Genomic DNA, 57,671 nt, shown 5'->3' on the forward strand with positions numbered 1-57,671 from the left:
TGGGTCAGATGAAGACACCGGGTGTCTATATCGTTGAGAAAAACGCGTTCCCCAATTCGGTGGTGGAAGTCGCCACTGCGGTGCCAGCCTTCATCGGCTACACCCAGATCGCCGACAACCAGGGCAAGAGCCTGCGCGACAAACCCTGGCGGATCAGTTCGCTGGCCGAGTTCCACCTGTACTTCGGGGTCGGACCGACCCCGAGCTTCGAGATCAAACCGCAGGCCTCGCCGGTCACGGAACCCACCTCCTTCAAGCTGGGAGCGCAGGAGTACCTGCTCAGCCAGCCCACCGGCAAGGACGGTGGACGCTTCCTCCTCTACTACGGCATGCGCCAGTTCTTCCAGAACGGAGGTGGGCCGTGCTACGTGGTGTCGGTCGGTGACTTCGAGGCCGATGCCATCGATCCGACGCGGCTGCAAGAAGGCATCAAGATGCTCATCAAGGAGCAGGAACCCACGATGCTGGTCATTCCCGACTGCATGCTGCTCAAGCAACCCGATTGCATCAGCGTGCAACAGGCCGCCCTCGCACACTGCGGCACGATGAAGAGCCGCGTCGCGGTGCTCGACATCTGGGAAGGCTACAAGCCGCCCATCGAAAGTGTCGCGGCCTTCCGCAACGACCTGGGCATCAACTACCTCGACTACGCCGCGGCCTACTACCCCTGGGTCAACACCACGGTCGTCCAGGACAACGAACTGAGCTACCGCAACATCAGGAACCGCGACAAGCTGCAGGAGATCCTGCGCACCGAGCTGGACCTGCCCGACACGCTGCCGGCCGACGCCACGCCGAAGCTGGCCGCCCAGGCCAAGGCGGTCGACGACGTGATGAAGGACGAGGCCGCCTGGATCGCCGCCGACACCAAATCGGCCGAGAAGGACAAGCCGCAGAACGCCCGCATGGAGATGGCGCTGCTCAACAAGAGCCTGGCCGCGCTCAGCCCCACGTTCAACACGATGATGGGCGAGCTGAAGAACAAGCTCAACCTGCTGCCACCCAGCCCCGCCATGGCCGGCATCTACACCATGGTCGACAACTCGCGGGGTGTCTGGAAGGCGCCGGCCAACGTGAGCCTGAACGGCGTCGTCTCGCCGGCCGTCAACCTCTCGGCCGAAGACCAGGAGGACTTGAACGTCACCACCCAGGGCAAGTCGGTCAACGCGATCCGCTCGTTCATCGGCGAAGGCGTGCTGGTGTGGGGTGCACGCACGCTCGACGGCAACAGCCTCGACTGGCGCTACATCAGCGTGCGCCGCACGATGATCATGCTCGAGGAGTCGTGCCGCCTGGCCGCCAAGGCGATGGTGTTCGAGCCCAACGTGGCCAACACGTGGGTCACCATCAAAAGCATGATCCAGAACTTCCTGACCGGCATCTGGAAGCGCGGTGGCCTGGCCGGCGCGGTGCCGGATGACGCGTTCAGCGTGCATGTCGGCCTGGGCGAAACCATGACCTCCGAAGACGTCCTCGAAGGGATCTTGCGGGTGACGGTGCTGGTGGCCATCAGCCGTCCGGCGGAGTTCATCGAGATCACGTTCCAGCAGCAGATGCAGAAGTCCTGACGGCACACGGCAGGGCGCTGCGCCCTGCCCGCCCCCCTATCAACCAACGCGTGGAGTAAACAATGGCAGACGATGGATCAGCACAATCGACCACGGTGTGGCCTATTCCGAAGTTTCGTTTCGAAGTGAAGTGGGATGCCGCCGTGATGTCATTCCAGGAGGTCTCGGGCCTCGACGTCGAGGCGCAGCCGCTCGAGTACCGGCACGGCGACAGCCCGTCTTTCTCGGTCATCAAGATGCCCGGCATCAAGAAGTACAGCGACGTCACCATGAAAAAGGGCGTCTTCAAGTCCGACAACAAGTTCTGGGACTGGTTCAACGAGATCAAGATGAACACCATCAAGCGCAAGCCGGTGACCATCAGCCTCCTCGACGAAGCCGGCGCGCCCACGATGGTCTGGACCTTGGCCAACGCCTGGCCCACCAAGATCACCGGCACCGACCTCAAGTCCGTCGGCAACGAGGTCGCGGTGGAAACCATCGTGATCGCGCACGAAGGGCTGACCATCGCCAATGCGTGACGTTCTGTCGATCCGGCCGGACGATCCGCCCGCGGCGTTCTACTTCACCGTGACCTTCGGCACCCAGCCGAAGGACGCGGACAGCTCGTTCCGCGAAGTGAGCGGCATCGCGCCTGAAATGGAAACCGAGGCGGTGGTCGAGGGGGGCGAGAACCGGTATGTGCTCGCCCTGCCCAAGGCGGTGAAACACCCGAAGCTCGTGCTCAAGCGCGGCATCGCGCCCAACACCTCACGGCTGTTGATGTGGTGCCAGGCAGCGCTCGAGGGCGGGCTCAACCGGCCGATCTTTCCGAAGCAGATTCATTTGTTTCTGCTCGATGGCCTGGGGAGCCCGCTGCGGGTCTGGTCGTTCGCCAACGCCTACCCGGTGAAGCTGGAGGTCGAGGGGTTCAACTCGACCAAGAACGAAGTCGCCGTGGAAAAGATCGAGCTGAGCTACGCGTTTTCAAAGCGGGAGGTATGACGCCATGACGATCGAAGTGAGGCAGTTGCTGATCAAGTCGCAGGTGAATACCGCGCCTGCATCCCCCCTCCCCGCCGGGTTGAACGATCAACACCGCGAGCAGGTGAAGGACGAGATCCTTGCCGAGTGCAAGGCCTGGCTCGCGCAGAAGCTGGTCGACGCCAGAGAACGCTGAACCCGGAAAGAGGACCCGTTCCATGACTGACGCCATCACCGCCGAGAAGACGCGCATGACCCTGGTGCGCTACAACGTGAGCAAATCCGGCACCACCTCGCTCGACACCGGCATCGCGTTCACGGCCTTGCTGAATCCGGCCGACGTGAAACACAGCCGCGGCATCGTCTACGACAAGAAGAAGGCCCACGGGCAACCTGCGCTCGACCCGAAGTACAGCGCGGCCGACGTCGAGACCCTCGGCTTCGCGCTCGTGCTCGATGGCACCGGTGTCGTGCCGCTGCCCACCGGCGAGGCCCGGCGCGACGTGAAGACCCAGCTCGACAACCTCAACAAGGTGGTCTACCAGTACAACGGCAGCCAGCACGAGCCTGGACGGGTGCGGCTCCTGTGGGGCACGCTGATCTTCTTCGGCCGCATGCAGAACATGTCGATGCACTACACCTTGTTCAAGCCGAGCGGCGCGCCGCTCCGTGCCAAGGTGGACCTGTCGTTCATCGGGGCCATGAGCAGGCGCGAGACGGAGCTGGTGTCCAACCTCTCGTCGCCCGACCTCACCCATGAAGTGGAGGTGCGCGACGGAGACACCCTGCCGCTGCTGTGCAACCGCATCTACGGTGACCCGGGGTACTACCTCGACGTGGCCCGTTTCAACCGGCTCACCGATTTTCGTGACCTCAAGCCGGGTGGGAAGTTGCACTTCCCGCCGCTGGCATAGGGGGCGCCATGGCCAACTCCCCAGAACTGGATGCAGAGGGTGTCGTCCGTGTCACCTTGTTCAGCGACGGCACGGCGCTGTCCGAATCGGTGCGGTTCATGTCGCTCACCGTCACCCGGGAGGTGAACCGCGTTCCCACGGCACGCCTGGTCATCTCCGACGGCGACATGGCCGGCCAGGAGTTCCCCGTCAGCGATACCGGCGACTTCAAACCCGGCGCGGCCATCAAGATCAACGCAGGCTATGGCGACGACGAGGAGACGCTCTTCGAAGGCGTGGTCATCAAGCACGCGATCCAGATCACCGGGGACAACGACGCCCGCCTCGTGGTGGAGTGCCGCGACCAGGTCGTCAGGATGACCGTCGGCCGCAAGAACGCCAACTACATCGACAAGACCGACAGCGACGTCATCGGTGCGCTCGTGGCCGCGCACGCGTTGGGCGCCGACGTCGACGCCACGCCGATCCAGAACAAGGAGCTGGTGCAGTTCTACTGCAGCGACTGGGATTTCATGCTTTCGCGTGCCGAGGCCAACGGCCTGCTGGTGATCGCCACCGACGGCAGCGTGTCGGTCAAGGCCCCGGCCACCGACACGGACGCCGTGCTCAAGGTCACCTATGGCAAGGACCTGATGGAGTTCCACGCCGAACTCGACGCACGCACCCAGTTCGCCACGGCACAGGCGGTGTCGTGGGACATGAAGACCCAGGCGGCCATCCTCGGCGCGGAAGCCGCCCCCCCCACCTTGAACGCCCACGGTGACCTCGACTCGGCCACGCTGGCGAAGGTAGCGGGCCTGGCCTCCTACCGCCTGCAGACCGCCGCGCCCACGACCAAGGAGGTCCTCACGCAGTGGGCGCGGTCACAGCAGCTGAAGTCGGGGCTGGCCCGTGTTCGCGGCCACATGCGCTTCCAGGGCAGCGCCAAGGCCGTCCCCGGCGGGGTGATCGAACTCGAAGGGGTGGGAAAGCGCTTCAGCGGCAAGGTCTTCGCCAGCGGTGTGATCCACCGCATCGCCGACGGTGACTGGGTGACCGAGGTCCAGTTCGGCCTGGCGCCGCAGTGGTTCACCGAACAACCCGACGTGACTGCGCCGCGCGCCGCTGGCCTCGTGCCCGCGGTCGAAGGCCTGCAGGTGGGCGTGGTGATGAAACTCGATGGCGACCCCGACAGCGAGAACCGCGTGCAGGTGTCGCTGCCCGTGATGCAGGCCGCGACCGAAGGCGTGTGGGCGCGGCTGCTCCAGTTCCATGGGTCCAGCGGCTTCGGCTCGTTTTTCGTTCCCGAAGTCGGTGACGAGGTGGTGCTCGGCTACTTCAACAACGACCCGTCCCACCCGGTGATCCTCGGCAGCCTGTACAGCAGCAAGCGTGCGCCACCGTACGCACTGGAGGCGAAGAACAACACCAAGGCCATCGTGACCCGCTGCCAATCGAAGATCGAGTTCAACGAGGAAGACAAGGTCATCACCGTCCTCACGCCGGGCAACAACAAGATCGTCATCAGCGACAAGGAAAAATCCATCCTGCTGCAGGACCAGAACGACAACAGGATCGAACTCAACCCCGGTGGCATCACGCTCAGCAGCCCGAAGGACATCAAGCTGTCGGCCAAGGGCGGCATCACCCTCGACGCGATCAACGCCATTGGCGTCACCTCGAAAGCGGATGTGAAGAGCACCGGCCTGAACATCGCCTGCGAAGCGCAGGTGGGGTTCATCGGCAAGGGCAATGCGACGGCCGAGCTGTCTGCCGCCGGCCAGACCGTGGTCAAGGGCGCCATGGTGATGATCAACTGACGCTGTCCGCCCGACACGTCCACCTCACCCACTGCACACCATGCCACCCGCCGCCCGCCTCACCGACATGCACGCCTGCCCGATGGTCACGCCGGCCCTGCCCCCCATCCCGCACGTGGGCGGCCCGGTGGTGGGCCCCGGCGTGCCCACCGTGCTCATCGGCAAACTGCCGGCCGCCGTGCTGGGCGACAACGCGGTGTGTGTCGGGCCACCCGACACCATCGTGAAGGGTTCGGCCACGGTCATGATCAGCGGCCGACCGGCCGCGCGCGTGGGCGACCTCACGGCGCACGGGGGCAGCATCGTCATGGGCTGCCCCACCGTGATGATCGGAGGCTGACGCGATGGCAACGGAGACCCAGTTCCTCGGCACCGGCTGGGCCTTTCCGCCGAGCTTCGACTGGCGCACCAAGGAGGCGGTGCTGGTGTCGCAGGTGGAGGACATCGAGCAGAGCCTGCACATCCTCCTGTCCACCACGCCGGGCGAGCGGGTCATGCAGCCGTCCTATGGCTGCGGCATCCGCCGCATGGTGTTCGAGAATATCAACGACAGCACCATCACCGAGATCAAGGACATCGTGTCGAAAGCGGTGTTGTTCTTCGAGGTGCGCATCACGCTGCACGAGATCGACATCGATGCCACCGACGTCTACGAGGGGGTGGTCCGCCTGAAGCTCGACTACACGGTGCGCACCACCAACACCCGCACCAACATCGTCTACCCGCTGTACCTGCGGGAAGGCACCAACCTGAGGGAGGCGGCGTGAGCGACGGCTGCGAGCAGCGCGAACGTTTTCCCGCCGCCTTGGGCGAGGGCTACTTTCGTGCCGATGAAACCAGTTTCGAAACCCTGGTGGCGATGAGCGCCGGCCTGGCCTCGCGGCTGCGGTTCATCGACCTGCAGCAGCGCGACGTGGGCCACTGGGGCGAACTGTTCGAGTCCGACGAAGCCCTGATCATGGCGCGCATCGTCAGCACCGACCTGCGCGGCCGGCAACTCGCCTTCGTGCGCGATGCCGCGGGCGCGCCCCTGGAGCTGCTGGCCGAACACGTGGTCGCGCTCGCGCAATGCATCGACGGCTGGGTCAAGTCGTTGAAGCCGAACCCTGAGCCGGCCAGCCGCCAGCTGTTCGCCCGCATCGAGCAACTGCTGGCGCATCCGCTGGGTGACGACCTCCAATGGGTGCTCGAACGTTTCGGCGTGCACCGCTGGCAGGACCAGCCGCTCGCGTTGCTGCGCAATCGGCTCGACGGCGCCTGGTTCGCGCTCCGCGCCGTGCGGCCGGCGCCCGGCGAGCGCAGCGACCGGGAGCTCCTGCGGGGCCGCTTCTTCTCGTTCGTGAGCGCGATCGAGCGGGTGCAGGACCTGGCGCGAGAGCTCTTGCCGCAGTCGCTGGCCAGCCAGAATCACGCCCCCGCCGCGGGATTGCTGATGGCCTTCCTGCAGCTCCACCAGCAGGTCCAGAAGCGCATCAACAGGTTCACCGACCGACATGCCGACTTCTACTACGACGACGTCCTGCGCATGCGGCCACTGCCGGCGGTGCCCGACAGCGTGCACCTGGTGTGCCAGCGCGACCCCCGCGCGGCCCGCGAGGTGGTGGTGCCGCAGGGCACGCCGTTCGGTGCCGGGAAGGACTCGTCCGGCCAGCTCATCGAGTTCGTCGCCGACAACACGCTCGTCCTCACCGATTGCCAGGTGACGGCGCTGTGCACGCTGCAGCTCGGTCACGACGGGCTCATCTCGCCGGAACGCGAGTTCGGCTACGTGACACGCGCCCAGGCGGCGCGCCTGCCATGGCCGGCCCCCCCCGGGCAAGGCGACGCCGTTCTGCCACACTGGCCGTTGTTCGGGGGCAGCACCCCGGGCCAGGCGTCATCGCAGACCCTGTCCGGTGGTGCCCCCGACCACGCGCCTCTCAAGGAAGCGCCGGGCCGCCCCAAGTTCCTTGACCCCCACGGGGGGCGGGTTGGGCGCAGCCCGACCCTGGGGGCCTCTGAGGAGGCACGGATCGGGCTGGCCATTGCGTCGCCGCTGCTGTTCCTGCAAGAGGGTGAACGCGAGATCACCCTGAAGCTCGACTTGGCGCACGCCGCCGACACCGACCAGGGCCTGCAGCACCTGGTGGCCCGCATCCTTGCGCGGCCCGATGCGGCGCAGCGCCTGATACCCGTGCTGTTCAAGCGCTACCTGCTGCTGGCCCCCGAGTTGATGAGCGACCTGGAGCGGGCCGACCTGAACGCCACGGCACGGCGCCTGGCCCGCCAGGCCACCGCGCGCCAGATGGAGGCCCTTCCGGTGGGTTCGGCCACCGCCGCACCGCGGGTGGCGCCGGGCCCCTACGAACGCTTCCTCACCGAGTTCGCCGTGCGCGCCCCCACCACCGGACTCTTCTTCGCGCGCCTGGGCAAGTTCTTCTCGCGCTGGCTGCTCACGCGGCAGGACTGGTTGTCCGATGCCGCATTGGAGGCCGTGCGCGAAACCGCCGGTCGCCTGCTCGACAACGGCGATCGCACGCCTCCCGTGGCCGGCGACCCCCGCTGCCTGCTGCAAGGCCCCAACCGGCCCGAGCGCGAGCTGATCTTCGGCCAGCTGTTCAACAGCATCCTGAACTTCAGTCTCACCACACCGGCCGGGTGGATGCAGGTGAACGACTTCTTCGTCACGAACCAACCGGCCGGAGACAACACCAGCAGTGCCAGCTTCACCGGCGTGGGCATCGTGCTGCGGCTGCGGCCGCAAGACCCGGCGGTGGTGGCGTGTGATGCGCTGGTGCACGGCGAGGGCTGGCCCACCACCCTGCCCGTACTGCGCATCCAGCTCGGCAGCCACGGCCGCATGTACCCGTATTCGCTGCTCGAGGAGATGCTGCTGGCCGAGATCGCCTTGTCGGTGCGGGTGCGGGGGCTGGGCAACGTGTTGATGCAGAACAATCTCGGCCCCCTCGACCCCTCCAAGCCGTTCATGCCCTTCGGCCCGTTGCCCACCACGGCGTCGTACTGCATCTTCGGCGCGGACGAGATCTCGCGCAAGAACGTCACCCACCTCGCGGTCAACGTCGAATGGTCGGGATTGCCCGTGGGCGAAGGGGGTTTCGGCTCGTACTACGCGAGCTACGACCCCCACCTGCGCAACAGCAGCTTCACCGCGCACGCCGGCATCCTTCGCGACGGCCAGTGGCACATGGCAGGGACGCCCGGGAGCGTGCGCCTGTTCGACACCGCCGATGCCGCAGGGCGCCTGCGCACGAACGCGCGCTGGGTGTTCAGCGAGGCGGCCCTGCGGTCCCAGGGGCGGGCGAACGACGCCCCCCAGGACTTCAAGCTCGGCGCACGCAACGGGTTCTACCGCATCCAGCTGAACCACCCGGCCATCGCCTTCGGCCACCAGGCGTACCCCAACTTGCTGACCGAGGTGGTGTCCGCCAATGCGACGCGGCGCCGGCGCCGGCCCCGGCCCTTGCCCAACACGCCCTACACGCCGTTGATCGAACGCCTGAGCCTCGACTACGAGGCCGAGAGCCACCTCGTGCCCGGCCGCGACAACGGCATGCCCGACTCACCCACCGCCGAGCGGGTGCTGCACCTGCACCCCTTCGGCATCTCGCAGGTGTATCCGGGCGCCGCCGGACCCAGCCCGTCGCTCTGGCCACGCTTCGAACACGATGGCAACCTCTACATCGGGCTGTCCGCCGAGGAACTGGGCGGCGCGCTGAGCCTGCACTTCCACCTGCGCGACGAAACCGCGGTGGAGGCGCACCATGGCGAGTCTCGCCCCACGACCACCTGGTCCTACCTCGCCTCCAACCAGTGGCATGCACTCACGCCGTCGCAGGTGATGTCCGACACCACCTGCGGCTTTCTGACCTCCGGCATCGTGATGCTCGACGTGCCGCGCCAGATCGACCGCCAGAACACCATCCTGCCGGACGGCTGCTACTGGCTCCGCTTGTCAGCGGATGGGCGCTTCGAGAGCTTTGCCGGCCTCTACGGCGTGCGCACCCAGGCCTTGCGGGCCAGTCGGGTGCTGCGTGACAACCCGTCGGCACCCGTGGCCCCCCTGCCGGCCGGCAGCGTGAGGGAACCGACCGTCACGGTGTTCGGCCTGGCGGCAGTGGCACAGATCGGTGCGTCGTTCGGCATGCGGCCCGCCGAGGACCGCCGCCAGATGCGAACGCGCACCGGCGAACGGCTGCAGCACCGCCAGCGGGCGAGCACCCCGTGGGACTACGAACGCCTGGTGCTCGAGCGCTTTCCATCGGTGCTCAAGGTGAAGTGTTTCTCGCACCTGACGTCCCGCAACAAGGGCGTGAGCCCCGGCGAGGTGCTGGTGGTGGTGGTGCCCACGCCACCGACCACGCACGCGTCCTCCCACGCGCACGACGGCGAACCCGTGCTGTCGGCGACGGCGGAGCCGCACCTCAACGCCGTCGAGCTGGCGCGCATCCGGTCCTACCTGTGCGGCCTCGCCTCGCCCTTCGCGCAGATACAGGTGCGCAACGCGGTCTACGAGCGCATCCAGGTGCGGTGCACCGTCAAGCTGTCGGCCGGGTCGCAGGCGGGCCAGGCATTGCGCCGCATCAACCAGGCCATCACGGACTACATCTCTCCGTGGCGCGAAGGCGGTTGCCAGCCCAACTTCGAATGGACGGTGCGCTGCGAAGACGTCGAGGCCCACGTGCGCTCGCTCGAATGCGTCGACTTCGTCACCCAGCTGTCGCTGCTGCACGTGGCGCAGAGCGACCAGCACGTCTACACCCTGTGCGACACCGCGCGCGGCCAGGCGAACCTCGCCACGCGAGCGGTTCCGCAGTCTCCGTGGAGCATCGCCCTCCCCATGCGAGAACACATGTTGAACGCGGTGGAGATAAGCACCGATGAGCGGCCGCAGGCCACCGGCATCTCGGGTCTGGGCGTGGGCGGCACACTCATCCTCGGCAAGGTGGCGTCATGACCCAGCGCAATCGCGAGACACTGCGCAACTACTTCGGCGACGGCAAGCTGCCGACCAGATACCACTTCGGCGACCTCATCGACTCGATGCTCAACATGAGCGACGAGGGGTTCCGCAAGTCGGCCGAGAACGGGCTCGAGATCTCGGCCCCGGTAGGACACCACGCACTGCTCAGCCTCTACCGCGACCAGCGCCCCAAGTCGGCGTTGTGGTCGTTGAGCTACGGCGGCGACCAGGACATGCTGCACGTCCAGGCAGGCGGCGCCACCGCCACCCGAGGCCAGGTGCCGGTGCTGTCACTGGATGCACGCGCACGCGTGGGCGTCAACACCAGCGTGCCGAAACACACGCTGGACGTGGGAGGCGTGATCGCCTCCCAAGGGCGCCGAGGCACCTACGAGCGCGCCGAACCTGTGCCCGTGCTGGCCAACGGCGAGTGGCAGGACATCACCGACACGCTCTCCGGCTGCCAGGGATTCGAAGTGATGGCGGGCGCGGGCCACCCGGGCGGCGGCCGCTTCGCCCTGATGCACGCGATCGCGCTCAACACCTACAACCCCACCGCCGGCTGGCTGGACTTCTTTTCCCGCAAGAAGCGCATCACGCCGCACCACGCCTACTACGGGCGCCGCTGCGACAAGCTGCAGCTGCGCTGGGAGGGCAGCAACGGCAAGAACGCCGCCTACCGGTTGCGCATCCGCACCGGCTGCGACTATGGCGACGGCGTGCGCGTCAAGGTGTTCATCACCCAGCTGTGGTTCGACGAAACCACCCAGGGGGTGGAGGAATGAAACACCTGCCCGCACCGGCGGTGCCACCGGTCGAACTGCCCGCCACCATCCCCCGCAAGCGCCGCGTGGCACGGGACGGCGACGCTGACGCCGACACCAGCTTCGAGAGCCTTCGCGCCGAGGGTGTGCGCCTGGCACAAGCGTTCTCCGGCAAGGGTTGGACCGACTACAACCTGCACGACCCGGGTGTCACCATCCTCGAGCAGCTCTGCTACGCCCTCACCGACCTGGTGTACCGCGCCGATTTTTCCGTGGCCGACCACCTGCAGGCCCGCGACGCCGACGGCATCGACTACGCCGGCCTCTCGCTGTACCCGCCGCACGAGGCCTTTCCCTGCCGCGCCACCAGCATCGGTGACTACCGCCGCGTGCTGCTCGACCAGGTGCCGGGGCTGGACGATGCCACGCTGATCCCCGGGCCGCCCAGTGCCGCGGCCGGTGTCGATGCAGGCGACCGCCGCGGCCTGTACCGGCTCCAGCTCAAGCTGTCGCAGGGCGTGATGCCCGGCGAAGACACGCGGCTTGCAAACGCACGTGCCACCTACCGTGCCCGCCGCAACCTGTGCGAGGACATCGACACGCAGGTCAGCCAGATCCACGAGGTGCTGTGCGACCTCCAGCTGGACGTGGAGCTCTCCGGCCCCCGTGACGCCGTCGACGTGCTGGCCGACATCTACGCGCGGTGCGCCCGGCACGTCATCCAGGGCCTCGGTTTCGCAAGCCTCGGTGAAGAGCTGGCCCGCGGCCTCACGCTGGAACAGATCTACACCGGACCGCTGACCGACCTCGGTTTTGCGACCGGCGCCGACCGGCGGCCCGGCGAGCTGCTGTTCGTGAGCGACCTCACCACGCTTGCCAAGGGCGTCGACGGCGTGCACGAGTTGCGCACCCTCAGCATCCGCCGAGATGGCGACGACGTGCACAGCAGCGCCATGCGATGGCGTGGCGATTCCTGGGCCCTGCGACTGCGCGTGCCGGGTGTCACGGCCGACGTGCGCTCGCCGCAGGCCGTGCAGGCCTTGCTCGACCGCCGCGTGACACTGCGCCGCCGAGGGAGCCAGCTCAAGGTGTCGCCCGTCGAGCTGGCCAACCGCATGGCCGACCTCTCCGCCGCCAGCCGCACCCGCCGCAACGGCCCCGCGGCGAGCGAATCCGTGCCCTTGCCCAGCGGCCAGTACCACGACCGGCAGCATTACCACTCGGTGCAGGACGGTTTCCCGGCCGTCTACGGCCTGGGAAGACGCGGCCTGCCCCCCTCGGCCACGCCGCAGGAGAAGGCACAGGCGCGCCAACTCCAGACCTACCTGCTGCTCTTCGAGCAGGTCATGGCCCACAGCGCCGCGCAGATCGAGCACCTGCGGGACCTGTTCTCCGGCACCGACCCCAGGGGGGCGACCTACTGGTGGCACATGATCGACAGCAGCATCGTGCCGGGCACCAACGGCCTCTACCTGTCGTCGCCGGACAAGCCCGACGACCCGGCCCACCCCCCCACCCCGACCGAGGTGCGCGCCCAGGTGCAAGCCGATGTCTACGAGTCGCGCGACCCCCGCACCGACCGCAAGTCACGTGCGCTCGACCACCTGCTGGCACTTCACGGCGAGACCTGTTCCCAGAACTCCATGCGGCAGTTCTGCGACTACCTGGACCCCGCCGAGCTGGATGCCACGCTGCTCGACAACAAGGCGGCCTTCCTCATGGACATCCTGAGCCTCACTCGCGACCGGTCCGCCGGCTTCGACTACGCCCAGCCGTCTTGGAACCTGCCAGGCAGCGGGAGTGGCCTGCAGCGGCGCGTGAGCCTGCTCCTGGGCTTTCGTCACGCCCACAGCCGCTCCCTCACCCAACCGGTGAAGCAGCAGCGGCTCAAGCTGCGCGCCAGCGGCCAGGATCGGGAGATGAATTCGCTCAGCAGCACCGCACGGACACACGTGGTGCCACCCTACCTCGGCCAGCTCACCCAGGAGGAGATGAAGTCCGACCTCCGCAAGGCGCTGCCGCTGGACGAACGGCAGCTGGGCGAGACGGTCTTGCGGTGCGGCCTGTACCGCGAACGCTACCGCCTGTCGGGGCCCGCACGCGACCACGCCGGCTCACGGCCACAGGCGGGTTCGCAGGCCATGCTGCTGGGCCCGGATGAAACCGGCCACTGGTGGCCGCTCGGTGACTTCGACAGCGCCGGCGAGGCCGCGCGCGCGGCCGAAAGCATGCGCCGATTCCTGATGCACCTGAGCCACGAGACCGAGGGACTGCACATCGTCGAACACGTTCTGCTGCGCGCGATGGGAGACAGCCCCGAGCATGCGAACCTCGCGGGCCTGCCCGCCGACTTCCATTCACTGCGGCTCACCGCGGTCCTGCCCACGTGGACGGCGCGCTGCAGCCAGCCCAACTTCCAGCGGTTTGCCGAACAGACCTTGCAGATCACCTGCCCGGCGCATGTGGCCACGCGCTGCCTGTGGCTCGGTTTTGCCGCGATGGAAAACTTCGAACGTTGCTTTGCCGACTGGCTGGCCGCCAAGCTCGACCTGTGCGAAGCCGCCGCCTCCTACGACGACGAGGCCAAGGTCGATCCGCCTGCCGTGAAACACCTCAACCACACCGCCTGCGCCGTCATCAACTGCCTGCGGCCGGTGTGGCCCACGCAAGCCGACCCCACCGAGGCCATGCCAGATGCCTAGCACCCATTGCATCGAGCACCTCCGGTTCGAAGTGGACTTCGACTTGGCCGAAGGCGCCTTCGACGAACAGAATCGCACGGCGGCGTTCGCCCGCACCCGTGCGCCCCGCATCCTCGACGAGGTGTTCGAGCAGTTCTCGCGTCCGGGCCAGGTGTGGCGCTTTTCCTCGTTGGAGATCGATCTCGGGCCCATCGACCTCGACGAGCTCGAAGCGCAATGGGAGTCCCGCCTGCGCGAACGCCTGGCCGAGGTGCTGGAGGCGCAGCAGAACGTCCTCTCGGGGCGGGCGCTGCCCACGCCGCCCGGCGTCCCCCACCCGGCCGAGGACGACGCCCCCGCCGAGCAACATACCCGCGAGCAGGCCCAGCTCGACACGCTGCTGCACTTCCTGCGTCGCGGCCACCTGCCGTGGCATGCCCCGCAAGCCGGGCGCCTCGCGTCACCGATGGACCAGCTGGCGCACGAGGTCCTGCGTGACACGCCGCAGGCCCTGGTCGCGGCGTGGCGGGCCTCCGCCGAGTCGGGGCTGATGGTGCGCCGTGCGGTGCGGCAGTTCTCGCCCACCTGGTTGTCCAGGCTCGCGAGCGAACTCGCCCGCGCCCTCGGCGCGGGCGAGGCGGCGGGATGGGGCCGGGAGGCGGGAGCCTGGGTCAGCGCGTTCAGCTCGCTGTGGCGAGAAAGCCGCCTGCCCTCGTTGCCCGCACCCCATCTGCTGTGGCAGGGGCTGCTCGACGCGATGCTGGCCCATGCAGGAACGGTGGACCGCAGCCAGCCCTTGCACTCGATGGTGCAAGCAGTGGCGCCGTCGGTCAGCGAACAGGGCGCGCTCTGGCGCGCCTTGCAGGCTGTGGCACGGCGTGCCACCGAAGGCATCCCACCCGCTCCCACCGCCACGCTCAGCGACGACGTGCTGCGCGCCTGCCTGGCCGCGCACGTGCCGGAGTCGGGCGACCTGGCCCACACCGATCGCGCCACCGACGACGGGGACGGCTCGCGCAGCGATGAACGGGCCCGCCTGAAACTCCGGTTGCAGCGCTGGCTCGCGCCGCAGGACCACGGCGACAACGACCACGGTGCCTGGGCCGACCTGCTGCGCGCCGACCCCTCCTGGGCGCGCGAGACGCTGCTGGTGCTGGGCCGCAGCGAGGACGCCCGCCGCCGCATGGCGCAGTCCTTGCCCTCGGCCATGCTGCATTCGCTGGCGGCGCTGTGGCTCGGCCCGACCGAACAGAACCTGCTGCAGAGTGCACTGCAGAGCCCGGCGTTGTGGGGCGCCGGCGCGTCGGCCATCGACCCGGTGCGGCGCTGGGAGCTCAGCCTGTCCCACCTGCTGCTGCTTCCGTCTCCGGCCCTGTTCAGCGCTTCGGACTACCTCGACAGCATGCTGAAGCAGCGCAGCGAACGCGAGGGCCGGCCCGTGCAGGGACTGATGCTGGAGTTGGCCGCCGCCTGGCGGGCGGGCGACCGGCACGACCCGTCGTCGTCGCCACCCCATGCGTTGATGCGCTCATGGATGCAGTTGCGGCTGTCCGCCCAGGGCGCGGGGGCGGCCCCCCGGGTCCAGCGGCGCGCCCGCCTTCTTGCCGCGCTGGCCCAGGGCGCCCTCCATGGGGTAGAGGAAGCCTGGGGCGAGGCCGTGCTCGACGACGCTCCCTGGTTGCAGAACCAGCTGCGCCACGTGGGCCGAAGCCCATCGCTGCAGCGCCAGATGGCACGCGAGTGGAGTGCCGTGGCGCGCAGCCAGTTGATCGGCCTGTGGTTGCCTGCACCCGACCGCGCGGTGGTGATGGCCGCCGTGCACAACCCCGAGTTCTTCGCGCTGGCAGGCGTCGATGAAACCAGGCCGGCCCACTACTTGTGGGAACACCTGCTCGCGCACCTGCTGCGCCTGACACCCGGCACCTTCTTCAACGCCGACGCCTATGTGCGCGGGCTGGGCGAACGGCTCGACCGCCTGAACAGCCAGGTCCAGGGCAACACACCCCGGGCACCGATGGCGGAGCCGGCGCCGACAGCGGGCCCCCGCGCCGGCACCCTGTCGCGCGCCCGGGCCGAACCGCTCCTGCAGCGTGCACGGCTCGAAGTGTTCCTGGCCCGAGGAACACTTCCGGCCGCCGCGGCCGGCTGGCTTGAAGCGCTCCGCCACGACACCACCTGGTTGAAGGCCACGATGCGCCGCGTGGGGCGCAGCCTGCCGGTGCGCCGCCGCATGGCCCACGACTGGGACGAACCCGCGTTGCTGCAACTGCTCGCACTCTGGTGGCCAGCCCCCGACCGCACGTTCATCCGCGACGCCGTCCACAGCCCGTGTTTCGCGCTGCTGGCCGCGCCGCGCGATGTGCACGCACCCGCCACCGCGCAACGTGTCGCAGCCCTGTGGGAAGCCACGCTCACCCACCTGCTGCTCGGCCCGGCCGATGCACACTTCGACGCCGCGGCCTACGTGCACGGCGTGCTGCAGCAGGAGGCCGACGAACTGGGCCTGGACGAGCCGACGCTCGCCCGCGCGGTCCTGCCCCACCTGCCCGAGGACACCACCTCCGACCGGCCGGCCGACACGCTGTTGCGCGCACGCGTGCGCGAGCTCGCCGCACACGAGCCGGCAATGGCCGCCAAACCCGCATCCGTCGCCCGGGCCGTCCAGCCCGCGCCCGCGCTGGCCACCCCGCCAACTGTCTTCGACGCGTCAGAGGTCATCTACATCGCCAACGCCGGCATGGTGCTGGCCGGCGCCTACCTGGAGCGGCTCTTCGGCATGCTGGGCATGGCCCGCAGCGACGCGTTCGTGTCCCCGGCCTCCGCGAAACGGGCGGTGCACCTGCTGCAGTACCTCGCGACGGGCGAGGTCGGCGCGCCTGAGCCACAACTGGTGTTGAACAAGGTGCTGTGCGGCCTGCAACCCGAGACGCCGATGCGACGCGAGTTCGAGATCACGCCGCAGGAATCGCAAGCCATCGACGGGTTGCTCGGCGCCATGATTTCGCACTGGAAGATCATCGGCAACACCACGGTGGCCGGACTGCGTGAATCCTTTTTGCAGCGGGAAGGCCACCTCAGCCGCGACGACGACGGCTGGCAGCTCACGGTGGAGCAGCGCAGCTTCGACATGCTGCTCGACCAGTTGCCGTGGGGATTCAGCCTGCTGAAGTTTCACTGGATGGAAAGACCGCTCCATGTCGACTGGCGCTGAGATCATCACCTACCCGTTCGCAACCGGCAGCCCGGTGATCGCCGGCACGCTGGAGCGCGAGATTGCCTGGTTCGATGCGGTGCTGCAAGCCCGCATCTGCCTGCACTTCAAGCAGCCCTGCGAGGTTGACAAGGTGCAAGACATCGCCGCGCCCGAACTCGCGGGCGATCCATCGCCCTACGGGCAGCTGGTGCGCCAACACGCGCTCGGCTTCAATGAACGGCTGGTGCTGCTGCTCGCGTTGATGCCACACCTGCGTCCCGCCTTGCTCGACACCCTGTTCGTGCGCAACAAGAACTTCGATCGCGGCTTCACCGAGTTCGGCGGCTGGAAGGGCCGCGCCCACGGCGGCTTCCTGCCCACCTGCGAAACCGCGGCCTTCATCGTCGCGGGAGAGGACCTGGGGCGGCGCCTCGAGGTGATGAAGCTCCTCGACGAAAGCCATTGCTTGCGCAAACAGGGCATCCTGCGCATCGAACACGAGGCGCCCGGTGAACCCTTCCTGAGCGCCGCGCTGGTCGTGGGCAGCGAGTACCTGGCGTGGGTGACCACCGGCGAGCGGCACAAGCCCGATTTCAGCAGTTCGTTCCCGGCCAAGCTGATCACCACGCACCTCCGCTGGGACGACCTGGTGCTCGATCCGGAGGTACTCGACGAGGTGGCGGCCATCAACACCTGGATCACCCATTCGGCCAGGCTGCTGCGTGACTGGCGGCTCGACAAGGCCCTCAAGCCCGGCTACCGGACGCTGTTCTTCGGTCCACCCGGCACGGGAAAGACGCTCACCGCCACGCTGATCGGCCAGGCGGCGCAGGCCGATGTGTACCGGATCGACCTGTCGATGGTGGTGTCCAAGTACATCGGCGAAACCGAAAAGAACCTGGCCCAGGTGTTCGACCAGGCACAGACGCGGAACTGGATCCTCTTCTTCGACGAAGCCGATGCGCTGTTCGGCAAACGCACGGCCACATCGAGTTCGAACGACCGCCATGCCAACCAGGAGGTGTCCTACCTGCTGCAGCGCGTGGAAGACTTCCCCGGCACGGTGATCCTGGCCACGAACCTGAAGGCCAACATCGACGACGCGTTTGCGCGGCGCTTCCAGTCGATGGTTCACTTTCCGATGCCCGACGCAGGGCAGCGCCTGAAGCTGTGGGAAGGCATGGCGCGGCATACCGCCCGCCTCGGCGGGGACGTCAACCTGGTGAACCTGGCCGAAGCCCACGAGCTGGCGGGAGGCGCCATCGCCAACGTGCTGCGCTTCGGCGCCATCAACGCGTTGCAGGCCGGGCGCCAGCTCATCAACGCGGGCGACCTGCGCCGAGGCGTCGCCAAGGAATTGCGCAAGGAAGGCCGTACCGTATGACCGACCGAACGCTGACTTCTGCCAGGACATCGCCAGGTGCGGCGCTGGCGCGCGCGCTGCTGTTTGCGGCGCTCGCGAGCGCCTGCATCTCCCTCGCAGCCGCCGACCGCTGGGTCCCGGCCTTTTCAGCCGCGGCCTCGGCCGTGCGCGCTGCGGGCAGCGACGCGGTGAAACCCGTCGCCGACGCGGCGTCCGTCGTGCGCAACGCGGTGACCACCGCACCCAGGCCCGCCGAGGTGGCCGCCTCCGCGGCGCAAGCCGCGATGAAGGCAGCGCTGCCCGCCAGCGCATCCCCGCCACCCGCCCCACCCTCACCCACCCAGGGGATCGCCGCCCCTCCGGCGACGGCAGCCATCGTCGTGACATGCATGCGCCCGAGCGACGTGGTGGCCAGCAGTTGCCAACCCGGCCAGCAGCTTTCACTCACCCCCATCGTGCTACCCACGGCCCGCTTCGGCGGGGTCTACAAGCCTCGGCGCCTGGTCACCGGCGGCGTCGCGCCCTACCGTTTCGAGGTCGTCGAAGGCAGCAAGCCCGACGGACTCGATTTCACGTCCGACGGCTCGCTCGCCGGGCGGCCCATCGGCCCGGTCCGCCCCTACACCTTCACCGTGTTGGTCACCGATGCCTCCACTCCCCCGTGGACGGTGCGCCAGGCCTATGCCCTGCGCGTCGACGGCACGCCCTCGACGCGCGCTGCCCGCGCCACCGCCGCCGCCGCTCCGGCGTCTGCTCCGGCGCCCGCCGCGACCCCCGCGCCCAGCCCGCCGGGGCCGCCGCAGATCACGAGCTACATGCTGCTGCAGGAGGACCTCGACGACCTCTTCCTCAAGCCCCCGGCAGCGGACGGCCCCACGGCCGCATCTGAAACGCGGCGACGCGTGCGTCCCAAGTTGTCGTCGGAGACGGCCCCCTACGCCGAAAAGATGCACACCATGCTCGCGCCGATGCTCAACATCGACTACCCCACGGCCGACCTCTTCGGCCAGGCGCTCGAGGCACGGCGCTGCGCGTACTACACCACCCTGATCGCCGCGGCCAGCGCCGTCACCGCGGGTGACCTGAACTGCCCACCCGGTCCCAAGGGCACGCCGGCCGCCGCGAAAGCGCCGTCTGTCCCGGGGCCGGGGCCGGGCACGCTCTACGCCGACCTGCTGCCCGCCGGGGTGAAACGGGACCTGATCGCGATGGCCGCGTGGCCTCACCTGCTGTCGGACGCCAAGACCCCGCACTGGACCGACAACGGCTGCGGCTGCGCGCCCCCCTACAGCCAAGAGATGACCTACGGGTTCTATCCCTTCTGGCAAGCCGGCGGTGAGACCCCGCAGCAACTCCAGTTCAACCTGTTCAACCGGATCGGCTTCCTCGGCGCACAACTCACCGACGCCGGCGGCGTCATGACCGCCGGCCCCGTCACCTCGGAGACTTCAAGATTCGTGCGCACCGCCCGGCGCTTCGGCACACGCGTCGACATCGTGATCCACCGAAGCGACTGGTCGGGCCTCCTGAACGCGAAGGACACCGAAGTCCACATCGATCGGGCCGTGCACGACACGATCGCGTTGGCAGACACCCCGTTGACCGACACCACCACTGACCTCAAACGCTATCTGCTCCCCTTCTGGGACGAGCCGCACCACCTGTTCGACGGCATCACCCTCTTCTTCGACAACCCGCCGTCCGATGCGGCCGGCAAGGAGCGTTTCCGACTCTTCTACCGGAGCTTCGTGCACAAGCTGATCCTGGAAATGCAGAAGACCGGCCGCACCTACACGCTCAACATCATCGCGCCGGACCACATGCTCGGCGAGACCGGCAGCGCCTACGGCTTCGAGCAGTTGATGGACTACATCCGGCTCGCGCAGATGCCGGGCAATCCGCGCGTGCCGGAGGGCGCCGACCCGGACGACTACATCGGCACCACCGACATCACGGTCACGGTGCTCGCCTGGCTGCACGAACCCACCAGCGGTTCCAAGAAGGAGTTGCGCGCGCGCATCGACAAGACCGACGTGATCCAGGGCCACCGGCGCGTGGCCTTCCTCAACGCCGTGATGCCCGTGCTCTTTCATTCCGGCGGTGAACCGGCTGCGCCCCGCGCGAGCGTCGATCCCGCCCGGCTCGACCTCGACCTCGCCTACTTCAAGTGGCAGTACGGTGGCGTAGGCTTCTGGCCGCTGCCCCGTGCCGACGCCGGCACCGGCCAAGCCGTGAACGAAACGATCCAGCGGAACTACGGCCTCAAGTCGTCCAGTGCGTTCAAGCGCGTGTGCGAGGTGGTGTGCCCGCACCGCACGCCGGTGCGACTGCTCTTCATGGCCCTGCTGCTCACCGGCCTGGTGTCCTTCGCGCTGTACGTGTGGGTGTGCGCCGTGCGGCGCCTGGGCCGCCCCTTCATCGTCTTCCTGTGGCTCGGCGGCCTGGCCACCGTGCTCGTCGGCTTTTCCTTGCTCAGCTGCGACCCGCAGCTCGCCAAGGTGCGCGACGGCAACGGTCCGTTGATCGCCTTGCTGGTCGTTGCCGTGGCTGCGGGCATGTACTACAGCTTGAAGCCGCGGGTGGCGCACCCGTGAGCCTGCGAATGGTCTTCCCCAACTCACGGAGCATCCCTCATGAAAGCCCGCATCTCACGCCCCTCGTCCTCCCCGACCCATCGCGCCAACAACGATGACCGGATTCAACACCGTGGTGCTGCCCCGGAACGATCGGCCAGTGAACAAGCCGCCACGCAACTCCAGCGGAGCGAACGCATGGTGGCGCAGCAACAGCAGCTCGAATCCGGCTTCGGATCCACCAGGCAGCGCGAGGCAGTGCCCGAAGACGAACTGCCGCTCCAAGCGAGGTCCGCCGATGTCGCCCAACGCGCGGCCATCGACGAAGAGATGGTGCAAGGCCGATGGGGTCCGGTTCAGTCCAAGGCCGAACCCAACCAGACCGGCATCACGGGCGAACGGGTGATTCAACGACAGGTCAATTCCGGAATCAACGATCCCGGTGCATTGACAACGGTCAACTGGATGCAACTCATGCGCTCCAGTCGCTTCAACAGCTACATCTACAAGACCGCTCCCGCTGTGACGTCAGGTCAGGGCGCAAGAGGTGACACATACCTGCTCGTCTGGGCAGGTGCCATCGAGTTCACCAACGGCGATGTCGGAGACCTGCACGTCCACATGCACGAAGGCGTCCTGGACGCGGACGCACTGGCGGGCGGCGGTGCATGGGTCGATGGCGGCGCCGGTGGGCATGGCGGGAACGTGGGTGGCGTAGCACGCATCGAAGCGACCTGCGTCTACTGGATCAATGATGCCTACGACTCGAATTGCACCGTCGGCTGAGCGTCTCCTGGGGCCCGCATTGCGCATGGCGCTTCGCAGCATTTTCGGAAGGTGAAACTCCGCATTTTGCCGATGGTGGACGGGCTCGACTCCGTGGAGCATGAGCCGACTTGCAGCTGTATTCCCTTGCGGAACTTCCATCATGAACACTCGCACTCGACTCCCCTCGTCCCCTCGCCCAGGTTCTGTCGCCCAGAGTGAGCGGATCCAGCGCCGGCGCGCATCCTTCTCGCCAACGTCGAGTGAAAGCGCTGCAACCCAGCTGCAGGCCAGCGAACGCATGGTGGCTCAGCGCCATCGGGTCGAAGTCGCCTTCGGACCGGCCGTGCAGCGGCAAGAGGCGCAGGAGGAAGACCTGCCGCTGCAAGGCAGGTTCGCCGACGTCACCCAACGTGCCCCTGAAGACGAGGAACTCCTGCAAGGCCGCTTCGACCCGGCGCAAGCCAAGGCGGAACCCAACCAGACCGGCATGCCCGATGCCCTGAAGACGGGCATCGAGTCGCTGTCGGGCATGGACATGTCGTCGGTCCGCGTGCACACCAACTCCGACAAGCCGGCGCAGCTGAACGCGCTGGCCTACGCCCAGGGCAACGACATCCACCTGGCCGCCGGCCAGGAGCAGCACCTGCCGCACGAGGCCTGGCATGTGGTGCAGCAACGCGAGGGGCGTGTCCAGCCCACGATGCAGATGCAGGGGGTGAGCGTGAACGACGACCCCGGTCTCGAGAACGAAGCCGACGTGATGGGCGCCCGCGCGCTCAACGACGGCAGCACGGCGGCGTAGCGGATCGATGACAACCGCAGGCAATCGCGCGCCGCCCAGGGTGGCCGTTGCCCACGCCACCAGCGCCCGCGCGCTGGTGGCGTGGGCATTGACACTGGCATTGCCGCTGGGGGTCTTCAGCGCGCTGTCCACGCGCCTGTCGCACGACGCGGCCATGTTGCTGGCATTGATGGTGGGCGCAGCCATCCACTGGGTCTTCCGCGTGGTGCCCGATTTTGTCATCGGCCTGCTGCTGCTGTGGCTGTGCGTGCTCCTCGGCCTGGCCCCGGCGGGACTGGCCTTCAGCGGCTTCACATCGCCCGTGTTCCTGCTGGTGCTGGGTGTGTTTCTCCTGTCGGCCCTGCTGACCGAATCGCCCTGGATGGCGCACTGGTCCGACCTGCTGTTGCGGTACACCCAGGGCAACACCACGGCGCGCCTCGGTGCAGTGGTGCTCACCGCCATCATCCTCACGCTCGTATTGCCCTCTCCGCTGGGCCGGTCGGCGCTGCTGGCCCCGCTGCTGCAGCCCTTGGCCGGCGCCCGCAACCCGCGCTTCCAGACCGCGGTGGTGTTCGCGATGGCACAGGGCAACACCCTGTGGTCCACCGCGTTCCTCACCGGCAACCCGCTCAACTTCGTGCTGCTGGGGATGCTGGATGTCCAGGCGCAACAGCGCTTCCAGTGGCTGTCGTGGTTGGCCGCCGCCGCGGCCTTCGCGCTGGTGGTGGCGTTGGGCCTGGCGGTGCTGCTGGCCTGCCTCCTGTACCGCTCGGGCCCCAAGGTGCCACCCGGCGGCCAGCAGCCGGCCATGCTGGCGCCGCTGCCCCCGCGTGAACGACAGGACGCCGCCGTGCCGGTGCTGTACGCCCTGCTGTTCCTGGTGGTGCTCACCCGCCCGTATCACCAGATCGAGCTTCACCTCGCGGTGGGGGCGCTTGCCCTGATGGGCCACTACCTGGCGCCGATGTCGCTGCAGGCGCTGCGAATGCGGCTCGACTGGCCCACCCTCCTCTTCATCGCCACACTGGCCGCCTGGCAGCCGATGCTGCACCACACCGGCATCGACAGCTGGCTCGCGAGCTACCTGCCCCTGCTGGCACGGCTGGCCCACACGTCCGTGGTGGTCAACGTGATCGGCGTTTCGGTGATGGTGGGCCTCGTGCGCCTCGTCATGCCGGGTGCGCCCGCGTTCATCGTGCTGGCGAGCAGCCTGTTGCCATTGGCCCCTGCCCTCGGGCTTTCGCCGTGGGCACTGGGTTTCGTGCTGCTCAGCGCGTCAGAAGGTTTCGTGCTGGCGCACCAGCATGGCGTGCTGAGCCACCTGCTGTCCGAAGCGCAGTCGCTCGGCATGTCGCTCGACCAGCGCCGGCTGTTGCTCGCCAACTTCGGTGCCTGGGTGCTGCGGGTGCTGGCACTCGCGCTCTCCATTCCGTGGTGGCAGCGCCTTTCCCTGGTCTGACAACAGCAAAGGCCACACCACGATGAAAACCTCATGGATCCGCATTGCACAGGCCGTCCTGATGACGCTCGTGCTGCTGCTGGTGGGCCAGCAGATCTACCAACACCAGCGCGCCGCCCGCAAGGTGCTGGTGATCCACTCATACAACACCGACCTGCCCTGGGTGGGCGACGTGAACCAGGGCATCGACCGTGCGCTCGCCGGCGCCCGTGGCGTGCAGGTGCGCAGGCACTACATGAACCTGCTCAACCACCCCGACTGCCACTACTTCCACCTGGCCGCCGAGGACGCACGCCTGGCCATCGACGACTGGAAGCCGGATGCGGTCATCCTGATCGACGACCTCGCCCAAGCGCTGGTGGGATTCCCCAACCTGCGCTGGAAACCGGATGCCAGGGTGCAGGAGGTGCGAAAGGGACTCGTCGCCCAGTTGACCGACCAACGCTGCCCCGAACAAGGCGCCGCCTTCTTCGGACTGGACAAGCTCCGGCCGCCCGACCAACCGCGCCCCATCTTCTTCGCCGGGGTCAACGGTGACGTCGACCGCTACGGCTACCCCCTCGCCGTCGAGGTGAGCGGGATCTTCGAACACAAGAACTACGCGGCACTGGCCGAGACGCTCAACGTGGTCAACGCGGCGTCCCCCCACAAGGCGACGGCCGTGCAGCTGCTCAACGACAACTCCACGAGCGCACTCGCGGAGAATGCCTTCTACAGCGCCGCTGCCTGGAAACCATTGGAGTGGCTGGCCCCCCGCAACGTGCAGACATTCGCCCAATGGCAGGCGGTGGTGCAGGCCGCTTCGGGGCGAGGCGCCATGCTGCTGACCGCCAACTACCAGAACCTGCAGGACGCACGCGGCCGGCTGGTGCCACCCCAGGACGTGATCGCCTGGACCGAGGAGCACAGCCGCTACCCGGTGCTCGGCGCCGGCACCAACTACGTGGCGGATGGCGGCCTGATGACCGTGGCCATCTCGGGCAGCGAACAAGGCGAGGTGGTGATGCGCATGGCATTGCATTACCTGGCCACGGGCCAGATGCAGCCCACGCGCACCGCACAGCAGTTCCTCGTGGGGATGAACCCCGCGCTGGTGCGCAAGCGGGGATTGCAGTTGCCTGCCGTCTATGAGGCATTCGCGCGCGAGCTGGGCCGCTTCATGGAGGTATCAGAGCACGTCTACCGTGATGCCGCCAGCGGAGCCAAGCCATGAGCACCAACCGCTTGTGCGCCGTGCTGTTCGACTTCGATGGTGTGCTCATCAACAGCATGAACGTCATGCGACTCGCATTCGAGGCGTCCCACCGCGACGTGTACGGCGAGCAGGGTTGCGATTTCGATCAGCTGTTCACCGTGTACCGCCGCCATCTGGGCAAAGGTTTCCCCGAGATCATGCGGGCCCTGGGCTTGTCAGTGGCCTTGCACCCTCACTTCAAGGAACACAGCCGCTACCTCACGCGCTACGTCCATCTTTACGGCGGCGTGACCACCCTGCTCGACAGCCTGAGCAGCACGGGCTGGACGATGGGCATCGCCACGGGCAAGGACCACGCCCGCACGTGCGAGCTGCTCGATCACCTGCAGCTGCGCCACCACTTTCGGGTGGTGCTCGGCTGCGACAGCGTGGCGAGCCCCAAGCCCGCGCCCGACATGGTCGAGGCCTTCGTGGCGCAGACGGGCGCGGTGCTGGAGCAGCTGGTCTTGGTGGGTGATGCACCTGCCGACCTGGAGTGCGCCCGCCGTGCCCGGTGCCGAAGCGTGGCGGCGCTATGGGGCTTCACCTCCGCGCAGGAGCTTCGGAACGAGCAGCCCGAGTTCATGGCCGAATCGCCAGCCCAGTTGCTCGCCTGGCTGCAACAGCATCGGGAGGAGACCGCATGATCCGCTGGTGGTGGTGCATCTGCCTGTTGTTCGCCTGCCTGCAACCGGTGGGCGCGGCGCCCGCCTTCTGCCCGCAGGACCTGCCCGCGATGGCGCGGTCTTCGCCGCTGAAGGTCGGCATCAAGTACGCCCCGCCGTTCGTGCTGAGCGATGACAAACAAGGGTGGAAGGGGCTGGCCATCGATCTGTGGGAAACGATGTCGGTGTGCCTGGGCACGCGACACGAGTACATCGAGTTCACCAGCACCGACGAGCTGCTGCGCGCCGTCGAGACTCAACAGATCGACGTGGCGCTGGGCGCGATCAGCATCACCAACCAGCGCGAGCGCCAGCTCGACTTCAGCCACCCCTTCCACAACGGGTCGCTCGGCGTGATCGTGCGCGACGTGACCCAGACCCGCGGTTTCATCGACGTGCTGGCCGGCTTCCTCCGGACCGACGTGGTGCTGGTGGTGGTGGGCCTCATCTTCGCCACGATCGTGATCGCCTACACCTACTGGCGTGTCGAAGGCCAGGCCGGTGGCGGCCTGTTCCGCAAGGGACCCGCACGCGGCTTCTACAACGCCACGTTGTGGGCCATCCAGCTCGTGTTCTCCGGGCGGGGGGACCCCTTCGAGATCAACCACCGTGCGGCCCAGCTGTTCGTGCTGTTCCTCACCTTCTTCGGCGTGACCATCGTGTCGGGCATCACCGCCATCATCACCTCGTCGCTCACCCTGCAGGGCATCGAGCGGCGCATCCACAACGTCGGCGACCTGAAGAACCAGCACCTGGCCGTCATGATCACCGGGCAGGCTGGCGAGTGGGCGGCCACCGAACGGCTCTACGCCGTGCAGCTGCGCTCCTGGCCCGAAGTGCAGCGACAGTTCGACGAACGGAGCATCGACGCCTTCGTGCACGACCGCGACATCCTCCAGTTCCTGGTGAGGGACGGCTACCTGAAGAACGTGCGCGTGGAACCGATCACCCTGCGCCCGAGCGCCTACGGCATCGCCGTCGAGATTGGAAGCTCCCTTCGCAAGCCGATCGACCGCACCCTGCTGGCCATCCAGGAGGACCGCGTGTGGTCGGTGCTGACGAACAAGTACCTCGGGAGCCCGTGAGGAAACCAGCGACGAAAGGCCAAGGCAATGAAGACCGGCACCACCTACACGGCTCGAGCTGTTCAACGTCAGCCCGCTGCGATGCGCGAAGCGCCGGCACGCCGCGCAGATGGCAACACGGATCCTCTTCGACGTGCGGGGGGCTACATGCTCGAGCAGAGCCCGCGCATGCTCACTCAGCGCAAGCGGCTCGAGGCCGGATTCGGAACTCGCGAGGCGCCCATTCAGCACAAGGCTCCCACGCGGGCTCCCGCTGAAACGTCCGCCAGGGTCGTCCAACGGGTGATCGTCGCACCGCCCGCCGAACAGATGGATCTCATCATCGCCCTGGCGATCTTCCAGATGCTGGTGAACAAGATCGACGACAAGGTCGTTCCTCTGAATCGACTGGGCGAGGTGGACCTGTCCGGTGAGGCGATAGTCCACGTGCAGGGGCACGGCTCGGGCGGAAGCTACGAAGGCACGGATCCGCTGGACCTGATTCGCGCTCTCGAATCGGCGCAGATCACCTTCGGTCCTTCCGTGCAGTTGCTGCTCGACTACTGCTATTCGGCCGATGGATTCAGCGCGTTCGAGACGAAGCTGAAGGACACAGGCACATCGGTCCGCGGCAACGCGGGGCCCGCCGTCACACAGGATGACGGGCAGCACCACTCGAAACCGAAGATCGGCAGTCTCAACGAAGAAACTCAGCAAAAGTTCAAGGAGCAATGCGACAAGATCGTGGCGTCGAGCGAGTGGAGCGATGCCCTCAAGATCAACGCGGAACTTGTCGCCGAGATTGCTGCGTTGAAAACCATCGATCCCCCACTGGTGGCCGCTCTGATCCAAGCCCGAATAGGCGAGGCTTACAAGCTTGTCGGGGAGGAGTACAAGAAGCTCTATCGCCTCAACGAGGAACTCATCGCACAGGCTGCCCGGCAGCAGATCCGCACGTAGGCCCAAGGCGGCACCCACAACGCGAACACGACTTGAACACCAGAACTCATGAACCTCATCGACCGCGCCACCGTGATCCACTTCCATCGCCACCGCATTGCCCGGTTCGGCGCCGACAGCGTGCGGGCGCTGGGTTGGGTCAGCGAGGCCAGCCAGGCGAGCCGCTTCGAGTCCATTGCCCGGTCAGTCGATTTCAACGACAGCAGCGTGCTCGACCTGGGTTGCGGCACAGGCGACCTGAAGGCGTTTCTCGACACACGCTTTCGCGGCGTCAGCTACCTGGGCGTCGACCAGGTGCCGGAGTTCGTGGCGCGGGCTCGCGCGCGGTACGCCGGCGAGCCCCATGCGTCATTCGAGCTGGGTGACTTCGGCAGCATGATCTTCCCGCGCGTCGACCACGTGGTGGCCTGCGGCTCGCTCAGCTACCGCAGCAGCAGCCCGAACTACGTGTACGGCAGCATTGCCAAGATGTTTGCAAGCGCCGCTCGAACAGTGGTATTCAGCGTGCTGGACGCAGCCCACTTCCCGGAGCACCCTTTGCTGGTGGGCCACCCGCTCGAGGAGATCGAGGCGTTTTGCCGCAAGCTCGCGCCCAGCGTGAGCGTCGTGCGTGGCGGTCTCGCCAACGCTGCGACTGTGGTGATGCGGGTGGCGTGACGTGGCAGCCGACCAGCACGCGGGCCGGTGGAAGTGTCTCTCGCTGGCAGTTGCCAGCCTGGAGCAGCGCTACAAAACGAGGTGGCGACTTCACCCGCAGATCCGAGGTATTTTCAACGCCGGTCTCTGCATGAACCGAAATGGGAGGCTCAGATGAAAGTCAATGACACCGTGCCAGAAAGAAGTTCGCGCAATCCCGTTGCTGTTCCTGACGGACTCGTCGGAATCGCTTCGAGTCCTGCTTGGACAGGACGAGCGCAGGGGCTGGTTCAGGCAAATATTGACAGCTCACCGCGAATTCAGGCGCAAAGCAGGGGCATCTGTGCGGCATATGGCGCGCGGGGGCAGTTGGCCCGATCTCACGGTGGCGGTGGAGGAGCACCTCAAACCAAGAGTGGCAACTGCAACCCCCTCCAGTTGTATGGTGCGAATTATGGCCCGCTGTCCGACGATAACGGGTCGGAGGTGAAAACCGATGTCATTGCGCCAAATGACACGGCCGGGGGGTCGAATGTTACCTCTTGGCCAAACTGGTGGCCGATGGGCTCGGCCGAAACTGCGAACGATTTTCTTCGAGAAAACTTCGTTCAAGGACACCTTCTCAATCAGAAACTTGGCGGCCCCGGGGACGCGAGAAAAAATCTCACGCCGCTCACAAGGTCGACCAACAGTCAAATGTCCCACAGCATCGAGAATATCGCAAAGGGTTATCTTTCCCAAGGATATGGAATTGAATATTGGGTAACTGCCTCCTATAACTATCACCCGAGCGTCAGTGGGGTTGGCGGTTCACATCTACCCCAGGGTGAGAAGCAGAAGCTGCAAACGGAGCTCGACAAGATGGCGGGTGAGGTTGGGGCGCAGATAACCGTTCATCAAGGTGGAGCCGGGAAGTGGAAAGTACTGCCCAAGCCACAGCAGCCGAAAGATGTTTATGTGAAAAATGAGGGCGCCGCCCTGAAGGGCTCTTTTACCTAAGTCCCCCATCTCGATGGGGTCGTTCATCGGCGCCTGTCCATCGTGAACGGGCATGTTTCGATGCGAAGCTGAAGTACATCAATTCTTCCCTTGGCCCGGATCATCTTGGGTGGTAGGAGTTCGGCATGCGGTCTGCCGGCTGGCCGTTGCTGTGGGCCCTCTTCTACGTCTTCCTCTATCCGAGGATCAGCTACTGGGTGATGACTTTCACCCGCGGCGAACAGAATCGCTGGCGTGCACGACAGGCGGCACTGGATGGCGAGCGCATCCTGACGCATGACGAGGCAACCAGGCTGAGGGTCTACGGCGCCGAGCTCGAGGCCAAAATGGGGGATGCAGAGACCCGCCACGGCACTCAGCGAGAGCGGGACCAGGCAGCGATCGTGCAGGCGACCAAGGAACGGGATGAACTGACCTCACGAATCGAAGTCCTAAAGACCCAGAAGCAGCAGCTACAAAACGGGGCCGTGTTTTCGGATCTTGTGATCCCTGACACCATTCCCGAGGTCGGCCTTGAGGAGGATCGACTGCTTGGGGACATAGCCGGACGATCTGCTGATAGGAATCCGGTCGAACCGGTCGAGATTTCCGTTACACGCATGGGCGTGTTCAGCAATCTTCGGAAGAAGGGACTAATCATGGTCCTAAGCAAAAGCGGGAAGCAATACGTCGAACCCACAGATGTTGGCAAAACCCTCGCGTTTCGTGATTCAGGGCTCGAAACGCCTTCGGGCGAAATTCTCAGCGGGCATGGCAAAGTGGAACCGTCGGCGGAGCGCGACGCCACGCAAGCTTCCACCCCGGGTCCCGTGAATCTTGTCTTCACGAAGCGACTGGAGGATGAAGAACGAGAGGACGCGCCACCGGCCGTTGGCGCCTCCGGTCTTGAGGACCCGCCCCAACCTCGCCCCAAAGCCGATGAGACTATTGCCAAGGTCAATGAGACCATCGCACGTGACGATCAGATCATGATGCAGCCAGTCCCTGGTGGCATCGACGTACCTAGGCCGACGCGCCGAGAGGCGACCGTCCTAATCGACATTAGAGATCGGATGAAGCAATCCCCGGTGTACGAAACCGAACTCAGCCTTCAGGCCGAGCACGCAGTCGAATCGCTTGCCCAGCAAGGCCTGCTGGGCAGATCAGTGGCCCCAACCACGTGGTCTTCACCGCTCGTGGGACTGACGCAGCGAAAATGGCACGCGACCTGACGGGACCTCGGGGCGGCCCCAACAGCTTGTTCTCTAGTGGGTCCACGTGGAGAAATGAGCGCGGCGGGCACCGCTCGTCCGAAGGTTCGTGATTGCATGGCCCGCGCCTAGCTAGCCGCTAGATCGTCACCGCGTGGCGACTTCGTGAAGCGTCGGCGCGGACCTGTTGTACACGCGATGGATCCCGGCGAACGATCAAGGTGGCGCTCGAGCCATGCTCGCTGCGACCCATGGAGGCGAATTCGTCCATTGGTCCCCATGCAGTTAGAGTGACCCCGGCGATCAGCGCCAACAACGAAAAAAGCCCGGCGGGTCAACGACCTACCGGGCTTTCTTTCCTACCAATTTTGGTAGGCGCGATTGGACTCGAACCAACGACCCCCACCATGTCAAGGTGGTGCTCTAACCAGCTGAGCTACGCGCCTGCGAAGCCTACGACTATATCACCATTTTTATGGTCGAGGCCATCGCCGCAAGTTTTTTTGTCGCCTTCCGAGTCGCCCGGTGGCGAAACCTCACCCAGCCCGCCTGGCCCGGCGCACCGCCCCCTGCCCTGGCTTCGGACCGTCAGACGCGCCAAGCGCAAGCTGAGGCTGCCACAGCACCTGCAACTGCTGCAGCGGCTTTCCCTCCACCAGGCCGAGCATCAACTCGGCCAGCTGCACGCCGGACGCATTGGCCTCGGGTTGGGCGATGGCGGTGATGGCGGTCGTGCCGAGGATGGTGTCGACGGGCATGCCGTCGTACACGATCACCGAGATGTCGCGCCCCAGCACGAGGCCGGCATCGAGCAGCGCACGCACCACGCCGACGCCGCAGATGTTGTTGTCGACGATGACCGCCGACGGCAGCGGTTCCTGCTTCAACAATGCCTGCATGGTGTCGTACCCGCCGCGCCGGCTGAAGACAGCCTCGACCAGGTGGTGCTTGTCGGGCTTGAGCTTCGCCTCTCGCAGCCCGCGCAGGAAGCCCTGGTGGCGCTGATGGGCGAAGGTGAGGTCCAGCGGCGCGTGCACGTAGGCGATGTCCTCGTGGCCCAGGCCCGCGAGCCGCTGCACGGCCAAGGCAGTGCCAGCCTCGTTGTCGAAGTCGAACCAGGCGTAGCCGCCGGGCTTCGCAGTGCGGCCATAGGCCACGAAGGGCACGCCGCTCGCCAACAGGTGCTCGATGCGCGCGTCGTCCATCCGCGTGTGCGGCACGATGAAGCCGTCGACGCGGCGCGCCTTCAACAGGCGCTCGTAGGTGGCCAGCTCGTCGGCCGGCCGCGCCGAGGCGATCAGCACGTCGACGCCGGCCTGCGCGAAGCGGTCGGTCATGCCGGCCACCACCTCGATGAAACGCGGGTCGCCCAGGTCACCCGAGCCGGTGGGGTAGACGATGCCGATCGCATCGGCCTTGCCGGTGGCCAGGCGCCGCGCGGCGCCATTGGGCCGGTAGCCGAACTCGCGCGCCGCCGCCATCACCCGCTCGCGGGTGCGCTCGCTGACGTCGGAGTACCCGTTCAGCGCACGGCTGACGGTGGTCTGTGAAAGGCCCAGGCGGGCCGAAAGTTCTTTGAGGTCCATCGGAGTTGGTGTTCGGAACCACGGCGTTGTAACCCAAGGAACGGCCGCTGGTTGTCTAAGGGTAAACGTCAAGCAAAATCCAAAGCGCTTTGGGGAAGAATACCAAAAGCGCTTTGGAAACGAGCGCAACAAGAACAAATTGGCCACCCCCAGGAGAGAAAAGTCATGAAGATCTCGAGAAACGTCCTGATCGCACTCGCCGCCGCCGCCGCGTCGGCGATCAGCGGTGCTTCGGCTGCCACCGTCGATTTCAGCGGCTACTTCCGCAGCGGCACCGGCGCCAGCAGCCAGGGCGGCAAGGAGGTGTGCTTCCGCATGCCGGGCTCCATCGCCTGGTTCCGGCTGGGCAACGAGTGCGACACCTATGCGGCGCTGAGCTTCGGTTCCACGCTGGGCACGGTGGACGGCACCACATTCAAGGCCAAGTTCACCACCGCCTACGGCACGCAGCAGGCCGCCAACTGGGAGCAGAGCTCGCCCGCGTTTCGCGAGGCGTTCGTCGAAGCCACGGACATCGGCGCGAGCATGGGGATGCCGGCGCTCGCCGGCGCCACGCTGTGGGCCGGCAAGCGCTTCTACAAGAACCCCGACATCCACATGCTCGACTACACCTACTGGGAAGTGGGCATGGGCCCGGGCTTTGGCCTCGACAACGTCGACATGGGCGCGGCAGGCAAGTTCTCGTACGCGATGTTCCGCGTCGGCGACTTCACCGGCTACGGCATCAACACCTCGCTCGGCGGCTACAACCCCGAGCTGATCGGCGGCGGCTCGCGCACCGCGACCGTCCATGACTTCCGGCTGCAGGACATCGCCGTCAACCCGGGCGGAAAGGTCACGCTCGGCGCCGACCTCGTGATGAAGAGCAACCGCAGCGGCACCAGCACCTACACGCAAGACGTGGTGCAGCAGATCACGGTGGACGGCACGACCTACGACGTCGTCGTCCGCGAGACGAAGACCATCGACAACGAGGCCGGCCGCAACGGCTTCGGCCTCACGCTGAGCCACCGGCAGGAGAACCTGTTCGGCCTGGGCCGCTTCAACGACGTGACGGTGCAATACGCCCACAACGCCGCGTCGCTCAAGGGCTTCGGGTTCGCGGGCAGCAACGACAAGCGCCGGGAGTGGCTGGTGTTCGACCACTGGGTGATCGAGCCCGCCGGCATGCCGATCAGCGGCAGCGCCACCATCGGCCTGCGCAACGCAACGATCAACGACAAGAACGTCAAGGACTTCTGGATCGGCGCACGCCCGCAATACCACCTGAACAATGTCTGGAGCCTGATGTCCGAGGTGGGCTACCAGCAGGTCAAGCCCGAAGACGAGCCCACGCGCAAGCTGGCCAAGGTGACGCTCGGCACGCAGTTCTCGATGGGCAAGAGCGTCTGGGCGCGGCCTGCGATCCGCTTCTTCCTGACGCATGCCAAGTGGAACGACGCCGCAGGCCAGGCCGGTGCGGTCGCGTGCACGGGCCGAGACTGCAACACCGCAGTCGACACTTATGCCGACAAGCGCCACGGCACCACCTACGGCGCCCAGGTCGAGGCCTGGTTCTGATGTTGGGGCACAGCTTGGCGCCGATCAGAATCACGCCGGCGATCGGCAACGCGATGTTGTCCCCGGGTGGGGCCATGACGCCCCTGCTCTATCCGATTTATTCCCCGTACGAGCCCATCGCACGGAAAACACGGAACACACCATGAATCTCTTCAATGCAAATGCACGGCGCTGCGGCGCCGCACTCGTGGCCTGCACACTGGCCGCGTCGGGAGCCCACGCCGAGACGCTGGTCAGCATGTGGGTGCATGCCGGGCCGGGCCCGGAGCGCGATGTCTACATCGCTTCGGTGCGCGCCTTCAACGAGGCCAGCCCCGACATCAAGATCAAGCTGCTGACCTTGCCCGAAGGCAAGTACAACGACCAGGTGAATGCCGCGGCACTGGCGAACAAGCTGCCCTGCATCCTCGACTTCGACGGCCCCAACGTCTACAACTACGCCTGGTCCAAGAAGATCGTGCCGCTGGACGACCTGCCGGTCGGCAAGACCGCCAAGGCCGAGATGTTGCCGACGCTGGTGCGCCAAGGCACCTACAACGGCAAGCTCTACAGCGTGGGCCAGTACGACTCCAGCCTCGCGTTGTGGGGCAACGCCAAGACACTCACGGCCGCGGGCGTCCGCATCCCCACGGGCGTGGACGACGCGTGGACGCTGGCCGAGTTCGAGGACGCGCTGAAGCGGCTCAAGGCAGCCGGCGTCGCCTATCCGCTGGACATGAAGTTCAACTACGGCATCGGCGAATGGGTGAGCTACGGTTTCTCGCCGCTGCTGCAAAGCTTCGGCGGCGACCTGATCGACCGCAAGACCTATCGATCCGCCAAAGGCGTGCTCAACGGCCCCGAAGCGGTCAAGGCACTGACGACGCTGCAAAGCTGGGTCAAGCAGGGCTACGTGAACCCGGCCACCAAGAACGACGGCGACTTCGCGCAAGGCAAGTCGGCGATCTCCTGGGTGGGCCACTGGGCCTACAACGACTACCGCAAGGCCCTGGGTGACGACCTGGTGCTGATCCCGATGCCCAGGTTCGGCGCGCGCGCGGTCACCGGCGCGGGCTCGTGGAACTTCGGCATCTCCAAGAGCTGCGAGACGCTGCCAGCGGCGTCGAAGGTGCTGGAACACCTGATGTCCAAGGCCGAGATCCTGAAGGTCACCGCGGTGAACGGCGCCGTGCCGGCCACCAGGGCCGCCCAGGCCGAGAGCCCCAACTACGGCCCCGGTGGACCGCTGCGCCTGGCCATCGAGCAGGCCAACAAGGGCGTGTCGCGCGTGCGGCCGGAAACGCCGGCCTACCCGGTGATCAGCGCCGCGTTTGTCGAAGCGGTGAACAACATCGTGGGCGGCGGCAGCGTGCAGAAGGAACTCGACAAGGCCGTCCGGAAGATCGACCAGGACATCGAGGACAACAACGGCTACCCGGTCCTCTGATGCGGAACGAGAAGCAAGCGATCGACGCGAACCTGACCACGACAAGGCCCTGACCATGAGCAGTCTGCAGATGTCTTCCACGCCCGCCGCCGGCCTGGCGCGTGCGGTGCGCCATCGCCCGCGCCGCCGCGGCGACGGCGCCACCGCGTGGCTCTTCGCGGCCCCCGCCACGGCGCTGCTGGGCGTCTTTCTCGTGCTGCCGTTCCTGATGGCGGTGGTCCTGTCGTTCACCAACAAGCGGCTGATCAGCGCCGAGGAGCTCGGCACCAACTACGTGGGCTGGCGCAACTACGCGCGACTGATCGAGGATGAGGCCTTCTGGGCCGCGCTGAAGAACAACTTCCTGTTCGTGGCGATCGTCGCGCCGCTGCAGTCGGTCTTCGCGCTGCTGCTGGCGGTGCTGGTCAACAAGCCACTGGCCGGCAGCCACCTCTTTCGCACGGTCTACTTCATGCCGGTGGCCACGACAATGGCGGTGGTGGCCGTGATCTGGTCGCTGATGTACGCGCCCGATGGCGGCGTGGTCAACCGCTTCCTCGGCTTCGTGAGCTTCGGATTCATGGCCCCGCAGGACTGGCTGCGCGATCCGGCATGGGTCCTCTACGCGGTGATGGTGCTGTCGGTGTGGCAGGGCGTGGGCTTCCAGATGCTGGTGTTCCTGGCCGGCCTGCAATCGATCCCGGCCGATCTCTACGAAGCGGCCAAGCTCGACGGCGCCACGCCGTGGCAGCAGTTCCGCTTCATCACCGTGCCGATGCTGAAGAACACGACGATCTTCGTGCTGATCACCACGACGATCTACGCCTTCCAGCTCTACACCCAGGTGCAGGTCATCGCCAGCAGCGGCACCGCGGCGCCGATCGATTCGTTCCGCACCGTGGTGATGCTGATGGTGCACGAGGGCTTCGGCAGCGGAAAGATCGGCTATGCCTCGGCGCTGTCGGTGTTCTTCTTCGTGCTGGTGCTCGCGATCTCGATGCTGCAGCGCCTGCTGCTGAAGGAAGAGAGGGCCGTCGCATGACCCACGATTCGCAACGCGTTGCCGATCGGCGCGGCCGTCTCGCGCTCTATGCGGCGCACGGCCTGCTGGCCGCCTTCTTCCTGCTGCCGCTGGTCTTCATGTTCGTCTCGGCTTTCAAGACCGACGAGGCACAGCTGCTGCAGGACATGAACAGCCTGGCCGCGTTCCTGCCCACTGGCCGGCTGGGGGCAACCAACTTCGCCGAGGTGATGCACAACACGCCGTTCGTGCGCGCGTTTCTCAACTCGCTGCTCGTGGTGGGCGTGACGGTGACGCTGGGCATCCTGGTCAACAGCATGCTGGCCTACGCGCTCGCGCGGCTGCGCTTCGCGGGCCGCAACCTGCTGCTGTCGGTGGTGATCGCGCTGATCATCGTGCCGTTCGAGGCCATCGCGGTGCCCCTGCTGCTGGTGGTGAATGAACTGCCCTGGTTCGGCGGGCAACGCGGGTGGCTCGATTCGTATCACGTGCAGATCATCCCCTTCATCGGGAATGCGTTCTCGGTGTACCTGTTCTACCAGTTCTTCACCGCGCTGCCCAAGGACCTGGAAGAAGCCGCGCTGGTGGATGGTGCCGGGCGCTTTCGCATCTACTGGAGCATCGTGATGCCACTGTCCAAGCCGGTGATCGCCACCGTGGCGGTGCTGCAGTTCCTTGCGCGCTGGGGCGACCTGCTGTGGCCGGTGATGGTGGTGCGCGGCGAAACCTTCGCCACCTTGCCGCTGGCGATGCAGACCTTCTTCGGCCAGTTCCCGCGCCAGTGGGGGCAGGTGATGGCGTTCGCGGCGCTGGTCACGCTGCCGACCCTGGTGGTTTTTCTCGTGTTCCAGCGTTGGTTCGTCAAGAGCGCGATTTCCAGCGCGATCAAGGGGTAATGACATGGCAGCTGTTTCGTTGCGAGGCATTCGCAAGACATACGACGGGGGCATCTCCGTCATCAATGGCGTGGACCTCGAGATCGCCGAGGGGGAGCTCATGGTCTTCGTGGGCCCCTCGGGCTGCGGCAAGAGCACGATGATGCGCATGATCGCCGGGCTCGAAGACATCAGCGAGGGCGAACTGCGCATTGGTTCGCGCGTTGCCAACGACCTGCCGCCGGTGCAGCGCGACGTGGCGATGGTGTTCCAGAGCTACGCGCTGTACCCGCACATGACGGTCGCCGAGAACATGAGCTTCGGCCTCCGCATCGCCGGCCGTCCCAAGGCCGAGGTGAAGCAGGCCGTGGGCCGCGCGGCCGAGGTCCTGCAGATCACCCACCTGCTCGACCGGCGGCCCAAGGCTTTGTCGGGCGGCCAGCGCCAGCGCGTGGCGATCGGCCGGGCGATCGTGCGCAAGCCCAAGGTGTTCCTCTTCGACGAACCGCTGTCCAACCTCGATGCGGGCCTGCGCGTGCAGATGCGCGTGGAGTTGACGCGGCTGCACCGCGAGCTGGGCGCGACGATGATCTACGTGACCCACGACCAGACCGAAGCGATGACCATGGGCGACCGCATCGCCGTCTTCGACCAGGGCGTGGTGCAGCAGGTCGGCCCGCCCATGGCGCTGTACCAGCGGCCGGCCAACACCTTCGTTGCGCAGTTCCTCGGTTCGCCGCGGATGAACCTGCTGCCGGCGCAGGTGAGCGTGGACGGCGCGGAGGCCTTGCTGCGGGTCGACGGCCTGGGTGAGGTCAGGATGCCTGCGCCTGCCCAGCTGGGCGACGCCACGCAAGTGACCCGCATCGGCGTGCGGCCCGAGTCGCTCGACGTCGGCACCGGGGGCTGGCAGTTGCCGCTCAGCCTGGTCGAGCGCCTGGGCGACACCACCCTGCTCCATGGCACGGTGCCAGGCAGCGAAACGCCGCTGTCGATCAAGCTGGGAGACGCCGAGTCACCGTGGGACATCGGCGACCGCATCGGTGTGCAGCCACGCGCCGGCCACGTGCTGCTGTTCGATGCGCAGGGACAGCGCATCGGCGTGGTCTAGCCCAACCGATTCCCTTTTCAGACCTCACTGCTGGCGTCTTACCGGGCGCCCGCCAGGATTCCCTTGATTGTCCCCATGAAGAACCAAGTCCAACTGATCACCTATGCCGACCGACTCAGCGGCGGCGGCCTCCCCGAACTGCATGCCCTGCTGCGCGCGCCCCTGGCCGGTGTGTTCGGCGCGGTGCACATCCTGCCGTTCTTCCATCGGGTGGACGGCGCCGATGCCGGCTTCGATCCGATCGACCACACGCAAGTCGACGCGCAGCTCGGTGGCTGGCACGACATCAAGTCGCTCACGCAGGACGTCGACGTGATGGCCGACGTGATCGTCAACCACATGTCGTCGGACTCGCCGCAATTCCTCGACTACTCGGCCAAGGGCGCGGACTCCGAATACGCGGGCCTGTTCCTCACCTTCGACGCGGTGTTTCCGCAGCGTGCCACGGAGCGCGAGCTGCTCGGCATCTACCGCCCGCGGCCCGGGCTGCCGTTCACCCATGCGACGCTGAAGAACGGCGAACATCGCTTGCTGTGGACCACGTTCACGCCCAAGCAGATCGACATCGACGTGCACAGCCCGGCCGGGCAGCAGTACCTGCAGGGCATCCTGCGCGCCTTGAGCGACAACGGCATCCGCATGGTGCGGCTCGACGCGGTGGGCTATGCGATCAAGCGCGCAGGCACCAGCTGCTTCATGATGCCCGAGACCTTCGCGTTCATCGGCGAGTTCGCGCAGCAGGCCAAGGCACTGGGCATGGAAGTTCTGGTCGAGGTGCATTCGCACTACCGGCAGCAGATCGAGATCGCGCAGCGCGTCGACTGGGTCTACGACTTCGCGCTGCCGCCCCTGGTGCTGCACGCGTTCGCGTTCAAGACCGCCGAACGACTGAAACACTGGTTGTCGATTCGGCCCGCCAATGCGCTGACGGTGCTCGACACGCACGACGGCATCGGCATCATCGACATCGGCTCGGCCGCCGCCGACCGCGCGGGGAACCCCGGCCTGGTGCCCGACGATGAACTCGACCACCTGGTGGACTGGGTGCACGACAACAGCCGTGGCCAGAGCCGCGAGGCAACCGGCGCCGCCGCTTCCAACCTCGACCTCTACCAGGTCAACTGCACGTTCTTCGATGCGCTCGGCGGCGACGAGCGCGCCTACCTGTTGGCGCGTGCGATCCAGTTCTTCGTGCCCGGCGTGCCGCAGGTCTACTACGTCGGCTTGCTGGCCGGCGCCAATGACATGGAGCTGCTGCAGCGCACCGGCGTCGGCCGCGACATCAACCGCCGCCGCTATGCCATGGGCGAGGCGGAACGCGAACTGGACCGTCCCGTGGTGCAGGCGCTGCTGGAGTTGATCCGCCTGCGCAACACACACCCGGCCTTCAGCGGGCGCTTCGAGCTGCTGGACACCGACGGTCAGACGCTGTCGATGCGCTGGCGCCAGCGCGACTCGTTCGCCGAACTGACCCTGCACCTGGGGTCGTTGGCCCATTCGCTGCGCTACAGCGCGGAGCCCGGCGTGCCTGAGCGGATGGTGCTGTTCGGACGGATCGCCGCCGACGCGACCCTGCCATGACGCACTGACGGACTGGCTCGGGGGCTCCCCCGGCGCGAGTCGATGGGGCGGCACACCGCCCGTTGTCCGAAGGACAGCACCGATCCGATGAATTCCCCTCTGGACGCCTGGCTCACGCAGGCGTCCCGGATTGTCACGCCGGTGCTGGAAAGCCGGGGTGCCTTGCTTTTTGTTCACTCACATGACGGAGACGACATGAAACGCATCGATGGACGAAGTACCCCCGCAGCCGCCCCCGAATCCTCGGTCACCCCACTCCTGCCGCCGTCTGACCAGGCGCGCACTCGCGGCACACTGCCCCCCGGCCCCCAGGGGTTCGAGGCACGTTCGCACAGCTCGAGGTTGAGTGACAGCGCCGGCCTCAAGGCGCTGGGCTTGCAGCGCTCGCGCACCGCCTTCGCCAAGCTCGAGCGCCACAGCGGTCCGACGCTGACGCCCGAACCGTTGCCCCCCCTCGCATTGCTGGCCAGCACGCCGCATGGTGCGGTGTCCGGCGCGCGTCCTTTCGTTCAAGCCACGGCACGTGCCTCGCTGTTCGGTTTGACGGTGCCGGAGGAAACACGGCACCACGTGCCCTCCGCGGTCACCGTGTCGCGCTTGCGGCCCGCCACGGGAAGCGCCGCCAGCAGCATCACGGCCGAACGGCTCAATACCTGGCTGGCGCGGCGGCCGCCCCTGGAGAGCGATGTGATGCTCGCCGACGGCAGCCGGATCCATCGCTACAGCGCCACGGACGACCAGGCGGGCTCGGCCCGAAGCGAGGCTTTCTACACCGCGACGCCGGGGCTCGCGGCCGCCATCCTCACGATCCATCCGGAAGCCGAGGCGCGGGCGGGCACGGCGCCGTCCGCCGCGCAGATCGCCGAGCAGCTGACGGCACCGCCGCTCGGGCTGCTCACCGGGGTCTGGCCCTTGTCCGGCGGGACGAGCCTCCACCTCCACAACAATCGGCTGCACGTCTTTTCGGGGGCGGGCGCTGGCGTCGATGCGCCGGGCCAGTGGCAGGCCATCTCCATCGCACCCGTGGCGGCACAGCGCGAACGGCTGCAGATGCTGGGCCAGCAAGGTGACGGCGAGGTCTATGGGCGCGCCGGCCCCCATCTACTGCGCCTGCGGGCCGAAACGGTCGACATCCTCGAATTGCCGGGGGTGGGCGCCGAGGATGTGGTTCGCGTCGGCCCCGACAAGGTCGCCCATGCGTTGCAGGAGGGGCAGTTGCGCCGCATCGGCAACGGTGCAGCCGCGGTGCCCGAGGTGCCTCGGCCCATCGCACTTTCGCGCTGGAACGGCGCGGGCGGACTCGAGCCGAGTCCATCCCGACCGGTCGACTTCCTCGTCCACGGCCAGGCCGCGAATCAAGGGCTGATCGTGCTCGACCAGAGGGGCCGGCTGTACGAAGCACCGATGTCCGGGGATGGCCCGATCGAGGCTCGTCGCCTGCCGCTGCCCGCGTCCATGCTGCCCGCGGAGGACTGGACCGTCACCGACTTCGGCCTCGCCCAGGATGGTTCGCTGCAGGCCTTGTGCGAACACAAGGCCGGCGGCCGAGTGTCGCTGCAGCGGTCACCGGGCGCGGAGTCCCTGCAACCGGCGTTCCGGATCGACCAGCCGCTGCTCCTGGTGGCCCGCGAGGGCCTCCACGCGCCCGAGTCCGAGCAGATGGACAACCGCATCCAGTACGACGGGCATGCGGAGTTCGGCTCGCACCAGGGCATCGCGCACTATCGCGCGAGCCCCGACCACCCCTGGACGGAACTGCTCGACGCCGCGGGCAAGCCCGTGTCCGATGTCATCCGGCTGGCGAGCGGTCCGTTCGGTTTCATCGACCGCAAGCCGCTCTATGCGTTGCTCGCGGATCCGCCCGCGATCGTTGCGCTGAAACTGCAGGGGCGCACCACCGTGCTGCCGGCCCTCGACGCCGGCGCGGCCGTGGCGGGCGGCCCGCTCGCGGTTGTGCCAGCCCGCGTGGAAGCGACCACCGAACCGTTGTTCCATCTGACGGTGCCGGCGGGAGAGGTCCGGGCGTTCACGGTGGACAAGGAAGGCCATGTCTACGTGCTGGATGTACAAGGACATCTCTCCACGAACCGGCCGGCGCCCGCTTCGGCCGCCGATGTGTCGCCGGGGTCTGCACCCCTGCCCGGGCGCATCGACGCCGGGTTGCTGAGCCCGCTCGGCATCGCATTGGGGGGCGACAACCGGCTCCACGCCCTGGACCGGCAGCCGGACGGCCATGTGCTGCTCAAGCGGCTGAGCGCCGAGCAGGTGTGGGAAGAGGTGCCCATCGACTTGTCGACCGTCGCCGGCGCCAAGCCCCAGGAGCTGCGCATGTCTCGCACCGGCCAGATCGAGTTGCGGCTCGAGCAGCATGGCTGGCATGCCGTGCTGCCCGCGATGACCGATCCACGGACCGGCGGGCTGTTGCCGAGCCGGGTCGATCCGAACCCGGTCGATCCTCCGCGCGCCACGGAAGGCATCAACGCGGGCACGAACACGAGCATCGATCACCAAGGCCCGACGCGCGTGCGGCTGCCGCTCCCCACGGCACCCCAGTCGGCGAACCACAACATGGTCACGACGACCGCCCTGCTGGGCAACACCTCGACCGACCCGTTGAGCTGGACCTCGAACGCCAAGACACTGGCGCGCAACACCCGCAGCCACCTCGGTGCATTGGCCAGCGCGGCGGGCGACGTGTTCCTCGACAGTGCACGTGCCACCGGCAACGCGCTCGGCTTCACGGCGATGCGTGCAAGCCAGTACGAACGGCTCAAGGGCCACTTCCATGCCGCCGACCAGGCACACCAGGCGCTCGGCGCCCTGCTGGCCGACGGCGGCGACTCGTTGGCCCGGCATGCCGGGTCGGCACGGTCTCCGGCCGACCTGCCGTTGCCCCCGCAAGACCAGGCGCAGCTCGTCGCGCTCCGCGAACAGACCCTGCAACGCCTGCTCGCCGATCTTCGCAAGATCGGCTTCGAAGAGCGGGCGCTGGATCCGACCTTCGCCGCGAAGAAAGACACCTTCAGCGCGACCACCGTGACCTACAAGGCGGCTGAAACCGTGCGCAGCGCGGGCCGCAGGCTGCAGGAGGGCCTGAGCGACCTGACCGGCCGTTCGAACGACTTGCTGCCCGTCCTGGCAGACGCCTTCTCGCGGATCGACCCCTCCGAACAGCAGTCACCGGGTCTCAGCCCGCTGGAACGCGGCATGGTCGAGGAGATCCACCGGACGCTGGCACAGTTGGGCGAAGCCGGTGTCCGGCTCGCCACCCGCCCCGCCCCCGCCGCGAGCGCCGACGAAGCCACCCGCGACCGCCGCGACAACCAGGCGATCCGCACGGCCAGCATCTCGCACTTGCTGGTGACCTATGACCAGTTGCTGCAGGCCGCCGGCCCCGACGATGTCGCCGCGGCCCAGGCTCGGATCGAGGGTCCCGGACCGCACCGGCTGTCCCACCTGGGCCTGTCCTCCTGGATCGACCTGGAGGCTTTCGACGAAGTGGCCTCGACCTTCCGCGATGACATGTCCACGCCGCACTCGGCGCGGCGCCAGCAGTTGCTCAAGAGCATGGGTTTGCCGGCCGATGCTGCGCCCGACCAGATGGCCGCACGCATGTCGGCACTGCTGCAAGATCTCTACAACCGCAGCACGTTCTTCTCGACCAGGATCGACGGCATCGCGCTGGGCGGACGGGCTGGCCACACCGATTGGGAAGATTGGAGCGCGCTGCCCATGTCAGCCGGCGGCGAGGCAATCCATGCGCTGGGGGTCGAGCGCATCGGAGACTCCAAGGATGGCGATGCCGGGCTGGTCGCCTTCTTCGTGCGCCATGCCAGGGGCAGCGGCTCCGTCAGTGCCGGCCCCAACTTCGACCTGAAGCCCGGCAAGGGTGTCGGGGAGCATCTCCATCCGTCCCACAGCGTGCGCCAGGCGGTCAAGGCGAGCTGGAACGCCAATGCCACCATCGTGCGCATGTCCGCCTCCGTGCAGCACGGGGTGGGTGCGGCGGTCCTGCTATCGCCCGAGACCATCCCCGAGTTCGCCAGGTTGCTCTTCGATGCCGGGGACTCTGACACCACCAAGCTGCTGGCGCGCGGGTGGAACGAAGGGGCCATCGGCCTGGACCTGTTCGAGACGAACCTGAACTACCTGACCGACATCGGCGCCGCAGCCAATGCGGTCGACCTGTCGAGAACCTACGGCAAGGACGACAAGAGTTCGGTGGGCTTCAGCGTCGGCGGCACGTTGCGGGCGTCGCTCAACGCGCACGCCTCGGAGATGGAGCTGCACCTCGACCATGCCTGGAACGAAATCCTGGGTCTCGAGTTCCAGGGGTCGATCGACTTTCGCGCCAGTGCGAATGCGCAGATTCGGGCCGGTGGCTTCATGGCCACGGCCTGGGACCTGTTGTCATCGTCCAGCGGTCTCGGGAACTTGCAAGTGGCCGCCATCAATGCGTCGGTGAGCGACGCGAACCTGCCGCTCGACCAGGCCGCCAGGGCAGCGACCGGTGTGTGGAACACCGTGACGGGCCGCCGGGACGAAGCACCGGTACTCGGCACCTCGACGTACAAGCGCACCCTGGACGCCCAGGCGGGCCGCAGCATCACGCCCGGCGAATGGACCAGTGCCCTCACCCGGCTCCGCGAGGCGTCGAGCGATGCGGCCGCCGAACTCGGCGATGCCGCGATGCCCGCCCTGCCCAGCGAGCGCATCGCGTTCCTCGACCGCGCCATCGCGCGTTTGCAGGGCAACGCCGCCACGGCGATCGAAGCACGCGGGGCGTTTGAAGGAAGTGCGCTTGTGCGGCAACGTGAAGATGCCCGCATCGCCACGCGGTCCGGGGCCGACGCCTTGTGGCATGTCCGCTCGAGCGTCGCACGGACACGCCTGGTCGACAGCCTGAAGGGCCTCAAGCAGCAAGAACTGTCTGCGCGCGAGCACCGGGCCCGACTGGTCCCCGGCGCTCGCGTCGAGCTGAACCTGCTCGGACGCGAGTCGCTCGACCTGCTCGTCACGCGGGCCCTCGGGCACACTGGCCTGGGCGGCAAGCTGGCCGAGGCACACGCCATCAAGGACCAGATTCCCGGACTCGCCGACGTGATGGCGCGCTTCAAGGGAATCGACAACATCAACCAGGTCCGCTTCGTCTTCGAGATGCGGCCACAAGCCCTGGCCGCCATCAATGACGCGCTGGCCTTGAAAGAACAGCAGGACGCGCTCCGGGTCGACCGCACCGCGAGCATCGCGGACGAGGAAGCGCCTGCGCCAGCCTTGGACAATGACGGCGTGCAACTCGACTGGCGGGAGGTGCTGGAGCTTGCCCGCTACAGCCCCGATCTGTACCGGCTGGCGGTCATCGCCCCTCACAACACGGATGACAACCCGAGCATTGCGAGCGTCGGCCTGCTCGGCGTCACCCACACCACCTCGGCCAGCGCATCCCACCAGCTCTTCCAGGCCGAAGTGCAGTTCCTCTACGGCATGCACGACGAGTTGGCTGGCGTCGAAGTGCTGGAGGGCGGCGCGCGTGCCTTGGACAAGGCCTTCCAACCGCTGCGCCGGGCCGGCGTGGCACCGGTGGCGTTGAGCTCGCCTGCGCCCGATGCCGCTTTCGGCCCGGCATCCCCCCGCGGCGAGCGGGTCGGTTTGGCAGAGCAGCGAAGCGCCTTCGAACAGGCGAAAGCTGCGGCCGCATCGAACATGCCGAGCTAGGGCTTGGCCGAGCGAGGCATGGGGTGGCCTCCTGGAACGATCAGTTCAGGCAGGAGGCCGCGCGCCAGGAGAACCCGGTCAACAGCGAGGCCGGCCGCACGCTGGCCCAGTCTGGTCGCGGCAACATGCCGGACCAGACGGCCGGAAACCCGCTCCTCGGGTCACTCGCAGCGGAAGCTGCTGGCGCTGTCGAGATCGGTCGCGCCGGCCCTCAGCCGAGCGACCTGCGGATACGGGCACAGCGGCCGCGTGCGGTTGGACGACCAGCCGGCCGGCACGTCCGGGTTCGCGCCCAAGGCGCTCCCGGGCCCGCGAACCTGCGCGGTCACGCTGGAGGGTGCCTGGCCCTTCTCGACCCAGTCCACCAGTGCCGGCAGCATGTCGAACTGGTCGGTGGAGGGGCCGGCGCCGCAGTGCGACATGCCCGGAACCCGGTAGTAGCGCGCGAAGTTCGAGGCGTCGCCAGCGTTGTTGGCGCGCAGGCCTTCGTACCACGCGGTGGTGTCGTTGACCGAGAAGATCGGGTCGCTGACGCCGTGATAGACCATCACCTTGGCACCGCGGTTCCTGAGCCTGTCGAGCTTGGTAGGCTCAACCGGCTGCATCAGCGAGAGGCCGGATTCGGTGTAGGTGGCGTTGCTGGCCGACACCGCGGCAATCATGTCGTCGATGGGCGTCGTCAATGCAAACGTGGCGCCGTTGAAGGTTGCCGGGTCGGCAGGCGGCGTGCTCCAGATGAGTGCCGTCGCGCCCGGGTCGATGACCGTCGACACGAAGAACTCCCAGAACGAGGAGTCGGCCGCGTTGTGCCCCGCATCGAACGGGAAGCTGGCGTAGAACTTGTTGCCAAGCGCGTCGGTGGCGCCGGAGAAGATCGGCGCGATGGCCGTCTTCTGCGCCGCGCTCAGGCAGGTGCCGTCACGCGCACCCGAGCAGGTCGGCACATCGCGCTGGAAGTCGAACGCCGCCTGGCAGGCGTTGATGTCCTGCACGATGCCGTCGGTGGCACCGTCGAGTGCGTCGCACTTGGCCACCACCTGGGCAGACACCATCGCACGCTCGACCGACGTGAACGCGGTGCTCAGGTCGGCCGGGTCAGTGGCGACAGAGGCGTAGCGCTTGGCGCCGAACTGGTTGGCGATGGCCGCCAGCGGGAGCCGGTAGCCGGGCGCGCCGGCCAGGTAGCCGTCGTACTCCTCGGGCATGCGCGTCATGGCCACGAAGGTGTGGCGGCCGCCATTGGAGCAGCCACCGAAATACGAGCGGTCCGGGGTTTTGCCGTAGCCGGCCTTGATCAGCGCCTTGGCCATGGGGGTCAGCTTGGCGACGGCCTTGTAGCCGTAGTCGAGTCGCGCCTCGTAGTCGACGCCGAAGGCGAGGTTGCCCTGGCCTTGGTGGCCAGCGTCCGAACTGATGACGGCAAAGCCCTGGGTCAGCGCCGGGCTCGGGTTCGAGCCGCCGCCGCCCAGCGCGGTCTGCACCAGGCCGTCGGAGCCACCGTTGGCTTGGTAGAAGAAGCGCCCGTTCCAGGCCTGCGGCATGCGCATCTCGAACATGATGGCGTAAGGGTTCCCGTCCATCGCGCTGGTGCGCCGGAACATCTCGCCCTTGACAAGGCAATGCGCGGCGACCGCTGCGCCCCCCCAGGTCAAGGTGCCGGCGGGCACCTCCTCGGCAGAGGCGATGGTCGTGTTGGCAAACGAGAAGCTCGATGCCAACGCAGCGCAGCTGGACAGGGTGGCGCCGGTGGCTGGGGCCAACTGAGGCAGCGCGGGACCCGAGTCGTCGCCCCCTCCACATGCTGTCACCAACAAGCCTGCGGCGGTGGACATTACCAACGCAGCGTGGCCGAAGAAGGGCTTGGGCATTCGAGTCTCCTCGTTGAGTTACATGGTCGCTTTCGGTCGAGCCGAACCGCCAATGTATTTATGATTCACAATCATCATGATGGTGGAATCCCTACCCGAGGACGAAGCGACGACGGCGCCGCTTCGAGAAGAATCGCCAGGGATCAGGTTGGCACACCTTGTGATGTTAGTTATGACTCATGCTCAATGTCTCGACCACTCCGAAGCCGCTCGGCGGCCGAAAACTTCGGCATACTGACGCCATGGCGAACGAACGCGGACGACTCACCGACCTCGGCGGCCTGAATCACGGGCAGATGCAAGGCTTGCTGGGCTATAACCTCGCGCAGGCATCGGTGACGGCGTCACTCGTGTACGAGGGGCATCTTGGCGGCCCGCTGGACCTGCGGCAGGTCGACTTCACGATCCTGACCCTGATCGGATCGAACACCGATGTCACGCTGAAGAACCTGGCCGAGGCGCTGGGCATCGCACCTTCCAATCTGACCGTGATCGTGGACCGCAGCGTCGCCAGGAACCTGGTCGTTCGCGAGCCATCCGAGGATGACCGCAGGAGCCGCCACCTGCGGCTCACTTCGTCAGGCCGAGCCTTGCTCGAAAGGGCCTGGGAGGTGGCACGGCACATGGAGTCCGCGATGCTGGCGCACTTCTCTTCGGCCGAGCGCGCCATGTTGTTCGAACTGCTCGGTCGGGTGGCGCTGCGCAGGGTGAGCGGTGAGGCGCTGGGGCCGCAGGCCGAGCGTGAACCACCTGCGCGGCCGAGTCGCGCTGACCGGCCAGGCTGACTGGTTGCGCGAAGCGACACAGGCTGCCTTCATCCTCTGCGCCCGGGCTCGGCGCCCACCATATGCCGCTGTCGGTGGCATGCACGTCGAAGGAGCACTCCCTGGTCGTCGGGTCACCAATGCATCCGCAGACCCACCGCCCCCTGCACCGAGGACTTCAGTTCCACATCACCGCCCGCGCTGAACGAACGCCCGAACTCGCCGTACAGGTCGGCAAGAGGCGTCAGTGCCAGCGTGAAGCCCGCCGCGAGTTCGACGGCGCCGTAGCCGCTCGCGCTCTCGACGCGCGTGGTCGCCGCCCCCGCGGCGACGTCGGTGAGATCGGTCCCCGCGCTCGCTTTGTAGACGTTCACGCGCGCATACGGCTGGAACAGTCCCGCGGCGCTGGGCAGGCTGCCTTTGATGCGCACGCCGAGTCGGCCGACGGTGCCACTGGCGGCGTGTTGCTGAACGCTCGTGCCGCTGACCTGCACGTCGTCGACGTGCGACTGTTGGCGGATCAGTTGCGCCTGCGGCTCGATGCGCCAGCGTTCGTTCAGCGGGAACGGTTGACCCACTTCGAGTGAGACCGCGAGGCCACTGGCCCGGCCCGATGCATCGGCGCTGCCCGTCGGCCGCAAGCTGTAGCGGTGACGGCCGGCCTGAAGAACGGCATCGGCATACAGGCCGCTCGCTTCTGCCCACGTGGCGTAGCCGCCGACGTAGCGAGACTGCACCGCGGTGCTGCCGACCGGGCCGGTGGCGCCGCGCGAATTTCCGCTCACATCCACCGCGCCGTCGAGAAAGCCGGCGTAGAGGCCGGCGCGCCAGTTGCCGTCGGCGAGCAGGTCGGTGCCGGCTTGCACGCCGCTCACATGGCCGAGACTGTGCGCGCCGACACTGCCGCCCTGGCGGATGTCGAGGTCGCTGGAGACGGCACGCGCCCAGGCGCGGCGGCCGAGGCCTGCGCCCGCCTCGTCCCCCCTGCGGCGGTGCAGGTTGCCCAGCATCGCGAGATCGGCCTGGCGCAACTGCGCCGGCAGCGCCGTCGTGAGCGGCACCTCCGCGCGATACGCGGAACGCAGATACCAGTTCTCGCCCTCCCCCACCGCATCGGCCGCATAGAGTCTGTACTCGTACGCACCCGCGTCGACATGGCCACCGGACAGCGCGAAGGCGTCCTTGCTGCCCTGGGCCGTCGTCGTGGCACCGTTGACGGCTTCGACCAGCAGGATGCCGTCGCCCGTCGTCGCCGCGCCCAGGCCGTCGACATTGCGCACCTGCAGCGTGGTGCTGCCGCTGGCCGCGCCGCCGCTGATGACGATCCGGTCCGCCGGTGAAGCCGAGCCGCCCAACGAGGCGTTCAGCTGCACCACGCCGCCCTGGCCGGTCCAGTCGCCGTTGACGGTCAAGGTCCGCGGAACAAGGGACGCACCGGGCGACTGGAAGCCGATGCGGCCGGCCAGCGTCAGCCGGCTCAGCGTCGAGTTGCCGGTCAGCGTCCAGCTGCTGGTGGCGTCGATGTTCAGCGCGGCGCGATCGACCGCACCCGTCAAGGTGGAGGCATCGCGCAAGTTCACCACGACGGCGCTGCCGGCGTCCGCTGCCATGTCGCCGCTCAGACTGCTGCGATTGGCGGTCAGCGTGAACGCGCTGTTGCCACCAACGCCCAGCAATCGGCTTCCCGCAGCGGCGGTGGCCGTGCTGTTGCTCAGTGCCAGCGCGGTGTCACCGGTGGCCCCATCCACCTGGATCAGATCGCCCGAGGCATTGCGGATGTCGAAGCCCTCGAGGCTCGCCGCCTGGTTCGCACCGGACAGGAAGCCGAGCGCGGTGCCCGCGGTGCTGATCGAGCCGCCGCCATTCGCTGAAATGCTCACGCCGTCCCGGAGAAGCAGCGCGCCGTAGCTCGTCGCATGGGTGGTGCTCAATTGCAGCGCACCAGTCGCCGTGATCGCGCCGCCCGCGTCAGCCAGCAGACCGGCCGCATAGGGTTCGAGGTTGCCACTCGGGAAGTTGGCCTGCGTCGCCGCGCCGACGTCGATGCGCGTGGTGCCGGCCAGGTTCACCTGCGAACCGGCGTCCCGCGAGGAGACGCCCGCACCATTGACACCGGTCACGTTGATCGACGTGGTCGACGACTCACCCGCATTCGCGATGCCGCCCGTCACGGCGCGGATGCCCGAACCGTTCACCCCCCTGACATCGAAAGTGGCTTGCCCGTTGTAGTTGATGCTCGCCGCGCTCGTGACCTTCAATCCAGAGGCCTGGACGCCGCTGGTTGTGAGGCTCAATGCGCCGTTCAGCGTGACCTGGGCGGACGCGTCGGCCGCGATGGCATCCGATCGTGAATCGCCCGCCACATGGATGGTCACATCGCCGTTGGCGACCAGCGCCGCACCGGCGCTGGCGCGCATGCCCGGCGAAAAGGCAGCACCGCTGCCCATCGTGAGATCGACGGTGCCATTCAGCGTGATGAGGCTGCTGTTGCCCTGCGCGAAGACCCCTTGGTTGCCCGACCCGTCCGGCAGGGTGATCGTCAGTGGCCCGCCGACGGTGATGGCCCCCCCGTCTTTCGCATGCAGGCCCAGGTTGCCCGTGCCCGTACCGGCCTTGCTGATGGTCGCGCCTGCCTGCAGATTGATCTGCGAACCGATACCGGTGGCAAAGGCGCCGACCAGGTTGCTTCGAGACAGCGGCAGCGTCAATGCATCCGCCACATGGATCACGCCACCCGTCAGCGATGTGAGCGCACCGGTTCCGTTTGTCACACCGGCGCCGGTATAGCTGCCCGAGGCCACGCAGGTCGAGCCCGCGCTGGCTTGGAGCGAGGCGCCTGCAGTCGTGTTGCAGGCCGCTTGGGCGGCGTCCGGGACCAGACCGGCCGCGAGCGCCAGCAAGGCCATCGCAGCAGCTGGGCTGAGACCGCGGCTGTCGTCAGGGTTGAAGAGTTGGCGCACGGCGCCGGCAATCGGGTGGCTGCGTGGTGGTGTCGTTCGGTGTGTGACGGCGGAGTACTGCATCTGAAATCCAATGAGGCTCTTGCGAATAGCGGTTCGCCGAGCACCGCCTTGCAGCGCTCGAGTCCGTCTGTGAATGGATTCGCAAAGCCGTGCCTTGACCGCGTTGATCCTGCGGCCGCGACCACCCAGGACGGCATTTTCGCGGGCGCATCGATCAAGGTCATGACGCTTGGATGACCGATCGCTCCCCCCGCCTCGCTCGACCGTGATGAATCTCACTGGGACTGGGAATTTCAAGACTCGGGTGGTGGCCGCATGACGCTCACCCGCGCCTGGTACCGCCGGCGCACGAATCGCCAAGCGAACCCTCAACTTGGTCCAGTGGCACCCGGCGCAACCACAGACTCCCAACGACGTTCGTAGGCGTGGCGGCGGAAATCTTCGAGCAGGAAGTCGATGAAGGCTCGTGTTTTGGCGGGGACGAGGGTGCGGCGCGGGTACACCACGCTGATCGACAGCCGCGGCAGTTCCCAATCGAGCATCACCGGCACCAGACGGCGGGCCACCAGGTCGTCATACATCACGTATACCGGCAGGGCCAGGATACCCAGACCCTGTATCGCCGCGGCGCGCAGGATCTGCGCGTCATTGGCATTCAGGGTTGGATTGGTCCGGACGACGATGATTTCGTCGCGCCGCTGGAATGTCATTTCCTCGGGGTTGTGATGCGAGTACACGAGCAATTGGTGCCCGGATAATTCGCGAGGGGTCTCCGGAATGCCATGGCACTCCAAATATGAAGGCGATGCCACCAATATCCTTCGCACGGCAGCAATCTTCCTGATGACGTGAGTCGAATCCGGCTCATATTCTCGCGCACGAATGGCAACATCGATATTGTTGTCAATGGCGTCATGGTGTTGGTTTGCAGCTATCAGTTCCACCCGTACGCCGGGATGGCGCCGGTGGAACTCTGGCAGCAATGGCGCAACGTGTCTCAACCCCAGGGACTGCGACGCCGTCACGCGCAACGTTCCCGAAGGGTGGGTCGTGGTCGCGTTCACTGCGGCGACGGCTTCGCGCATATCGTCCAGGATGGCCTTGCAACGGGCGTAAAAGCTCTGCCCGACTTCGGTCACGAAGAGTCGGCGGGTGGTGCGTTCGATGAGTCGAGCACCGAGGCGTTGCTCCAGGGTGGCCAGGTAGCGGCTCGCCGACGGGGTCGACAGGCCGAGCGCCCCGGCGGCTTTGCCCAGACTGCCCAACTCCACCACCTGGACGAAAAGCTCATATTCGGTCCAGTTGCTCATGTGATTTCTTCGGTTTGTGAAAAGATGATTTTCATTTCACCCGCTTGTTCAATATATTGACCGCCAGTAGTATTAAATCAATGTTTCAGCGCGGAGCCTCTGGTGTATCAACCAGACGCGCAACGAAACAGTGATGAAAATATCGACGGGCACACGAATCACAGCGTTGTGTTCGGGATCCGCTCGTCGTTTTTTTGCGGATTTTCCACGGCAGCCCAGAGGGGCTGGAGGTGGACGGTTCGCGGATCGGCATACCGCTTCGGCATGTTGAATTCCGACCTCGTATCAACCCAGCGCGCCGGGAGGGATGAGCCCGGGACCGTACCGATGATGCGCCACCTGCCTCTGCGCCGGTTCACCATTTTGTAATCAAAGATTCCATGAACCAAGCCACCTCCTCGACAGCAACAGGCGCGCCCCCGCCCCCGGACGCCGCCGTGCCCAAGTGGCCCACGGCGGACTTGGCGATCAACGATCGCGTTGCGCCAAGATTGCGCATCCACGCCATCGTTGGCCCGACCGGCGTCGGGAAGTCCGCCGAGGCGGAGCGTTTGGCGCGAGAGCTTCGCTGCCCCATCGTGGTTGCCGATCGCATCCAGTGCTTCGTCGACCTCAAGGTGACCAGTGCCCGAGCGACCGACTCCAAGGCGCAGGGTGTGGTGCGGTACCACTTGGCTGAGCGGCGGGTTTGCGACGGCGACATGACCGCCCGCAGTGCCGGCCAGGCGCTGACCTACATTCTTGGGGCGCTCGCCTCGAAGGGTCGTTTCGTCATCGTCGAGGGTGGATCGATCTCGCTGTTGCAGGAATTCTTCTCCAGCAACGACCTGCCTTTCGACGTATCTGTCGACGTGCGTCTCATCGGTGACCGTCAGGCGCATCGCCAGCGGTTGTTGCACCGAGCCCACCAAATGCTCTCCCCGCCCCTTGGCGGACCCGGACTCCTGCAGGAATTGGCAGCGGCGTGGCATATCGAAGCGCAAAGAGCATTCGTGGCCAGCGTCAACGGTCCCGAGGCGGTCGTGGCCTGGTGCCAACGCCACGGCATTGATCCGGCTGATCTACCGCGCAAGGGTCTGAGCCAGCAAGTGCTGGACGAGTTGGCCGAGGCCATCGCGGACGTGCACCTCGAGCACGCAGAGGACCAGGAGCGAGCGTTCTTGCAGCTCTTCCGCAATCAAGAGATCCGCCGCTTTCCCGCGGAACCACCCATGCGCGGCACGCGGGCGGCTGCACGGCGCGACGTCGAGGCGACCAAGCCGGATGCCCCTTCGCGCTTGACCGTGACGGTCTATTGCGGTTCCAGCCTGGGTCGCTCACCGGTCTACCGGGCGCAGGCAGCGGAGCTGGGACGTCGTCTCGCCGACAGCGGCTTTGACATCGTCTACGGCGGCGCATCGATCGGGTGCATGGGCGCGCTGGCCGACGGCGCCCTTCAAGCCGGTGGCCGCGTTGTCGGCGTCATCCCCAAAGCCCTGCTCGAGGTCGAGATCGGGCACCCGGAACTTACGGACCTTTACGTCGTTGACTCGATGCACGAACGCAAGGCCCTGATGGAACAACTCGCAGATGCGTTCATCGCGCTGCCTGGCGGCCTCGGGACTGCGGAGGAGCTGCTGGAAATGCTGACATGGCGGCAGCTCGGCCTGCATCAGAAGCCGTGCCTGCTGTTGGATGCCAACGGCTTCTGGACCGACGCAATTCGATCGCTGGGGCATTTGATCGACGCCGGCTTCGTCACTCGGAAAGACGTCGCCATCGCTCGCATCCTCCCGGACGCCGCGACCCTGGTTGCCACGCTGGCCGCAGAACTTTCCCGCTGAACCACGGGGCTGTACAGCCTCTTCGGCTTGGCCAGCCAATACACCACTCTTCAAATAAATCCCCACAGAATGAGCACCATCAATTCCTGGATATTTGAGCAGATGAACATATCCTCCAATGAGGATCCATCCTGTTTTGATGGCGCGGCCTGCGAGGACGAGTATGCGTGGCGCCTGGACATGTGGAGCGAGGCTGAATCGCTCGGTTTTCACGGCATATTCTTCAGCGAGCATCATTTCAGCGGCGTGCGCATGTGTCCGTCGCCCGGACTTTTGGCGGCCGCGGTGGCCGCACGGACCCGAAAGCTGCGCATTGGCATACTCGGACTTGTCCTTCCGCTATGGCAACCTTGGCGCGCCTTGGAAGAAATCGGCATGCTCGACCATTTGAGCCGCGGTCGGCTCGAGATTGGTTTGTCACGCGGCTCAAACCCGAAAGAGGCCAACGCCGTGGGCATCGCCGAAGCGGACATTCACCCGATGTACGAGGAAGCGCTCGATATCGTGGACCAGGCGTTGGGCGAGCCATTTCTTTCGCACAAGGGCCGCTACTGGTCTTTTGAAAACCTGGCTGTTCTTCCTCGACCTGTACAACAACCAGCTCCGCCCATTTGGGCAACCGTGAGAAGCATTGAATCCGCGATGGCCGCCGCAAGGCGGGGACACAGGATATGCACAGGCTTCCTGTCAACCGAAAAAGTAAAGAGCCTATTTGATGCTTACCGTGACGCAGCTGCCACTCACGGCATGCCCTACGGTGCCGACCGGATGGCCATCCGGCGCTGCATTTTCGTGGCAGAAACCGCGTCTGCGGCTGAAGAATATGCGCAGGCGGCCCGGGAACAAATGCCGTCCATTCTGCAAGAGGACACCATTGCAGGCCGCCCCGCCGACGTGGCGGAACAAATCATTGCCCAATCCCGCCGCACAGGCTCCGCCAATATCATCGGTTTTTTTGCGGGCAATCGCGCCAACAGGGCCTCCGTGCAAGCCTCCTACAGAATGTTCGGGGCCGAGGTGATCCCGGCATTGCTGCGTGCAGAAGCATCATAGAAACTCCGGGCAAGGTTGCGCCGAATTGCCCCGCATTTGCCACATCCGCCATGCCGCCACTCCCCTTGATTCCCCGCAGGTTCCGCGGTGGCGCCTCCGATGACGGCACGGAGATGGATCTGTTGCGACGCATCGCTGCYGGCGACCGTGCCGCCCTGGAAGCGCTGTACCGGTCTTACCACCGGCGGCTCGACCGTTTCCTGGGGCGCGTGACCCGGCGCGCCGACATGATCGAGGAGGTGATCAACGACACCTTCTGGATCGTCTGGCAGAAGGCGGACCAGTTTCGAGGCGACTCGCGCGTGTCCACCTGGATCGTGGGGATCGCCTACCGTTGCGTGCTGAAAACCTTGCGTCAGCATGGCGGCGATCCGCTGGAGTTGACCGAGCAGGTTGAGGCGTTGCCTTCCCTGATCGACCCGAACGCGGTCCATGAACTGCGGGACTGGGTAGCCAAGGCGCTGGACCACCTGCCGGTCGAGCAACGCGTGGCGCTGGAGCTGGCCTACGGCGCGGGCCATTCCCTGGAAGAGATTGCCGGCATCATGCAATGCGAGGTCAGCACAGTGAAGGCCCGCATGCATCACGCGCGCGTGCAGCTGCGGAACCTCCTGCCGGTGCTGGCGGGGCCGGGCCGCGCGCATGCGGAGGGAAGCGAAGATGAAAGCATCGCCGCGGCTGTCCAGCCATGACGCCATGATGAACAAGCCCCGGGTCCCAATCCGCTGAACCACGCGCCTGCAAGTCCGCAGCGACACCATGCATCTTGGGTCATCGCCTGCGGGCAGATCGCACGCCGTCGATCTTCGACACCAGGCCCAGCACGTGGTTCAGGCGGGCCGAGTCGGCCACCTCCACGGTGAAGCTCATGCGTGCGGTGCTGCCCCGCTGGTCGCGGGCGGACTGGGTGTTCACGTTGGTGACGTTCATGCGCTCCTTGGTGAACACCTCGGAGATGTCGCGCAGCAGGCCCTGGCGGTCGGCCGCCTCCACCTGGACGTCCACCGGGTACACCACACCCTTGTCGTTGCGCGGGATGCCCCACTCCACCGCGATCACCCGCTCGGGCACGCGCTGGCCCATCTCGCGGAAATTGGTGCAGTCGGCGCGGTGGATGGCCACGCCGCGGCCACGGGTGACGTAGCCGCCGATGGGATCGGGGGGCGCCGGCCGGCAGCACCGCGCCAGGTTCGTCAGCAGCGACTCCAGGCCCACCACGAGCACCCCGCCCTTCGGCGCTTCGCCGTCCGGGCGCGAGCGGCGTGAGGCGATGAGCTCGTCCGGGTCGGGCAAGGCCTCCGGCGGGCGCAGCAGCGTCTCGATGTTGCGCAACGAGTACTCGTCCTTGCCGATCACCTCGAACAACGCATCAGCCTGGCGAAAGCCCAGCTGGGATGCCAGGTCGTCGAGCTTGATGGCGGTCCTGCCTTCGCGCTGCAGCAGCTTTTCCACGGCTTCGCGGCCGCGGGCGATGGTGTGCTGCTGCGCCAGCGCGTTGAACCAGGCGCGCACCTTGGCGCGCGAGCGGTGGCTCTGCAGGTAGTTCAGCTCGGGGTTCAGCCAGTCCATCGACGGGCCGCCCTCCTTCACCGAGATCACTTCCACCGTCTGCCCGCTTTGCAGTGCGGTGTTCAACGGCACCATCACGCCGTCCACCTTCGCACCGCGGCAGCGGTGGCCCAGGTCGGTGTGCACGGCGTAGGCGAAGTCGATGGGCGTGGCGTCCACGGGCAGTTCGATGACCGAGGCCTGCGGCGTGAACACGTAGATGCGGTCGTCGAAGACGGTTTCCGCACTCGGGGCATCGCCGCCGCCCACGAAGTCGCGCTCCCAGGCGAGCAGCTGGCGCAGCACGGTCTTGCGCGCCTCGGCGATCTGCGCGTCGAAGTCGCCCGAGGCGCTGACACCCGCATACCCCTTTGTGCCGGCTTCCTTGTAGGCCCAGTGCGCGGCCACGCCGTGTTCGGCATGGTCGTGCATGGCCTGCGTGCGGATCTGCACCTCGACCGCCCGCTGCTGGTCGTCGTAGACGACGGTGTGAAGCGACTGGTAGCCGTTGGGCTTGGGCCGCGCGATGTAGTCGTCGTACTCGCCCGGCACCGGTGTCCACAGTTCGTGCACGTGGCTCAGCACCGCGTAGCAGTCGGGGATGTCGGGCACGATGACCCGCATGGCCCGCACGTCGAACACCCGGTCGAAGTCGAGCCCCTTGCCGCGCATCTTCTTCCAGATGCTGTAGAGGTGTTTGGGACGGCCCTGCACCTCGGCATGCAGCTGGTGGCGCGCGAGCACATCCACCAGCTTGCAGCGAAAGTCCTCGATGCCCTGCTCGCGCTCCACGCGCTTTTCATCGAGCAGGCGGGCCACCGTCTTGTACTGGTCGGGTTCGAGGAACCGGAACGACAGGTCCTCGAGTTCCCACTTGATCTGCCAGATGCCCAGGCGGTTGGCCAGCGGCGCGAACACCTGCATCGACTCGCGCGCCAGCGCCACGGGGCA

40 protein-coding genes and 1 tRNA gene (2 of these 41 running past the window's edge) are annotated in these 57,671 nt (G+C 66.8%); 35 read left to right on the plus strand and 6 right to left on the minus strand.

Annotated elements, in window-relative coordinates; all coding sequences use genetic code 11:
* From ASC87_RS25285 to ASC87_RS25395, 24 genes are all read left to right on the plus strand, one after another.
* Positions 1-1,568 carry the 3' portion of a phage tail sheath C-terminal domain-containing protein gene (locus tag ASC87_RS25285; protein WP_056669399.1) on the plus strand. Its footprint begins 1 nt before the window's first position, so the window shows 1,568 of its 1,569 coding nt (coding positions 2-1,569); the start codon is cut by the window's left edge — 2 of its three bases fall inside, at positions 1-2; its stop codon occupies positions 1,566-1,568.
* 62 nt (positions 1,569-1,630) lie between these two features.
* Positions 1,631-2,089 carry a phage tail protein gene (locus ASC87_RS25290; RefSeq protein WP_056669402.1) on the plus strand — a complete coding sequence of 153 codons (459 nt, stop codon included), beginning with the start codon at positions 1,631-1,633 and terminating at the stop codon, positions 2,087-2,089.
* A complete protein-coding gene (locus ASC87_RS25295; protein WP_200954516.1) occupies positions 2,082-2,552 on the plus strand; it encodes a phage tail protein in 471 nt (156 codons plus the stop codon). Before ASC87_RS25290 ends, ASC87_RS25295 begins: the two co-directional genes overlap by 8 nt.
* A 4-nt stretch (positions 2,553-2,556) precedes the next feature.
* Positions 2,557-2,727 (plus strand): DUF5908 family protein, encoded by a 171-nt coding sequence (locus ASC87_RS32175; RefSeq protein ID WP_157604348.1) that lies wholly within the window; start codon positions 2,557-2,559, stop codon positions 2,725-2,727.
* Between the two features lie 22 nt (positions 2,728-2,749).
* Positions 2,750-3,445: a hypothetical protein gene (locus ASC87_RS25300; RefSeq protein ID WP_056669406.1), complete on the plus strand. Its 696-nt coding sequence runs from the start codon at positions 2,750-2,752 to the stop codon at positions 3,443-3,445.
* Positions 3,446-3,453: 8 nt separating this feature from the next.
* Positions 3,454-5,244, plus strand: a complete 1,791-nt coding sequence (vgrG, locus tag ASC87_RS25305; protein ID WP_056669409.1) for a type VI secretion system tip protein VgrG — start codon at positions 3,454-3,456, stop codon at positions 5,242-5,244.
* Positions 5,245-5,284: 40 nt separating this feature from the next.
* A complete protein-coding gene (locus ASC87_RS25310; RefSeq protein WP_056669411.1) occupies positions 5,285-5,584 on the plus strand; it encodes a PAAR domain-containing protein in 300 nt (99 codons plus the stop codon).
* A gap of 4 nt (positions 5,585-5,588) precedes the next feature.
* Positions 5,589-6,011: a GPW/gp25 family protein gene (locus ASC87_RS25315; protein ID WP_056669414.1), complete on the plus strand. Its 423-nt coding sequence runs from the start codon at positions 5,589-5,591 to the stop codon at positions 6,009-6,011.
* Complete coding sequence (locus ASC87_RS25320; RefSeq protein WP_056669417.1) at positions 6,008-10,198, plus strand: baseplate J/gp47 family protein; 4,191 nt, start codon at positions 6,008-6,010, stop codon at positions 10,196-10,198. The genes ASC87_RS25315 and ASC87_RS25320 overlap by 4 nt, the downstream gene beginning before the upstream one ends.
* Entirely contained in the window at positions 10,195-10,989 is a 795-nt protein-coding gene (locus tag ASC87_RS25325; RefSeq protein WP_056669420.1) for a hypothetical protein, read from the plus strand. The genes ASC87_RS25320 and ASC87_RS25325 overlap by 4 nt, the downstream gene beginning before the upstream one ends.
* A complete protein-coding gene (locus ASC87_RS25330) occupies positions 10,986-13,670 on the plus strand; it encodes a hypothetical protein (RefSeq protein ID WP_056669423.1) in 2,685 nt (894 codons plus the stop codon). Before ASC87_RS25325 ends, ASC87_RS25330 begins: the two co-directional genes overlap by 4 nt.
* A complete protein-coding gene (locus tag ASC87_RS25335; protein ID WP_056669427.1) occupies positions 13,663-16,860 on the plus strand; it encodes a contractile injection system tape measure protein in 3,198 nt (1,065 codons plus the stop codon). Before ASC87_RS25330 ends, ASC87_RS25335 begins: the two co-directional genes overlap by 8 nt.
* Positions 16,844-18,226, plus strand: a complete 1,383-nt coding sequence (locus ASC87_RS25340) for an ATP-binding protein (protein ID WP_056669430.1) — start codon at positions 16,844-16,846, stop codon at positions 18,224-18,226. Before ASC87_RS25335 ends, ASC87_RS25340 begins: the two co-directional genes overlap by 17 nt.
* Positions 18,223-20,799, plus strand: a complete 2,577-nt coding sequence (locus ASC87_RS25345; protein ID WP_056669434.1) for a hypothetical protein — start codon at positions 18,223-18,225, stop codon at positions 20,797-20,799. Before ASC87_RS25340 ends, ASC87_RS25345 begins: the two co-directional genes overlap by 4 nt.
* Before the next feature lie 39 nt (positions 20,800-20,838).
* Positions 20,839-21,564 carry a hypothetical protein gene (locus tag ASC87_RS25350; protein ID WP_157604349.1) on the plus strand — a complete coding sequence of 242 codons (726 nt, stop codon included), beginning with the start codon at positions 20,839-20,841 and terminating at the stop codon, positions 21,562-21,564.
* Between the two features lie 280 nt (positions 21,565-21,844).
* Entirely contained in the window at positions 21,845-22,348 is a 504-nt protein-coding gene (locus tag ASC87_RS25355; protein WP_056669441.1) for a DUF4157 domain-containing protein, read from the plus strand.
* Between the two features lie 7 nt (positions 22,349-22,355).
* Positions 22,356-23,789: an SLC13 family permease gene (locus tag ASC87_RS25360; RefSeq protein WP_082568931.1), complete on the plus strand. Its 1,434-nt coding sequence runs from the start codon at positions 22,356-22,358 to the stop codon at positions 23,787-23,789.
* Between the two features lie 22 nt (positions 23,790-23,811).
* Positions 23,812-25,002: a hypothetical protein gene (locus ASC87_RS25365; RefSeq protein ID WP_157604350.1), complete on the plus strand. Its 1,191-nt coding sequence runs from the start codon at positions 23,812-23,814 to the stop codon at positions 25,000-25,002.
* Positions 24,999-25,670 (plus strand): HAD family hydrolase, encoded by a 672-nt coding sequence (locus ASC87_RS25370; RefSeq protein WP_056669447.1) that lies wholly within the window; start codon positions 24,999-25,001, stop codon positions 25,668-25,670. Before ASC87_RS25365 ends, ASC87_RS25370 begins: the two co-directional genes overlap by 4 nt.
* Positions 25,667-26,773 carry a transporter substrate-binding domain-containing protein gene (locus ASC87_RS25375; protein WP_056669453.1) on the plus strand — a complete coding sequence of 369 codons (1,107 nt, stop codon included), beginning with the start codon at positions 25,667-25,669 and terminating at the stop codon, positions 26,771-26,773. Before ASC87_RS25370 ends, ASC87_RS25375 begins: the two co-directional genes overlap by 4 nt.
* Positions 26,774-26,800: 27 nt before the next feature.
* The gene (locus ASC87_RS25380) at positions 26,801-27,712 is read left to right on the plus strand and encodes a hypothetical protein (RefSeq protein ID WP_157604351.1); all 912 of its coding nucleotides are present in this window, start codon (positions 26,801-26,803) and stop codon (positions 27,710-27,712) included.
* A gap of 48 nt (positions 27,713-27,760) precedes the next feature.
* On the plus strand, positions 27,761-28,369 hold the full coding sequence (locus ASC87_RS25385) for a class I SAM-dependent methyltransferase (protein WP_056669458.1): 609 nt from the start codon (positions 27,761-27,763) through the stop codon (positions 28,367-28,369).
* Positions 28,370-28,522: 153 nt separating this feature from the next.
* Entirely contained in the window at positions 28,523-29,347 is an 825-nt protein-coding gene (locus ASC87_RS32180; RefSeq protein ID WP_157604352.1) for a DNA/RNA non-specific endonuclease, read from the plus strand.
* Positions 29,348-29,472: 125 nt separating this feature from the next.
* Positions 29,473-30,558 carry a hypothetical protein gene (locus ASC87_RS25395; protein ID WP_056669463.1) on the plus strand — a complete coding sequence of 362 codons (1,086 nt, stop codon included), beginning with the start codon at positions 29,473-29,475 and terminating at the stop codon, positions 30,556-30,558.
* Positions 30,559-30,906: 348 nt separating this feature from the next.
* On the opposite strand, the gene ASC87_RS25400 is transcribed toward ASC87_RS25395, so the two are convergent.
* Together ASC87_RS25400 and ASC87_RS25405 are read right to left on the minus strand one after the other, a co-directional pair.
* Positions 30,907-30,983, minus strand: a tRNA-Val gene (locus ASC87_RS25400).
* A 90-nt stretch (positions 30,984-31,073) separates the two neighbouring features.
* Positions 31,074-32,123, minus strand: coding sequence for a substrate-binding domain-containing protein (locus tag ASC87_RS25405; RefSeq protein WP_056669466.1), 1,050 nt, complete (start codon positions 32,121-32,123; stop codon positions 31,074-31,076).
* A 165-nt stretch (positions 32,124-32,288) separates the two neighbouring features.
* Between ASC87_RS25405 and ASC87_RS25410 the strand changes: the two genes are divergently transcribed.
* The 7 genes from ASC87_RS25410 (at position 32,289) to ASC87_RS25440 (ending at position 45,391) form a co-directional block, all read left to right on the plus strand.
* Positions 32,289-33,683 (plus strand): carbohydrate porin, encoded by a 1,395-nt coding sequence (locus tag ASC87_RS25410; protein ID WP_056669469.1) that lies wholly within the window; start codon positions 32,289-32,291, stop codon positions 33,681-33,683.
* Positions 33,684-33,825: 142 nt separating this feature from the next.
* Positions 33,826-35,109, plus strand: a complete 1,284-nt coding sequence (locus ASC87_RS25415) for a sugar ABC transporter substrate-binding protein (RefSeq protein ID WP_056669472.1) — start codon at positions 33,826-33,828, stop codon at positions 35,107-35,109.
* A gap of 55 nt (positions 35,110-35,164) precedes the next feature.
* Positions 35,165-36,130, plus strand: a complete 966-nt coding sequence (locus ASC87_RS25420; RefSeq protein ID WP_235582284.1) for a carbohydrate ABC transporter permease — start codon at positions 35,165-35,167, stop codon at positions 36,128-36,130.
* Positions 36,127-37,005: a carbohydrate ABC transporter permease gene (locus ASC87_RS25425; RefSeq protein WP_056669479.1), complete on the plus strand. Its 879-nt coding sequence runs from the start codon at positions 36,127-36,129 to the stop codon at positions 37,003-37,005. The genes ASC87_RS25420 and ASC87_RS25425 overlap by 4 nt, the downstream gene beginning before the upstream one ends.
* A 4-nt stretch (positions 37,006-37,009) precedes the next feature.
* Positions 37,010-38,095 (plus strand): ABC transporter ATP-binding protein, encoded by a 1,086-nt coding sequence (locus tag ASC87_RS25430; RefSeq protein ID WP_056669483.1) that lies wholly within the window; start codon positions 37,010-37,012, stop codon positions 38,093-38,095.
* 75 nt (positions 38,096-38,170) lie between these two features.
* Positions 38,171-39,676 carry a sucrose phosphorylase gene (gene gtfA / locus ASC87_RS25435; RefSeq protein ID WP_056669486.1) on the plus strand — a complete coding sequence of 502 codons (1,506 nt, stop codon included), beginning with the start codon at positions 38,171-38,173 and terminating at the stop codon, positions 39,674-39,676.
* A 195-nt stretch (positions 39,677-39,871) separates the two neighbouring features.
* A complete protein-coding gene (locus ASC87_RS25440) occupies positions 39,872-45,391 on the plus strand; it encodes an AvrE-family type 3 secretion system effector (protein WP_157604353.1) in 5,520 nt (1,839 codons plus the stop codon).
* Positions 45,392-45,552: 161 nt separating this feature from the next.
* On the opposite strand, the gene ASC87_RS25445 is transcribed toward ASC87_RS25440, so the two are convergent.
* Positions 45,553-47,259 carry a tannase/feruloyl esterase family alpha/beta hydrolase gene (locus tag ASC87_RS25445; protein ID WP_056669492.1) on the minus strand — a complete coding sequence of 569 codons (1,707 nt, stop codon included), beginning with the start codon at positions 47,257-47,259 and terminating at the stop codon, positions 45,553-45,555.
* 179 nt (positions 47,260-47,438) lie between these two features.
* Between ASC87_RS25445 and ASC87_RS25450 the strand changes: the two genes are divergently transcribed.
* On the plus strand, positions 47,439-48,044 hold the full coding sequence (locus ASC87_RS25450; protein ID WP_235582285.1) for a MarR family winged helix-turn-helix transcriptional regulator: 606 nt from the start codon (positions 47,439-47,441) through the stop codon (positions 48,042-48,044).
* A gap of 113 nt (positions 48,045-48,157) precedes the next feature.
* Here the strand turns inward: ASC87_RS25450 and ASC87_RS25455 are convergent, their stop codons facing one another.
* Positions 48,158-51,046, minus strand: a complete 2,889-nt coding sequence (locus ASC87_RS25455; protein WP_082568933.1) for an autotransporter outer membrane beta-barrel domain-containing protein — start codon at positions 51,044-51,046, stop codon at positions 48,158-48,160.
* Between the two features lie 308 nt (positions 51,047-51,354).
* On the minus strand, positions 51,355-52,296 hold the full coding sequence (locus ASC87_RS25460; RefSeq protein WP_056669498.1) for a LysR family transcriptional regulator: 942 nt from the start codon (positions 52,294-52,296) through the stop codon (positions 51,355-51,357).
* A gap of 380 nt (positions 52,297-52,676) precedes the next feature.
* Between ASC87_RS25460 and ASC87_RS31115 the strand changes: the two genes are divergently transcribed.
* From ASC87_RS31115 to ASC87_RS25480, 3 genes are all read left to right on the plus strand, one after another.
* The gene (locus tag ASC87_RS31115; RefSeq protein WP_082568934.1) at positions 52,677-54,119 is read left to right on the plus strand and encodes a TIGR00730 family Rossman fold protein; all 1,443 of its coding nucleotides are present in this window, start codon (positions 52,677-52,679) and stop codon (positions 54,117-54,119) included.
* Between the two features lie 69 nt (positions 54,120-54,188).
* On the plus strand, positions 54,189-55,172 hold the full coding sequence (locus ASC87_RS25475; RefSeq protein ID WP_056669504.1) for an LLM class flavin-dependent oxidoreductase: 984 nt from the start codon (positions 54,189-54,191) through the stop codon (positions 55,170-55,172).
* A gap of 113 nt (positions 55,173-55,285) precedes the next feature.
* Complete coding sequence (locus tag ASC87_RS25480) at positions 55,286-55,864, plus strand: RNA polymerase sigma factor (RefSeq protein WP_235582286.1); 579 nt, start codon at positions 55,286-55,288, stop codon at positions 55,862-55,864.
* Between the two features lie 79 nt (positions 55,865-55,943).
* Here the strand turns inward: ASC87_RS25480 and ASC87_RS25485 are convergent, their stop codons facing one another.
* On the minus strand, positions 55,944-57,671 hold the 3' portion of the coding sequence (locus tag ASC87_RS25485; protein WP_056669509.1) for a bifunctional (p)ppGpp synthetase/guanosine-3',5'-bis(diphosphate) 3'-pyrophosphohydrolase. It continues 516 nt past the right edge of the window; 1,728 of the gene's 2,244 nt are visible here — the last part of the coding sequence; the start codon falls outside the window, past its right edge; it ends in the stop codon at positions 55,944-55,946.

Origin of the sequence: Rhizobacter sp. Root1221 (genome assembly GCF_001425785.1) — a bacterium.
Classification (GTDB): domain Bacteria; phylum Pseudomonadota; class Gammaproteobacteria; order Burkholderiales; family Burkholderiaceae_C; genus Rhizobacter.

Coding starts and splice junctions, on each gene's coding strand:
- ASC87_RS25410 (WP_056669469.1), top strand. CDS start 32,289: ATGAAGATCTCGAGAAACGTCCTGATCGCACTCGCCGCCGCCGCCGCG.
- ASC87_RS25450 (WP_235582285.1), top strand. CDS start 47,439: ATGCTCAATGTCTCGACCACTCCGAAGCCGCTCGGCGGCCGAAAACTT.
- ASC87_RS25340 (WP_056669430.1), top strand. CDS start 16,844: ATGTCGACTGGCGCTGAGATCATCACCTACCCGTTCGCAACCGGCAGC.
- ASC87_RS25415 (WP_056669472.1), top strand. CDS start 33,826: ATGAATCTCTTCAATGCAAATGCACGGCGCTGCGGCGCCGCACTCGTG.
- ASC87_RS25325 (WP_056669420.1), top strand. CDS start 10,195: ATGACCCAGCGCAATCGCGAGACACTGCGCAACTACTTCGGCGACGGC.
- ASC87_RS25355 (WP_056669441.1), top strand. CDS start 21,845: ATGGTGGCTCAGCGCCATCGGGTCGAAGTCGCCTTCGGACCGGCCGTG.
- ASC87_RS25350 (WP_157604349.1), top strand. CDS start 20,839: ATGAAAGCCCGCATCTCACGCCCCTCGTCCTCCCCGACCCATCGCGCC.
- ASC87_RS25425 (WP_056669479.1), top strand. CDS start 36,127: ATGACCCACGATTCGCAACGCGTTGCCGATCGGCGCGGCCGTCTCGCG.
- ASC87_RS25360 (WP_082568931.1), top strand. CDS start 22,356: ATGACAACCGCAGGCAATCGCGCGCCGCCCAGGGTGGCCGTTGCCCAC.
- ASC87_RS25395 (WP_056669463.1), top strand. CDS start 29,473: ATGCGGTCTGCCGGCTGGCCGTTGCTGTGGGCCCTCTTCTACGTCTTC.
- ASC87_RS25430 (WP_056669483.1), top strand. CDS start 37,010: ATGGCAGCTGTTTCGTTGCGAGGCATTCGCAAGACATACGACGGGGGC.
- ASC87_RS25385 (WP_056669458.1), top strand. CDS start 27,761: ATGAACCTCATCGACCGCGCCACCGTGATCCACTTCCATCGCCACCGC.
- ASC87_RS25370 (WP_056669447.1), top strand. CDS start 24,999: ATGAGCACCAACCGCTTGTGCGCCGTGCTGTTCGACTTCGATGGTGTG.
- ASC87_RS25405 (WP_056669466.1), bottom strand. CDS start 32,123: ATGGACCTCAAAGAACTTTCGGCCCGCCTGGGCCTTTCACAGACCACC.
- ASC87_RS25475 (WP_056669504.1), top strand. CDS start 54,189: ATGAGCACCATCAATTCCTGGATATTTGAGCAGATGAACATATCCTCC.
- ASC87_RS25345 (WP_056669434.1), top strand. CDS start 18,223: ATGACCGACCGAACGCTGACTTCTGCCAGGACATCGCCAGGTGCGGCG.
- ASC87_RS25290 (WP_056669402.1), top strand. CDS start 1,631: ATGGCAGACGATGGATCAGCACAATCGACCACGGTGTGGCCTATTCCG.
- ASC87_RS25365 (WP_157604350.1), top strand. CDS start 23,812: ATGAAAACCTCATGGATCCGCATTGCACAGGCCGTCCTGATGACGCTC.
- ASC87_RS25295 (WP_200954516.1), top strand. CDS start 2,082: ATGCGTGACGTTCTGTCGATCCGGCCGGACGATCCGCCCGCGGCGTTC.
- ASC87_RS25310 (WP_056669411.1), top strand. CDS start 5,285: ATGCCACCCGCCGCCCGCCTCACCGACATGCACGCCTGCCCGATGGTC.
- ASC87_RS25380 (WP_157604351.1), top strand. CDS start 26,801: ATGAAGACCGGCACCACCTACACGGCTCGAGCTGTTCAACGTCAGCCC.
- gtfA (WP_056669486.1), top strand. CDS start 38,171: ATGAAGAACCAAGTCCAACTGATCACCTATGCCGACCGACTCAGCGGC.
- ASC87_RS25330 (WP_056669423.1), top strand. CDS start 10,986: ATGAAACACCTGCCCGCACCGGCGGTGCCACCGGTCGAACTGCCCGCC.
- ASC87_RS25300 (WP_056669406.1), top strand. CDS start 2,750: ATGACTGACGCCATCACCGCCGAGAAGACGCGCATGACCCTGGTGCGC.
- ASC87_RS31115 (WP_082568934.1), top strand. CDS start 52,677: ATGAACCAAGCCACCTCCTCGACAGCAACAGGCGCGCCCCCGCCCCCG.
- ASC87_RS32180 (WP_157604352.1), top strand. CDS start 28,523: ATGAAAGTCAATGACACCGTGCCAGAAAGAAGTTCGCGCAATCCCGTT.
- ASC87_RS25375 (WP_056669453.1), top strand. CDS start 25,667: ATGATCCGCTGGTGGTGGTGCATCTGCCTGTTGTTCGCCTGCCTGCAA.
- ASC87_RS25335 (WP_056669427.1), top strand. CDS start 13,663: ATGCCTAGCACCCATTGCATCGAGCACCTCCGGTTCGAAGTGGACTTC.
- vgrG (WP_056669409.1), top strand. CDS start 3,454: ATGGCCAACTCCCCAGAACTGGATGCAGAGGGTGTCGTCCGTGTCACC.
- ASC87_RS25445 (WP_056669492.1), bottom strand. CDS start 47,259: ATGCCCAAGCCCTTCTTCGGCCACGCTGCGTTGGTAATGTCCACCGCC.
- ASC87_RS25440 (WP_157604353.1), top strand. CDS start 39,872: ATGAAACGCATCGATGGACGAAGTACCCCCGCAGCCGCCCCCGAATCC.
- ASC87_RS32175 (WP_157604348.1), top strand. CDS start 2,557: ATGACGATCGAAGTGAGGCAGTTGCTGATCAAGTCGCAGGTGAATACC.
- ASC87_RS25455 (WP_082568933.1), bottom strand. CDS start 51,046: ATGCAGTACTCCGCCGTCACACACCGAACGACACCACCACGCAGCCAC.
- ASC87_RS25460 (WP_056669498.1), bottom strand. CDS start 52,296: ATGAGCAACTGGACCGAATATGAGCTTTTCGTCCAGGTGGTGGAGTTG.
- ASC87_RS25420 (WP_235582284.1), top strand. CDS start 35,165: ATGAGCAGTCTGCAGATGTCTTCCACGCCCGCCGCCGGCCTGGCGCGT.
- ASC87_RS25315 (WP_056669414.1), top strand. CDS start 5,589: ATGGCAACGGAGACCCAGTTCCTCGGCACCGGCTGGGCCTTTCCGCCG.